Source organism: Streptomyces albospinus (assembly GCF_014648695.1).
GTDB lineage: Bacteria > Actinomycetota > Actinomycetes > Streptomycetales > Streptomycetaceae > Streptomyces > Streptomyces albospinus.
In genome coordinates this window covers 33,924-91,351 of record NZ_BMRP01000015.1, presented here as the reverse complement: position 1 = coordinate 91,351, position 57,428 = coordinate 33,924, and the positions used below count along the sequence as shown (strand labels likewise).

Annotated in this window: 48 protein-coding genes and 2 pseudogenes (1 of these 50 only partly in view); 30 read left to right on the top strand and 20 right to left on the bottom strand. The window is 71.3% G+C overall.

Annotated elements, in window-relative coordinates:
- A protein-coding gene (locus IEZ17_RS21295; RefSeq protein WP_189302499.1) for an NRAMP family divalent metal transporter crosses the window boundary here: on the top strand, positions 1–130 show its end. The gene continues 1,472 nt to the left of window position 1, outside the view; the window shows 130 of its 1,602 coding nt (coding positions 1,473–1,602); the start codon falls outside the window, past its left edge; the stop codon is at positions 128–130.
- Positions 131–217: 87 nt separating this feature from the next.
- On the opposite strand, the gene IEZ17_RS21290 is transcribed toward IEZ17_RS21295, so the two are convergent.
- Positions 218–970 (bottom strand): DUF4118 domain-containing protein, encoded by a 753-nt coding sequence (locus IEZ17_RS21290; RefSeq protein ID WP_189302497.1) that lies wholly within the window; start codon positions 968–970, stop codon positions 218–220.
- A gap of 152 nt (positions 971–1,122) precedes the next feature.
- Here IEZ17_RS21290 and IEZ17_RS21285 point away from each other — a divergent pair, with 152 nt between their 5' ends.
- The 5 genes from IEZ17_RS21285 (at position 1,123) to IEZ17_RS21265 (ending at position 5,197) form a co-directional block, all read left to right on the top strand.
- Positions 1,123–1,614 (top strand): hypothetical protein, encoded by a 492-nt coding sequence (locus IEZ17_RS21285; RefSeq protein WP_229852470.1) that lies wholly within the window; start codon positions 1,123–1,125, stop codon positions 1,612–1,614.
- A gap of 356 nt (positions 1,615–1,970) precedes the next feature.
- Positions 1,971–2,180: a hypothetical protein gene (locus tag IEZ17_RS21280; protein WP_189302495.1), complete on the top strand. Its 210-nt coding sequence runs from the start codon at positions 1,971–1,973 to the stop codon at positions 2,178–2,180.
- Between the two features lie 298 nt (positions 2,181–2,478).
- Complete coding sequence (locus IEZ17_RS21275; RefSeq protein WP_308427682.1) at positions 2,479–3,072, top strand: restriction endonuclease; 594 nt, start codon at positions 2,479–2,481, stop codon at positions 3,070–3,072.
- Between the two features lie 216 nt (positions 3,073–3,288).
- Complete coding sequence (locus IEZ17_RS21270; protein WP_189302491.1) at positions 3,289–3,963, top strand: TetR/AcrR family transcriptional regulator; 675 nt, start codon at positions 3,289–3,291, stop codon at positions 3,961–3,963.
- Positions 3,964–3,991: 28 nt separating this feature from the next.
- On the top strand, positions 3,992–5,197 hold the full coding sequence (locus IEZ17_RS21265; protein WP_189302489.1) for an acyltransferase family protein: 1,206 nt from the start codon (positions 3,992–3,994) through the stop codon (positions 5,195–5,197).
- Between the two features lie 143 nt (positions 5,198–5,340).
- Here the strand turns inward: IEZ17_RS21265 and IEZ17_RS21260 are convergent, their stop codons facing one another.
- Entirely contained in the window at positions 5,341–5,694 is a 354-nt protein-coding gene (locus IEZ17_RS21260; protein WP_229852469.1) for a DUF2231 domain-containing protein, read from the bottom strand.
- A gap of 123 nt (positions 5,695–5,817) precedes the next feature.
- Here IEZ17_RS21260 and IEZ17_RS21255 point away from each other — a divergent pair, with 123 nt between their 5' ends.
- From IEZ17_RS21255 to IEZ17_RS21240, 4 genes are all read left to right on the top strand, one after another.
- A complete protein-coding gene (locus tag IEZ17_RS21255) occupies positions 5,818–6,573 on the top strand; it encodes a helix-turn-helix transcriptional regulator (RefSeq protein ID WP_189302487.1) in 756 nt (251 codons plus the stop codon).
- Positions 6,574–6,803: 230 nt separating this feature from the next.
- Positions 6,804–7,349, top strand: a complete 546-nt coding sequence (locus tag IEZ17_RS21250) for a DoxX family protein (RefSeq protein ID WP_189302485.1) — start codon at positions 6,804–6,806, stop codon at positions 7,347–7,349.
- An 88-nt stretch (positions 7,350–7,437) separates the two neighbouring features.
- Positions 7,438–8,295, top strand: a complete 858-nt coding sequence (locus IEZ17_RS44190) for an SPW repeat domain-containing protein (RefSeq protein ID WP_189302483.1) — start codon at positions 7,438–7,440, stop codon at positions 8,293–8,295.
- A 75-nt stretch (positions 8,296–8,370) separates the two neighbouring features.
- A complete protein-coding gene (locus IEZ17_RS21240; RefSeq protein WP_159505361.1) occupies positions 8,371–8,607 on the top strand; it encodes a DUF2180 family protein in 237 nt (78 codons plus the stop codon).
- A 36-nt stretch (positions 8,608–8,643) separates the two neighbouring features.
- Here the strand turns inward: IEZ17_RS21240 and IEZ17_RS21235 are convergent, their stop codons facing one another.
- From IEZ17_RS21235 to IEZ17_RS21225, 3 genes are all read right to left on the bottom strand, one after another.
- Positions 8,644–9,282 carry a carbonic anhydrase gene (locus tag IEZ17_RS21235; RefSeq protein WP_189302481.1) on the bottom strand — a complete coding sequence of 213 codons (639 nt, stop codon included), beginning with the start codon at positions 9,280–9,282 and terminating at the stop codon, positions 8,644–8,646.
- 108 nt (positions 9,283–9,390) lie between these two features.
- Positions 9,391–9,885, bottom strand: a complete 495-nt coding sequence (locus tag IEZ17_RS21230; RefSeq protein ID WP_189302479.1) for a hypothetical protein — start codon at positions 9,883–9,885, stop codon at positions 9,391–9,393.
- Positions 9,886–10,580: 695 nt separating this feature from the next.
- Positions 10,581–11,771, bottom strand: coding sequence for a macrolide family glycosyltransferase (locus IEZ17_RS21225; RefSeq protein ID WP_229852468.1), 1,191 nt, complete (start codon positions 11,769–11,771; stop codon positions 10,581–10,583).
- A 361-nt stretch (positions 11,772–12,132) separates the two neighbouring features.
- Here IEZ17_RS21225 and IEZ17_RS21220 point away from each other — a divergent pair, with 361 nt between their 5' ends.
- The gene (locus tag IEZ17_RS21220; RefSeq protein WP_189302477.1) at positions 12,133–13,029 is read left to right on the top strand and encodes a YwqG family protein; all 897 of its coding nucleotides are present in this window, start codon (positions 12,133–12,135) and stop codon (positions 13,027–13,029) included.
- A gap of 310 nt (positions 13,030–13,339) precedes the next feature.
- Here the strand turns inward: IEZ17_RS21220 and IEZ17_RS21215 are convergent, their stop codons facing one another.
- Positions 13,340–15,166: a hypothetical protein gene (locus IEZ17_RS21215; RefSeq protein WP_189302475.1), complete on the bottom strand. Its 1,827-nt coding sequence runs from the start codon at positions 15,164–15,166 to the stop codon at positions 13,340–13,342.
- A 169-nt stretch (positions 15,167–15,335) separates the two neighbouring features.
- Here IEZ17_RS21215 and IEZ17_RS21210 point away from each other — a divergent pair, with 169 nt between their 5' ends.
- Both IEZ17_RS21210 and IEZ17_RS21205 read left to right on the top strand, forming a co-directional pair.
- Positions 15,336–16,538: an AAA family ATPase gene (locus IEZ17_RS21210; RefSeq protein ID WP_189302473.1), complete on the top strand. Its 1,203-nt coding sequence runs from the start codon at positions 15,336–15,338 to the stop codon at positions 16,536–16,538.
- 289 nt (positions 16,539–16,827) lie between these two features.
- Positions 16,828–17,598: a Pr6Pr family membrane protein gene (locus IEZ17_RS21205; RefSeq protein ID WP_189302471.1), complete on the top strand. Its 771-nt coding sequence runs from the start codon at positions 16,828–16,830 to the stop codon at positions 17,596–17,598.
- A gap of 336 nt (positions 17,599–17,934) precedes the next feature.
- Here the strand turns inward: IEZ17_RS21205 and IEZ17_RS21200 are convergent, their stop codons facing one another.
- Together IEZ17_RS21200 and IEZ17_RS21195 are read right to left on the bottom strand one after the other, a co-directional pair.
- Positions 17,935–18,246, bottom strand: coding sequence for a putative quinol monooxygenase (locus tag IEZ17_RS21200; RefSeq protein ID WP_189302469.1), 312 nt, complete (start codon positions 18,244–18,246; stop codon positions 17,935–17,937).
- A 248-nt stretch (positions 18,247–18,494) separates the two neighbouring features.
- Positions 18,495–18,944, bottom strand: coding sequence for a tautomerase family protein (locus IEZ17_RS21195; protein WP_189302467.1), 450 nt, complete (start codon positions 18,942–18,944; stop codon positions 18,495–18,497).
- A gap of 587 nt (positions 18,945–19,531) precedes the next feature.
- Here IEZ17_RS21195 and IEZ17_RS21190 point away from each other — a divergent pair.
- The 3 genes from IEZ17_RS21190 to IEZ17_RS21180 all read left to right on the top strand — a co-directional run bounded on the left by IEZ17_RS21190 (position 19,532) and on the right by IEZ17_RS21180 (position 22,224).
- Positions 19,532–20,989 carry an AbeC-like domain-containing protein gene (locus IEZ17_RS21190; protein WP_229852467.1) on the top strand — a complete coding sequence of 486 codons (1,458 nt, stop codon included), beginning with the start codon at positions 19,532–19,534 and terminating at the stop codon, positions 20,987–20,989.
- Positions 20,990–21,014: 25 nt separating this feature from the next.
- Complete coding sequence (locus IEZ17_RS21185; protein WP_189302465.1) at positions 21,015–21,386, top strand: hypothetical protein; 372 nt, start codon at positions 21,015–21,017, stop codon at positions 21,384–21,386.
- Between the two features lie 151 nt (positions 21,387–21,537).
- A complete protein-coding gene (locus tag IEZ17_RS21180) occupies positions 21,538–22,224 on the top strand; it encodes a TFIIB-type zinc ribbon-containing protein (RefSeq protein ID WP_229852466.1) in 687 nt (228 codons plus the stop codon).
- 79 nt (positions 22,225–22,303) lie between these two features.
- On the opposite strand, the gene IEZ17_RS21175 is transcribed toward IEZ17_RS21180, so the two are convergent.
- From IEZ17_RS21175 to IEZ17_RS21160, 4 genes are all read right to left on the bottom strand, one after another.
- On the bottom strand, positions 22,304–23,620 hold the full coding sequence (locus IEZ17_RS21175; RefSeq protein WP_189302464.1) for an erythromycin esterase family protein: 1,317 nt from the start codon (positions 23,618–23,620) through the stop codon (positions 22,304–22,306).
- 271 nt (positions 23,621–23,891) lie between these two features.
- Positions 23,892–24,989, bottom strand: coding sequence for an NAD(P)-dependent alcohol dehydrogenase (locus IEZ17_RS21170; RefSeq protein WP_189302462.1), 1,098 nt, complete (start codon positions 24,987–24,989; stop codon positions 23,892–23,894).
- Positions 24,990–25,079: 90 nt separating this feature from the next.
- Positions 25,080–25,547 carry a DUF4334 domain-containing protein gene (locus tag IEZ17_RS21165; RefSeq protein WP_189302460.1) on the bottom strand — a complete coding sequence of 156 codons (468 nt, stop codon included), beginning with the start codon at positions 25,545–25,547 and terminating at the stop codon, positions 25,080–25,082.
- A gap of 222 nt (positions 25,548–25,769) precedes the next feature.
- Positions 25,770–26,969: a cytochrome P450 family protein gene (locus IEZ17_RS21160; protein WP_189302458.1), complete on the bottom strand. Its 1,200-nt coding sequence runs from the start codon at positions 26,967–26,969 to the stop codon at positions 25,770–25,772.
- A 163-nt stretch (positions 26,970–27,132) separates the two neighbouring features.
- Between IEZ17_RS21160 and IEZ17_RS21155 the strand changes: the two genes are divergently transcribed.
- The gene (locus IEZ17_RS21155) at positions 27,133–28,416 is read left to right on the top strand and encodes an aspartate aminotransferase type Ic (RefSeq protein ID WP_189302456.1); all 1,284 of its coding nucleotides are present in this window, start codon (positions 27,133–27,135) and stop codon (positions 28,414–28,416) included.
- 58 nt (positions 28,417–28,474) lie between these two features.
- Here the strand turns inward: IEZ17_RS21155 and IEZ17_RS21150 are convergent, their stop codons facing one another.
- Positions 28,475–29,572, bottom strand: a complete 1,098-nt coding sequence (locus tag IEZ17_RS21150) for a tartrate dehydrogenase (protein WP_189302454.1) — start codon at positions 29,570–29,572, stop codon at positions 28,475–28,477.
- A gap of 89 nt (positions 29,573–29,661) precedes the next feature.
- On the bottom strand, positions 29,662–30,552 hold the full coding sequence (locus tag IEZ17_RS21145) for a LysR family transcriptional regulator (protein ID WP_189302452.1): 891 nt from the start codon (positions 30,550–30,552) through the stop codon (positions 29,662–29,664).
- Between the two features lie 106 nt (positions 30,553–30,658).
- Between IEZ17_RS21145 and IEZ17_RS21140 the strand changes: the two genes are divergently transcribed.
- Positions 30,659–31,555, top strand: coding sequence for an alpha/beta fold hydrolase (locus IEZ17_RS21140; protein ID WP_189302450.1), 897 nt, complete (start codon positions 30,659–30,661; stop codon positions 31,553–31,555).
- A 127-nt stretch (positions 31,556–31,682) separates the two neighbouring features.
- A complete protein-coding gene (locus IEZ17_RS21135; protein ID WP_189302448.1) occupies positions 31,683–32,630 on the top strand; it encodes an SDR family NAD(P)-dependent oxidoreductase in 948 nt (315 codons plus the stop codon).
- Positions 32,631–32,663: 33 nt separating this feature from the next.
- Here the strand turns inward: IEZ17_RS21135 and IEZ17_RS21130 are convergent.
- A pseudogene (locus IEZ17_RS21130) lies at positions 32,664–33,016 on the bottom strand (12-oxophytodienoate reductase); the annotation flags it as partial.
- A 209-nt stretch (positions 33,017–33,225) separates the two neighbouring features.
- On the opposite strand from IEZ17_RS21130, the gene IEZ17_RS21125 reads away from it, so the two are divergent.
- Entirely contained in the window at positions 33,226–33,558 is a 333-nt protein-coding gene (locus IEZ17_RS21125) for a hypothetical protein (RefSeq protein ID WP_189302446.1), read from the top strand.
- Positions 33,559–33,720: 162 nt separating this feature from the next.
- On the opposite strand, the gene IEZ17_RS21120 is transcribed toward IEZ17_RS21125, so the two are convergent.
- Positions 33,721–34,638 carry an alpha/beta fold hydrolase gene (locus IEZ17_RS21120; RefSeq protein WP_229852465.1) on the bottom strand — a complete coding sequence of 306 codons (918 nt, stop codon included), beginning with the start codon at positions 34,636–34,638 and terminating at the stop codon, positions 33,721–33,723.
- 145 nt (positions 34,639–34,783) lie between these two features.
- On the opposite strand from IEZ17_RS21120, the gene IEZ17_RS21115 reads away from it, so the two are divergent.
- Together IEZ17_RS21115 and IEZ17_RS21110 are read left to right on the top strand one after the other, a co-directional pair.
- Positions 34,784–35,428, top strand: a complete 645-nt coding sequence (locus tag IEZ17_RS21115) for a TetR/AcrR family transcriptional regulator (protein WP_189302444.1) — start codon at positions 34,784–34,786, stop codon at positions 35,426–35,428.
- Positions 35,400–35,783 (top strand): SDR family oxidoreductase, encoded by a 384-nt coding sequence (locus IEZ17_RS21110; RefSeq protein WP_444544825.1) that lies wholly within the window; start codon positions 35,400–35,402, stop codon positions 35,781–35,783. The genes IEZ17_RS21115 and IEZ17_RS21110 overlap by 29 nt, the downstream gene beginning before the upstream one ends.
- A 58-nt stretch (positions 35,784–35,841) precedes the next feature.
- Here IEZ17_RS21110 and IEZ17_RS21105 read toward each other — a convergent pair whose 3' ends face one another.
- Positions 35,842–36,780, bottom strand: a complete 939-nt coding sequence (locus tag IEZ17_RS21105) for a helix-turn-helix transcriptional regulator (protein WP_189302442.1) — start codon at positions 36,778–36,780, stop codon at positions 35,842–35,844.
- A 298-nt stretch (positions 36,781–37,078) separates the two neighbouring features.
- Here IEZ17_RS21105 and IEZ17_RS21100 point away from each other — a divergent pair, with 298 nt between their 5' ends.
- A complete protein-coding gene (locus tag IEZ17_RS21100; RefSeq protein WP_189302440.1) occupies positions 37,079–38,113 on the top strand; it encodes a zinc-binding dehydrogenase in 1,035 nt (344 codons plus the stop codon).
- An 80-nt stretch (positions 38,114–38,193) separates the two neighbouring features.
- Here the strand turns inward: IEZ17_RS21100 and IEZ17_RS21095 are convergent, their stop codons facing one another.
- Positions 38,194–39,360 (bottom strand): MFS transporter, encoded by a 1,167-nt coding sequence (locus IEZ17_RS21095; RefSeq protein WP_189302438.1) that lies wholly within the window; start codon positions 39,358–39,360, stop codon positions 38,194–38,196.
- 367 nt (positions 39,361–39,727) lie between these two features.
- Positions 39,728–40,432, bottom strand: coding sequence for an iron-containing redox enzyme family protein (locus IEZ17_RS21090; protein ID WP_189302436.1), 705 nt, complete (start codon positions 40,430–40,432; stop codon positions 39,728–39,730).
- A 205-nt stretch (positions 40,433–40,637) separates the two neighbouring features.
- Here IEZ17_RS21090 and IEZ17_RS21085 point away from each other — a divergent pair.
- The 5 genes and pseudogenes from IEZ17_RS21085 (at position 40,638) to IEZ17_RS21065 (ending at position 54,317) form a co-directional block, all read left to right on the top strand.
- Positions 40,638–41,121: pseudogene (locus IEZ17_RS21085) on the top strand (VOC family protein).
- Positions 41,122–42,235: 1,114 nt separating this feature from the next.
- Complete coding sequence (locus IEZ17_RS21080) at positions 42,236–45,397, top strand: non-ribosomal peptide synthetase (RefSeq protein ID WP_189302435.1); 3,162 nt, start codon at positions 42,236–42,238, stop codon at positions 45,395–45,397.
- Between the two features lie 10 nt (positions 45,398–45,407).
- Entirely contained in the window at positions 45,408–52,769 is a 7,362-nt protein-coding gene (locus IEZ17_RS21075) for a non-ribosomal peptide synthetase (protein ID WP_189302433.1), read from the top strand.
- A gap of 1 nt (position 52,770) precedes the next feature.
- Positions 52,771–53,964 (top strand): hypothetical protein, encoded by a 1,194-nt coding sequence (locus IEZ17_RS21070; RefSeq protein WP_189302431.1) that lies wholly within the window; start codon positions 52,771–52,773, stop codon positions 53,962–53,964.
- Positions 53,965–53,978: 14 nt separating this feature from the next.
- A complete protein-coding gene (locus IEZ17_RS21065) occupies positions 53,979–54,317 on the top strand; it encodes a nuclear transport factor 2 family protein (RefSeq protein WP_189302429.1) in 339 nt (112 codons plus the stop codon).
- A gap of 143 nt (positions 54,318–54,460) precedes the next feature.
- On the opposite strand, the gene IEZ17_RS21060 is transcribed toward IEZ17_RS21065, so the two are convergent.
- Positions 54,461–55,255 carry an NAD(P)H-dependent oxidoreductase gene (locus IEZ17_RS21060; RefSeq protein WP_189302428.1) on the bottom strand — a complete coding sequence of 265 codons (795 nt, stop codon included), beginning with the start codon at positions 55,253–55,255 and terminating at the stop codon, positions 54,461–54,463.
- A gap of 97 nt (positions 55,256–55,352) precedes the next feature.
- Here IEZ17_RS21060 and IEZ17_RS21055 point away from each other — a divergent pair, with 97 nt between their 5' ends.
- The gene (locus tag IEZ17_RS21055) at positions 55,353–56,324 is read left to right on the top strand and encodes an MmyB family transcriptional regulator (protein ID WP_189302426.1); all 972 of its coding nucleotides are present in this window, start codon (positions 55,353–55,355) and stop codon (positions 56,322–56,324) included.
- Between the two features lie 218 nt (positions 56,325–56,542).
- Positions 56,543–57,406, top strand: coding sequence for a dienelactone hydrolase family protein (locus IEZ17_RS21050; protein WP_189302424.1), 864 nt, complete (start codon positions 56,543–56,545; stop codon positions 57,404–57,406).
- The last annotated feature ends 22 nt before the right edge of the window (positions 57,407–57,428 follow it).

Sequence of the window (57,428 nt, the reverse complement as noted above, 5' to 3'; positions counted from 1 at the left end):
GCTCGCCCTCCTCGAACCGGTCGTCTGGTCGCCCGCACTGAAGCTCGGCATGGGCCTGCTCCGCGGCTATCTGCTGATCGCCGCGCTGCTCCTGCTGGTCAAGGCCGTACAGCTCGGGGGAGTCGGGTGAGCCGCCCGACGAGGCGGCACGACCGGTTGCGGGGGCGCGCCGCAAGCCAGGGACGCGGCCCGAGGCCGCACCCGAGTGCCCCGCACGTCACCGCTCGGGGGTGCCGCGGCCGGCCGTGTCCAGCGCGGCGCCGGCCTGGTCGGCGAGGGTGACCGCGACGAGCCGGGCCTGGAGTGACGGCCGGGCATCGGGGGAGGGCCGGAGCATGAACCTGCCCTGATAGCGGCCGTTGCCGATCGCCCGCAGCTCGATCTCCTCCGGCGGCCAGCCGTGCTCGTCGACGTTCCAGCGCCTGCGGCCGGCGGTCACGCTGCCGTCCTGTTCCAGCCGCGGCGGGTGTCCCAGCAGCGTCCCGTACTCGAAGCGGCACGCCCGCAGCTCCAGCAGCTCGATCAGCTCCTGCTTGACGTGGTCGACCACCGCCTCTGCCGACGGTGCCGCCTGCGCCACTTCGGTGGTCTCGTGGATCCGGCGCAGCTGCGCGGCGTCGGTGACCACGACCACCTGGAGCCGCCGGGCCCGGGCGGCCAGCTGCGAGACCGCCAGCCCCACCAGCATCAGCAGGATCGCGGTCGAGACGTCCTCGGCGCGGCTGATGCTGAAGCTCTCGTACGGCGGGGTGAGGAAGAAGTCGAACCATGCAGCCGCGGACAGTGCGGACACCGCACCCGCCACCCGGCTCCCGTTGGCCGCGATCGCCACCACGGCCACGACGAAGATCAACGCCATGCTGGTGCTCGACAAGCTGCCGCGGAACGGCACCAGCACCCCCGCGATCAGCAGGGGAACGACCACGGCAGCACCCACCGCGATGCGGTCACGAAGGGGAAAATCGGTCACTCGGGCACCTCCCACCTCTGCTTACCACGGTATGCGCCCGAAATATTCCAAATGTTACGCAGGGGGGATGCGCTTCGGTTCCGGTGTCCTCCGGTGACGAGAATCTGCCTCCTCGCCGCCGCCGGTCCACCATGGAGGGGAGGGAGGTCCCCATGTCTCCGATGCGGACTGTACGGGGCCGCGGCGTACCGGGCAGAGGTACCGCACCGCGCCGCTGGAGCCCCGAGATCGCCGCGACGCTGATGGTCATCGCCGTGGGCGCCGCGGAGGTGGCGGTGCTGCGCCTCGCCCCGCCCGACCTGCGTCCGGTCATCAGCGCCGGGCTCCTCGGCGGCGCGCTGGCGGCCCTGGTCCTCTTCGCCGCCGTATGGCGCAGCCGGCACACACCGGCCAGGGAGGTCCACCACCCCGTGCTCCCGGAGGCGGGGCCCGACGGATGGTTCGGCGCGGACGCCCTCGAAGGCTTCCCCATGGAAGAGATCCGCCCCCTGCTGCCGGCCCCCGACGCCCCCGACCTGAACCGGCTCTACACGGCATGGATCCTGGTCAACCACGGCCATGACGCACCCTGGATCTCCCATCACCTGGATCTCCCCCCTGCCGCCGTCCGCCTCCTCGTCGACGCCGCGTACCAACGGCAGTGACGCCTGCCCCGGCTACGGGCGTGCGGTGCGGACCAGCTCACCTGGATCAGCGGCTCCGGCGGCGTGGCGTTGAACGCACCACCACGGCAACGGCGTTGACCGCGACGCCGGTGGCAGATGTTCACCACTGTGCATGGTGATCCCGGAGAGGCACCCGCGGCGAACGCCTGAATCCGCATGGCCGCCGCCCTGCCTGGTGTCGTGCGCATGTCTCTACGGAATCCGGCCAGAGAGCGATTTGCGCCAACCATTTGCAAGTGCGTCACCACGCGCTCCGGTTCGGACTACACAGGAGGGCTGACAGGGGCGTCCCGGTCGTGGCGGGACAGCGGCGGTCCATCAGGAGGTTCGGGCGATTGCTGACGATCAACATCGTGGTGCTGCTCATAGTGATCGTCATCTTGCGGTTGCGACGCCGCACGGAAGCCAGAAGCCGGTTCGACGAGAAGGTGACCGTGGTCACCGTGCTGGTGCTGGGCGTCCTCCTCGCACCGACGCCGGTGGGGCAGGGGATCATGCAGTTCCTGACCCAACTCGTGCACGGCGTAGCGCAGTCCGGCCACTGAACGCCGCACGGCGTCCAAGGGGAATCCAGGGGAGGGAGCAGTACGTGAGGGGCATGCCCGCCCACCCGCCGCGGCGGCCGGCCGTCGGCATCTCCGGGCCGGTGGCCGGGGGTGGCCGATGACGCAGCGCCGGCGTACCGCCCGCGGGCCCGCACGGCGTCCGGTGACGCAGCGCCGGCGCCCTGCCCGAAGGCCCGCGCGACGGCCGGTCTCGCAACTGCGGCGTCCCGCTCGTCGGCCGTCGCGACGGCCGCGGAGGAAACCGCCCACCACAAGTGGCGTATGGCTCGGCGGTGTTGTGGTCACCGTCGGTGCCGTTGCCGCCCTGGTCCAGTGGCTGCTCGTCCACTGGTGGCTCCTCGTGATCCTCGGCGTCGCGGCCGGCGTGGGCGGAGGGCTCTGGCTCCGTCAGCGGCAGCAACGAGCCGCCTGGGAGCGGGTGAAGGCCGCGGCCCTGCGCTTCAGCCTCCAGCAGATCGACGCCTTGCACTGGGACGCATTCGAGTTCGCGGTGCGCGACCTGCTCCGCCGGGACGGCTGCACCGCCGAGAAGACCGGCGGCCGCGGGGACGACGGGTGCGATGTGCTGGGCACCGACCCGCAGGGCCGGCGGTGGGTCGTGCAGTGCAAGCACCGCAAGGACGGCCTGAACGGCAAGCCCGTCGGCGTCCCGGACCTCCAGGTCCTCAACGGAACGGCCCGGCAGATCCACGGAGCGGACGTCGTCGTCCTGGTCACGAACGGACGCGTCACGAAAACCGCATGGCCCTGGGCCAGGGACCAGAAGATCCATGTGGTCGATCGCCATGCGCTGGGGGAGTGGGCGTCCGGTTCACGTCCGCTGTGGGAGACGCTCAGCCCTCTCCCGCCGCCACGACGCACCGACTCCTGAGAACCGCGACCAGCGGTGCGCCGGAGCCCGGCGGCCCAGAGCTCGGTATCCGCGATCTGCGAGATGGCAAACCGCCAGGCGGCCGGGGCCGTTTCGGCGCCCAGGAAGCCGGGTGTCCCACGGCACCGCCGCCGAGACCAGCGCCGCAGGGACCAGGTCCCTCCCTCGTCGGATATCCGCTCGACATCGTCTGGCCGATCGGCTAAATTTCTGGCCATGCGGTCAGAAATTGATCCAAGTGGCCAGTCCGGCAAGGGGGAGAGCGCGAAGGCGACGCCGGACTCGGAGCGCTCTCTCATCGAGAAGGTGCGCCGGGCCCAGATCATCGAAGCTGCCATTGACGTCATCGCGGCACGGGGGTTCGCGAAGGCGTCAATGGCTCAGATCGCCGAGCGGGCCGGGGTCAGCAAGGGCGTGATCTCGTATCACTTCGCCGGCAAGGGCGAGTTGATCGAGCGGACCGTCGAGCAGGTCTACGAAGGGCTCGGCGCGTTCGTGGCGTCCCGGTTGGCGGGGCAGACCGGAACGGCCGCCTGGCTGCGCGTCTATGTCGGTTCGGTGGCCGAGTACATGTCCGGCCACCGGACCCAACTCGCCGCACTCGGCGAGATCTTCACCCACTTCCGCACCGATGACGGCGACCTTCGGTACGGCATCGCCTCCAGCGAGCGGATCTACACCCACGTGGAAGAGGTCTTCCGCGAGGGCCAACAGCGGGGCGAACTGCGGGCGTTCGACACCCGCGTCATGGCCGTCAGCCTTCAGGCCGGTATCGACGACATGTTCGCGTACTGGGTCACACATCCCGACCACGACCTGACGGCGCACGCCCGTGAACTCACCGATCTCTTCTGGCACGCCACCCGAGCGGACAGCCGGGGCAAATCCTGAAGAACACTCATCGAACGGGGGAAATTCGATGACACACGACATCGGGCGCACGACGGCGCCCGCCGACAGCGCGGGGCCTGTGCGCTTACGCCTGCACTACGTCGACAACCTACGCATCGCCCTGACGGCTCTGGTGGTGCTGCACCACACGGCCGTCACCTACGGCAACATCCCCGTCTGGTACTACACCGAGCCCGCCAAGGACGGTTCCGGGCGGCTCCTGGACGTCTTCGTCATCTTCAATCAGGCGTTCTTCATGGGCTTCTTCTTCATGATCGCCGGATACTTCACACCGGCGTCCTACGACCGGAAGGGCCCGCGCCCCTTCCTCCGGGACCGTCTGAAGCGACTCGGCATTCCACTCCTCGCCTTCCTGCTGCTGATCCGCCCCCTCACGGACCTCGGCGGGTACCTCCATCTGCGGTCCGTCTTCGCCGCGCGCGGTGAAGCCCTTCCGTACTGGTTCTACTACCTTGCGAGTTGGGACCCGGGCCCGCTGTGGTTCGCCGAAGTGCTCCTTGCCTTCGCCCTGATCCACGTCCTCGTACGCCGCCGTCATTCCCGCCGTTCCCCGGTCACGCCCGGCGAGCCCATCGACCAGCCGACGCCTGCGCCGACGTCCACGTCGACCGCGCTGCGGCCCCGTACGGTCGTCCTCTTCACCGCCGCCCTCGCCCTCGCCACCTACGCATGGCGCATCGTCGTGCCGAATGGCAGCTATGTCCCGTTCCTCGGACTGCCGACCCCCGGCTATCTGATGCAGTACGCGAGTTTCTTCGCCGTCGGTGTCCTCGCCTACCGCCGCGGCTGGCCGCAGTCCCTCTCCCGCCGCATGGGATACGGGGGATTCGCCGCCGCGACAGCCGCGACCCTCGTCTATGTCCCCGTCACCGCCATGGTGAACGAGGGCACGACGAACGGGTACGGGACGTGGCAGTCACTGGTCGCCGCCGCGTGGGAGTCGACGTTCGCGGTGGGCATCGTCGTGGGCCTGACCGTGCTCTTCCGCGAACGCCTCCACCGCCAGGGCCGTACCGCCGCGTTCCTCTCCCGTCACGCCTTCGCGGTCTATGTCCTCCACGCGCCGGTGCTCGTCGGGCTCGGGCACGCCTTCCACTGGCTGCACGCCCCGGCAATCGTCAAGTTCGCCGTCGTCGCCGCCCTCGCACTGCCGGCGTGCTGGGCAGTGGCCTACCTGGTTCGCCGCCTGCCGCGCGCCGATCGGGTGTTGTAGGGCCGACACCCGGACCGTGCTCGTCACCAGCCGAGCGCCACGGGTTCGGCCGGCAGCGCCGAGGTCGTCAACGTGTTCAGCCGGGTGGCGAGTGCGAGCATCCCGGCCCCCACCGGGCCGCTGACCCTGTGCTGCGCAGGGCGTCACGCGAAGTTGCCGGCGTAGGCGCCGGTCACGACCAGATTCAGGGCCATGTGCAGCAGGCCGGTCCGGAAGGCCGGGGTGGCGGCGGGGATGGCGCACAGGTCCAGGAACCCGACGGCCGCGGCTGCCAGGGCGCCGACGACGCCGAGCGCGATCGGCCACATCGCCGCCGGGCCCAGGAAGCCGGGATGGGAGGTGATGCGGGATGCGATGTCGGAGACCGGGCTCGCCGCCCATGCCCCGATCGGCACCGTGATCAGGATCGGGTGGAAGGGGTGCCCGTACGGGCCGGTCAGCAGCGCGCTGACCGGCCGCTTCGCCTGTCGCTGTCCGTCGGCGAGCATCGCAGCCATGGCGGCCTCCCTGAGCTGTTTCACCAAATATTGTTGGTGAAATTTCGCGAGCAGGTCAAGGGAACCTGTCGCGCCCACCTGGGAAGGAGTTACGCCCACGCATCTGTGCGATACCGTTCCTGTGTGGGACTTGACGACGCTTCACTGACCGCGCTGGCCGTCCTGGGCGACGAGCTGCGGCGGCGCATGTTCGACGTCATCCGGCGCGAACACCGCCCGCTCACCCGTGAGGAAGTGGCCGCCAGGGTGGGCATCTCCCGCAAGTTGGCGGCGTTCCACCTCGACAAACTCGTGGCGGCCGGACTGCTGCGGGCCCACTACGCCTCACCGTCCGGCATCCGCAAGGTCGGCCGGCACCCGAAGCTCTACGAACCCGCCGCCGAAGCGATCGAGGTCAGCGTCCCCGAACGCCGCTTCCAACTGCTGGCGGACCTGCTCGCCGAGGCCGTGCGCAGCGAGGCCCCCGGTGAGTCGGCGCACGACGCGGCGGTGCGCGTGGCCGGCGAACGGGGCAGGAACATAGGTGCCGCCGAACGCCTCCGGACACGTCCCGGCCGGCTGGGTGCCGAGCGCGGCCTCAGCCTCGCCATCGAGACGCTCGACGGGTTCGGGTTCGAGCCCGAACGCAGCACCCCCACTCTGGTTCTGCTGCGCAACTGCCCGTTCCACCCGCTGGCCGCCAAGGCTCCCGAGGTGGTCTGCGACATCAACCAGGCCTTCCTGGCCGGTTATCTCCAGGGCCTGGGCAGCGACGCCACCGACGCCGTCCTCGCCCCGCACTCCGGCCGGTGCTGCGTCGAGCTGCGCGCCCGCACATCGGCCACCGGAGGCGACGGCGTCGAAGCGGCCTGTGACCGCCGGCCCGAAAGACAGCGGTAGCCCGAAAAACGCCAGCGGAATTTTCCGCTACCCCCTGGACCTCTCCCGCCAGAAGGAGAAGTATCGAAGGTATGGGGGACCGGGCCGGAGGCCACACCACTTCACAGGACCGCGGGCCCGTCTGATCCCCGCCGCGTACGCATCATCCGTTGCGTACCCCATATCTCACCGGCGCCCGTCCGATCGCGACGTTCGCCAACGGGCGTCGCCGAAGTGCAGGTGAACCCGCTATGGAACGAGCAACCACCCCCACGGCACGCCATGCCACCGCAGCGACAGGCCCCTCACCGCCGGCCGTGCGCCCCGCGGACGTGGGCGTGCTGCTGATGCGACTGCCCGTCGGCCTGCTGATGGCCGCCCACGGCGCCCAGAAACTGTTCGGCCTGTTCGGCGGCCACGGGATCCAGGCCACCGGCAGGGATTTCGAGGCACTGGGGTACCACCCTGGCGCCATCTTCGCCGGCGTCGCCGGCGCCTCCGAGTTCCTCGGCGGCCTGGGGGTGGCCGTGGGGCTCCTGACGCCCTTGGCTGCCGCCGCGCTCGTCGGCGTAATGATCAATGCGATGGTGGTCACCTCGCCGCACGGCCTGTGGTCGACCGAAGACGGCATCGAATACCCCATGGTCATCACCCTGGTCGTGCTCGGCGTGACCCTCATCGGGCCCGGCGCCCTCTCCCTCGACCGGTTCTTCCCGTGGCGCAACGGTGGCTGGCGTGCGGGGGCCTTGGCCCTCGTCCTCGGCGGCGTCGGCTCAGCCATCGCCCTGAGCCTGTGACCGCAGCCTCGCGCACCTGAATCATTGCAGAGTGCAATGATATTCTGGAGGTGAGGTCGATCGAGGCATGCGAGGGGAAGCGATGCGAATGTCGGACCTCTCTCGCCACACCACGGACATCACCAGCCATCCCGACGTCGCCGAGATGCGGGAGCGCTACGCTCGGCCGGTCTCCGGACGCCAAGCCGCCGCCCTCGACGGGATCGTGCTCCTCACCGGGATGTACGCGGCGATCTCGCCGTGGGTGGTGCACTTCCACGCGACGCGTCCCGAACTGACGGTGAACAACCTCGTCATCGGCCTGGTGCTGACCGCGATCGGCCTCGGGCTGACCCGGGCACCGGAGCGCATGTACCAGCTGACCTGGACCTGCGCGGTGATCGGCGGCTGGCTGGTCATCTCCCCCTGGGTCGTGACCGCCGGACACCGTGCGAGCGCCGGACCGATCGGGAACAACGTCTTGATCGGCGCCGTGACCTCGGCCCTCGGACTGGCGGCCACGCGCCTGGCGATGGGTGCGGGGCGCAGGCAGAAGCCGGACGCCTGGTCTCCGGCCGGAAGGCGACGCGCGCTCCGGGAGGAGGCGACCATGACGCTGCCCATGCGTGACCGAAGGGTCCTCGCCGAGATCGAGCAGGGCTTCCTGGCGGAGGACCCTGACCTCGCCCTGCTGCTCGGCACCTTCGGAGATGCCCTCCGGAGGCGTCGGCGGCCGGCCCTCGCGTTGCGTCGCCGGGCCGTCGCGGTGCTGGCCTGTACGGCGGTGGCGGTGAGCGTGGTGCTGCTCACCGTCGGCTGCCTGGCGCAGAGCACGGCGGCGCTGTGCGCGGCCGGAGCCATGGCGATCGCATGCGGAGCGCCGTGGGTCATGGCGCGGCGCCGCACCGGGCGCGGCGGATGGCGCGTCGGCTCGGCCAGCCGGCGGCAGGACGTGCCCCCTGCGTGAGCAACCATCGCCGCACGCAACAGTTCCACTGCAAGAGAAGGGTCCGTGCAGGTGCGCGGGAGGTGGGTGAGTCCCATGAAGTGCTTCGACTGCGCGTGGGCCGAGGAGATCGTCGATGCCGTGGGGGTGTGCCACCACTGCGGTGTCGGCGTCTGCATGCGGCATTGCCATGTCGCCCTGGAACCCGGCCATCACCTGGCCGGCGTCGGCCAGTCGACGCTGTCCCGGCCGGCCCGCGAACTCACCTGTCTGACCTGCCACTTCGCCATGACTCCCGCGTACTCGGCCGAGGCGAAGGGAAGCGCGCGATAACGCGGCCGACCGGCGTGGCCAGGGGAGCACGGGGGATCAGGCCGGGCCGGCGGGGGTGTCGAGGCCGCGGGACACGACGAGTTGTGCGCTGCCGTCGGCCAGCCGGTAGCACAGGCCCACCACGGCGGCCCGGCCTGCTGCCACCCGCCGCGCGAGCAGCCGGGAGCGGTCCAGAAGCAAGTCGACCGTGTGCCGCATGTGTTCGGCGACGATCTCGTCGCCCTGCACATGCCCGGCCGACCGTGCCGCCAGCACACCGGGGGTGACGCGTTCGACGACGTCCCGGATGTAGCCGGCCGGCGTCGTACCGTCCTCCAGTGCGGCACAGGCGGCACCGACCGCACCGCACGAGTCGTGGCCGAGGACCACGACCAGCGGACAGTCGAGCAACTCGACCCCGTATTCGATGCTGCCCAGTACCTCGGCGCCCACGACATGGCCGGCGGTGCGGACCACGAACAGGTCGCCCAGACCGCGATCGAAGATGATCTCGGCGGCCAGCCGCGAGTCCGAGCAGCCGAACAGGACGACGAAGGGGCGCTGGGCCAGCGCGACCTCGGCGCGACGGGTGGCGTCCTGGTTGGGGTGCTCGGCCGTACCGGCGACAAAGCGCTGGTTGCCTTCGAGGAGCCGCGCGAAGGCTTCGCGGGGGGTGGGGGAGGTCGTCTCGGCCATGGCCGCACCTTACGGCCGCGAGCAGCGCCCTGTGCGCACGACGGGCGGAACGCGAAGGAGGCGGAGCGCGGCCCCCGTCCGCGTCACCGGCCCATTCGGCCTCCCTCGTCAGTCGTCGCCGGTGTCTGCTGCGGCAGCGGTACGCTCCCGCAGCCTGGAGAGTGCGCGGAAGGCGTGGCGGTCGCCGGCGTTCGCGGCCGGTCGGGTCCGGCCGACTCGTCCGAGCCGCAGGTCGCGGTGGAGGAACCACGCCGAAACCGCGACGACCGCCCCGCAGAGCGTGGGCACGAGCAACCACGGGAGGCCCGCCCACACGGCGGACAGACCCACAACGGCACAGGCGGCCCCCATGACGACGACCAGCCACTTGCCGTACGGGCGCCGGGTGAAGAATCCGGGATCGCGCGGCCTGGCCGGATGCACCGCACCGAACATCAGCGCCAACGCCGCCAGCAGCCCCGCGAACGTGCCGACGGCGGCTGCCATCTGGGGTTCGTCGCGAGGCGCGTCGGCGGAACTCTGCCGGAAGTCCCCCTGGGCGACCACCACGACGACGCCGCGCCACACGGTACCGGTGACCCGGTCCCCCCCGCTGAAGCCCACTCAGCACCGGCCCCTGGTCGCCGAACGGCACGGCCATCCTCGGGAAGGGTGCCGGGCCGAGCAGGGTCGCTCGTAGGTCCTTGGCGGTATTCCGGGTGCCCTCGACGGTGAAGTCGACCTTCCGCAGGCAGTCCTCCGACCTCGGCATCACCTTGCGGGCGGGGCACGCCTCGGCCGCCTTGTACTCCTGGTACAGGGCGCGATCCGTGGGCAGCCAGGTGGTGAAGACGAAATGGCAGGCCAGCGCGGAGGTTGGGGACAGAACGATCAGCGCCGCACCCACCAGTCGGTTCCGTCCGGCCCTCGACGGGGGTGACGGCGGTCCGTCCGTGCCCCGGACGGGGCTGCTTCTCATCGTGGTCAACGTTCGTCTCCCCGCCGTTCCCCACCGAAAGGACACCAGCCTCTTCCAGCTTCGAGCAAGCAGACAAGGAGATCGACCGGCAGCCGGAGGCCACTGGTCCTTGCCGTATCCGGGCGGCCTGATCCTCGGACACGCCTGGGCGCCCGGCGCTGCGCTGCTCGTCACACGCTCGACCGGCCGACCGAAACGCTCGGTCACCGTGGTTGTGGCCGGGGAGCCGGAGACCATTGCCGGCCATTGCTGGTCTCCGGTTTCCCGACCAATGATCGCTGTGGGATGGGGCGTCCGTGCTCCGGCGAGAGCGCCTCCTTGGTCGGCCGGCCCCGCATTATCAGCCCACTCGCTCCTCTGCCAGTTGCTCCTCGATCAGATCCACGGCCCGGCGGGTGCCTCCCTCGGTGCGCACCTCGGCCCACAGCCATGCCGAGCGCGCGGCGACCTGTGGATCGCCGATGAGTTCCATCAGGGCCGTACGCAGTGCCGCCGCCGTGACGTCCGCGGCGTCGATCCGGCGGGCGACACCCAGTTCGACGAGCCGGTCGGCGTTGAGGCACTGCTCGGTCCCGTGCGGTACCGCGATCATCGGCACACCGGCGTACAGGCCCTCACCGCAGCTGCCCATACTGGTGTGCGTCACCCAGATGTCCACCTGCTCAAGGACCGTCAACGGCGGTACCCACGGCCGCACTTCGAAGTTGGGAGGAATTCGTTCCCCCAGCTGGGCCGGATCGCTGCTGTCGACCTGTAGCACCACATGCCAGCCCGGAAGATCCGCGAAGGCCGCCATACACTGCCGGTAGATCTGCCGCTGCCTGGGGTACGCCGAGCCGCCCAGCGACACCATCAGCACCTTCTCCGCACCTGCCGGCCGCATCCAGCCGCCGTGCTCCTCGCCGGCGCCGAAGCACGGGCCGACGAACGTCACCGCCGTGGTGTCGACCCGGTCCGCATATGGCTGCATGGCGCGCGGGATCAAGGCCAGCGCCCGCCGCGGCCGACCTGTGAACTCCTCGACGCTCGTGGTCACCGCACCGCACCGGGACAGCCAGGCGGCGAACCGCGCTCGGTGGGTGGGACCTCCGGGCAGCCCGGAAAACGCCGCACCGATCTCTTCCTGGGCACCCTCCCAGGCCACATACATCGGTGACAGCTGGACGAGGCCGCGGCCCTGCGCCTCGGCCAGCGCGCGGCCCGCGTACGCGCCGATGTCGTAGAGGTAGAGGTCGGCGGGGGCGTCGTCGTACGCGGCGTGCAACTGTGGCAGTACCGCCATCGCCTCATCGAGGAAGAGGGAGGCGGCGGCGATGGGATCCTGCGGCCAGTCGCTGTCGGCGACCGGCAGTGTGGAGGTCAAGCGGACCAGCTCGGCGCCGGTGTGGGCAGTCAGTTCGGCGACGTGGTCGGCGTTGGCGTACGTCACGCGATGACCGCGGGCCACCAGCTCACGGATGATCTCCAGGCTGGGCAGCACATGGCCGACCATAGGGGTGCCGATCATGGCGATATGGGCAGGACGGGGCATATCGGACTTCCTTGAGTAGAGGTCTACGGCAGGGAAACGCTGGGGGGCGCAACTTGGCAACGCGGCGGTGCGCAACAGAGCAACGCAGCGCGCGGTGCCCGGGACACTCCGGCGCGGTGCGGTGGGGCGCGAAGGCACCCCACGCCGGCCGCTGTTCCGCATCCAGGGCTCGAAGACGCCCACTGGCGACTCGGCACCCGACACGTCGTGTCTCATCAGGCGTGCCGTGCGGTGCTGGTCCACCTTCGGTGACAGAAAACAGCTGGTTCCGGGACGGGGCGCCACGTCAACTCACTGTGGGCGTCGGGCTTGTCCGGGCTTGGCCCGTATCAATGTCAGAGGTGCCTGCAAGAATGCACGCGTGACCGGCACCACGCAGATTCCCGACGCGCGCGAGGACGACCTGGCCCGTCTTCTGGCCGCCATGCCTGGGCTGGCCTCGCTCGCCCGCACGGTCGTCGGGCTCCGCCCACGCCGCGGCGAGCCCGGCATCCGGGACAGTCACGTCGGCGGGCCGATGCTCTGGCCGGTGGACGAGCCCTGGCCGCACTGCGCGGACGCGGACCACGGGAGCGGACGATCGACGCCGATGGTGTCCGTGGCCCAGTTGTACGCCACCGACGTCCCCGAGATCGCCTTCCCTGAGGACACCGACCTGGTGCAGATCGTGTGGTGCCCCGACACGCACGGCCTGCCGGAACCGCAGTTCACGGGCAAGCACTGCCAGGTCTTCTGGCGGCGTTCCGGCGACATCGTGCACGGGCCGGGGGTGCAGCCTGATCCCTGGGAGCACTGGGACGCGGAGTGGGACGAGGTCCCCCGGCCGTGCACCGTGCATCCGGAGCCGGTCGTCGAGTACCCCTGGCGGGAGGAACTGCCCGCCGGGCTCCGGATGCAGCTGGAGAACTCGGAGGAGCTCGACGACCGCTACCGGCAGGAGAGCCTCACGGGCGGCTGGAAGGTCGGCGGCAGCAAGTCCTGGGCCTCCAGCGACATGCCCGAGAGCCTGGACTGCCCCGAGTGCAGGGCGCCTCTCGTCCTCCTGCTCCAGGTGGACTCCTACGAGGACCTGCCGCTCGTGTCGGAGAACCCGCATACGTACCTGTGCACCGTGACGGGACGGCATCTGGTGTGGGGGACGGAGGAGTGCACGCTCGCCCGGGAGGCAACCGGTTTCCGCGTGGACGACGTCGCGGACGCCGGGATCTACGTCTGCTCCGCCGACCCGCGGCACCGGGCTCTGTACTTCACCCAATGAGGGCCATGCCCCGGACCCGCCGGGGCTCGACGGCCTCCAGCACGGGCCGATGACGGCGTTCTCCTCCCAGCCGTCGGCTTCTTCGAAACAGCCTTCCATGGCGCCGGAGTCGGGTATCCGGCCGCCCTGTTGCCCGACGATGTCGCGCAGCCGCAGGTGGGCTACGTCGTGTTCGCTCGGCGCCTGGTCTCACGCTCATGGTGCCCGGTTGCGGCAACGCCACGCCTCGGACGGCCTTGGCCCGTGGCCGGCCGAGGTCGTCCACGTGATGACGCGGTTCAGGGCGTATCGATGGGACGAGGGAGGCCGGTCAGGCGCTGTCAGGCCAGGGGAACCCGAGTTCCTCGGCGCGCTCACGGCTGCCGCCGCACACCCGTGCGGAGGACTTCGGGTCCTCTTCGGCCAGCCGGCGGAGGGCGGCGGCGGCCTGTGCCTCGGGCGGGGTGCCGTCGTCCGGGACGACCCAGCAGAACTGGAGGGGACTGTCGGCGCGTTCCGGTCTGCCGGACGCCAGCCCCGGCACGTACCGGAAGGTCACCACCGTGGTGTCCGGGTCGTCGAAGCCGCTGCCGATCCAGCCTCGGCGTGCATCCCACCGGGTCAGTAGCTCCGGCTGCTCGATCAGTCCCGCCTTGATCAGACGGGCCACCGTGCGGGCCGGCCAGGACCAGGAGCGGTCGGCCTCCGCCCGGGCGATCTCCGCGTCGTAGGCGGAGGCATCGAACCGGTAGGCGGGCAGCTCGGGTGCGGGTTCGCGGGAGCCCGGCATGGTCTGCGGCCGGCGCCAGTTCTCCCACACCACCTGGTCCGCGTCGCGCCGGATGGTGACGTAGAGCGCGCCACAGCACCCCTCGGTGCAGTAGGCCTCCGCGAGTTGCACCTCGCGAGGCTCCAGCTCGGCCCGCAGCCGACCGTCGTCCAGCAGGTACTCGGGGCTGTGGGCGGGACCACGGCCGAACACCGCCGGGACCACCGGAAGGCCATCGACGAGCACACGTGTCTCGACGGGTTCCCGGTCCGCAGGGTCGCCGGCCACCACCTCGATGCGCAGCCTGCCGGGCGTGGCCGGGCGCATGAACGGCTGTCGTCGGGTGCGGCGGATCCAGTCGGCTTGCAGCCGCTGGTCCGCCTCGCCTGCCCCGACGCCCGCCACCGCCCATCGGGGCTCGGCGAGCAGCCGTCCGAGCGAGTCCAGCAGCGTCGCGCGCCGTCCGGGCGGCCAGTCCAGCAGCACGCCGGTGCCGCTGCTCAGGTCCAGGGCCAGCGACAGCAGCATGGCGGCGTTATCGAGGGTGGGTGGCAGCAGGCCGGACCGCGTGACGACGCTGTCGTACACGCTGAGCGCGTCGCGGTAGGCGAGGAGGTCGGCCGGGTCGTCGCGCGAGCACCCCATCCGGACGAGCAGCCTGCCCGCGCGGGCCAGCAGGTCCATGTCGGAGGGGTGTTGGTCGAGCAGGCCGGGCAGCTGGGAAGCCTCCGCGATCCGGCGGGCGCCCGCGCTGCTGACGAAGCGGGGTGAGGTGGGAAACGCGATCAGCGCCGGGCGTACGGCCTGCCGGTTGCCTGTCCATAGGGCATGGACAAGTGGCTGTAGTTCGTCACAGCGAGCGTAGCGCGCGAGCCACACCACGGCGGCGGATGGGCGATCGAGGATGTCGAGTGCGTCGACCGCTGGGCCGGTGAACTGCCGGAACAGGCCGAGCACGGAGAGATACGGGACGTCCTCGGGTTCTCCGAGGCGGACCAGCAGGGCGAGACCTGCGGTGACGGCGGGTGCGTCCGTCCCCGTCCGGATCAGCTGCCGTCCCAGGGTGCGGGCCACATCCAACTGCCCGGCCGGCAGCGGCAGTCCTGCGACGGTGGACTGGATCAGATACCTGTGGCCGTCATGAATGCCGAGTCGTTCGAAGCGGCGATGCAGGGTGGCGGGGTCGTCCGGGAGCGGGCTGAGTGCTTCCCGGATGGCATTCTTCGCCTCTTCCGGAGAGAGCAGATCCTCTCCCGTTGCGGGTTTCCGGGGTACGGAGTAGCCGCGCCGGGGCGGGACTCCATCGGCGGACTCGCGCAGCAGATGCAGGGCGTGGTCGTACAGAGCGGGCGGGGGAGTGAGCGCGTTGCGCTCTTCCTGGGCGCTCACCGGGTGAAGTGGGACTCGATTCCGTAGGTCATGTGCGCAGCCTGCCAGCCGGTTCGCACCGTGTCGAAGGAATTAGTGCCGTCCGCGTACGTCGCGGCGTGCACACGGGCAGCTCGTGACACGTTCCGGTCTGCGACCGCTGTCAGACCCGTGTGCGAGGGTGGAATGCATGATTCGCACACTGGCCGTCGAGAACTACCGCTCCCTGCGCCACCTCGTCGTCCCGCTGGGCCGGCTGAACGTCGTCACGGGCGCCAACGGCACGGGCAAGTCCAGCCTGTACCGTGCGCTGCGACTCCTTGCGGAGGCCGCCGGGGGCGGGGCGATCTCCGCGCTCGCGCAGGAGGGCGGTCTGCCCTCGGCGCTGTGGGCAGGCCCCGAGAAGACGGGCCGGGCGGTGCGCGAGGGCCGCCATCCCGTACAGCCAACCGTGCGCACGGCTCCGATCAGCCTCCAACTCGGCTTCGGCGGCGACGAGTTCGGATACGCCGTGGACTTCGGCCACCCCGCCCCCGCGCCCGGCGGAAGACGCGGGGAGTCCTCCATGTTCAACCTCGACCCCGAGATCAAGCGCGAGTGCATCTGGAGCGGCCCCGTGCTGCGCCCCGCCGCGGTCCTCTCCGAGCGCGCGGGCGCCGCCGTGCGGGTGCGCGGCGCGGACTCCGCCTGGTCGCGGACGCACGCCGCGCTGCGCCCGTACGACAGCATGCTCGGCGAGCTGGCCGACCCGCAGCGCGCCCCGGACGTGTTGGCGGTGCGCGAGTTCATCCGCTCCTGGCGGTTCTACGACCATGTGCGCACCGACGCGCACGCACCCGCCCGCGCCGCCCGCATCGGCACCCGCACGCCGGTGCTCAGCGGCGACGGTTCGGACCTGCCGGCCGCGCTCCAGACGATCCGCGAGACCGGGGACACCGCGGCCCTGGACGCGGCGGTGGACGCGGCGTTCCCGGGCAGTCGCGTCGAGATCGCCGACCACGGCGGTCGGTTCGAACTGGCCCTGCGCCAGCACGGGCTGCTGCGCCCCTTGACCGCGGCCGAGCTGTCCGACGGCACGCTGCGCTATCTGCTGTGGGCAGCCGCGCTGCTCACCCCGCGCCCACCCGCGCTGCTCGTCCTGAACGAGCCGGAGACCAGTCTGCACCCGGACCTGATCCGGCCGCTCGCCGAGCTGGTCCTCACCGCGACGAAGGACACCCAGATCATCGTGGTCACCCACGCCCGCCCGCTCGCCGACGCCCTCACCGAGGGGGCGACCCGGCATCGTCTCGACGTCAACTCCACAGAGCTCACGAAGGACTTCGGGCAAACGGAGGTCGCCGGCCGCCACAGCCTGCTCGACGAACCCCTCTGGTACTGGCCCAAGCGCTGAGCTCGGCCCCACCGGGGATCCTGGGAGACCGGGGAGACCACCGATGGTCCTGCGGGCCTGCGCAACCGTCGTGGCGGCGGATCCGGTCCTCGCGGGTCATGGCCGGCCGGCCGCCTTCCGGGAGGGGCCTCTCGCTCACATCCGCTTCACCGGGTTCGGGTGGTCCGCTGAGCTGGAGGTGACCGGATGACGGAGTGCCCACCCCTGGCCATGCTCCTCGCCCTCGCGCCCTGCGCCTGACCCGGCAGTCCGGGGAGGTCGCCTGGGACCCGGGCCGTACGGTGGACCAATGCCTGATTCGACACCCCCCACCTCCACGGCTTCTGCTGCCTGCACCGAGTCCATGGCCCCGTCCGGCGTGCTCGACGCGGACGCCGCCCCCGCGCCCTCCTCCCGGGGCCGCCGCCCCGTGGCGGCGGCCTTCCGCGCGCTCGCGGCCCTCACGGCGGTCACCGGCATCGTCCTGGACACGATCGCCTCGCACGACCCGGGCCGGCTCTTCAGCTACTTCACGATCCAGTCCAACATCCTGCTGGCCGTCATCTTCGCCTGGTCCGCCCACCGCGCCTGGACCGGGCGGACGGCCCTCTCCCCGCGGATCACCGGCGCAGCGCTGCTCTACATCTGCATCACAGGGCTCGTCTTCCACTTCGTACTGTCGAACGACTCCAGTGGCTTCTCCATGACCAGCCACCGAACCCCTCTCGAAACGGCCGCCAGCCAACTCCTCCACACCGCGACCCCCCTCGCCGCCGTTCTCGACTGGGTCGTCTTCACCACTCCCGGCGCCTTCCTGCTCCGCTACGCCTGGCAGTGGCTCGCCTACCCCCTCTCGTACCTTCCCTTCGCCCTCATCCGCGGCGCCCTCCTCGCCCCGGGCACCAACGGCCGCTACCCCTACCCCTTCCTCGACGTCGACCTCCACGGCTATGCCGGCATCGGCACCAACACCGTCGTCTTCGGCCTGGCCTTCTACGTTCTGGCCCTCGCCCTCGTCCTCCTCGACCGCATACGCCCCCACCTTCGCGGCCCTCGGAGCCGGATTTCTGGAGCGCCTTGAGGTCCGGAGCGCCGGCTGGAGAAGACCGCCGCCCGAGAGGGCTCTCGCGGGGGATGCGGCACGTCAGTCTTCGTCCGACGCGTACAGAGCCTCGGTGATCAGGCGGGTGGCGAAGTCGGGTCGTCGGTGAGGCGGTTGATGTGCTCCGCGAGCAGGGAGGCGGTGGGTCCCGTGAGCCAGCCGGTGGTGGAACGGCGGCAGTTGGGGCCCTCGATCCTTACCGGCCGAGCCCTGGGTGAGCCCGCCCTGTAGCCCCGCCGCCGCGTTCTCCTGACTCAAGGCCGGGTGCTCCCGGACACGGGCGTCCGCCGAGGCCGGTCGAACAACGTGGCAGGCTCACCCAGCTACCGCTTCGTGCTTGCCACCCACGCGCATGCTGGGATGCACTTCGCGCTCGATGCGCGGCATGATCTCCGGGATGTAGATCTCCTGGATGGCGTCACCGGCATCGTGAGCCTCCCAGTGGGCGCGGCTGGCCCAGTGCTCGACCAGGACGAAGCGGCCGGGGTCCTGGTGTGACTGGTACGCCTCCCAGCTGACGCACCCGTCTTCTGCCAGACACAAGGGGCGCATCCGAGACAGAGCGTCGGCAACTGGGGCGACGTCGGTGTTCTCGGAGACCCGGATGATGACGATGAGGTCGAACAACTTGCTCCTCAGGGTGGGTTGAGCCTCCGCCGGTGGCGCGGAGGGCCGGACGACCAGTCAGCGTAAACGATCTTTCATCGCTCGCTCCGACCCGCGGTTTCACGAAATCGCGGTCAGAGCCGCTGCCAAAGGTTCTCCACAGGGCACGTGCTGCCGGCGCCGAGGTATCCGCGCGGCGCCGCAGAGCGGGTTTCCGACCCCGACAGCATCTTGAGGCCACCGTCGACAACGCCGCGAGCCGTCCGTGGTCACTCCCGGGCCGCGGTGCCGGCGGCCGGTGCCGGCGTGCCGTCGGCCGCGGCGGCGGACGTGGTGGAAGTGGCGTACTGCGCCTCCCCGTTGCCGAGCGACCAGTCGATCGACGTGTTCTCGGTGAGGGTGATGAACACGTTGCGGGGCGCGGTGCCCGCGTAGGCGTGGGCCAGGTCGGCGATCCGCCGGTACAGCGCCTGCTTCTGTGCGGGCGTCCGGCCGGAGCGCAGGGTGATCGCGACGTACACGATGTCGTCGTCGCGGTCGATGCCGAAGTAACCGCCGTAGTGCAGTGTGCTGTTGGTGCCGTCGTGGCCGACCAGGATCTGGAAGTGGTCGTCGGGCGGGATGCCGATCGTCTCGATCAGCGCGTCGTGCACGGCGCGGCCGAGTGCGGTGAGCCGTTCGCTGTCGGCGCGCAGTGCGTCGATGCGGACAAGTGGCATGGCGGTGGCTTCCTTTCGGGTGGTACGGAGTTCCGCGGATCGGGGGCTCGTGCCGACGCAGCCGCGCTCCCACAGCGGCTCGTGGGTGCTCTGAACGAGCTGCTCCCTCGCGTCCGCCTGAAGAGATCGTACATACTAGTAGGTACAGGCGAGGGGGTGAGGATGAGGGGGGAGGACGCTGTCCCCCTTGGCTCCCTGCCGCCACTCTCGTGATGTGCCGACGATCTGTAACAGTCCAGCCTCAAGGCGCACACTGATGGTGCCTCGGAGTCCGCTTGTGGTGCACTTGAGAATCGTGGGTTCGTCTCCTGCACGGGGGAGTGATGACGCCTTCTGCCTCTTCTGCTTCGTGTCCTCAGTGCGGCTGGGGATCGCCTCCGGGCGCAACGGTCTGCGCCAAGTGCGGCGGGGCCCTGGCGGCCGGCGGGAGCTCCGCGGCGCGGTCGCCGTCAGCCGGCGCATCACCGCCTCCGCCGAACCTGTCCAAGGGGTCCACCTTCGCGCCCGCCACCGGTAGCCGTTCCGCTGCCGGGTCGGCCGCGGGATCGACCTTCGCGCCTGCCGGGGGCGGTGGTTACGCCGCCGCCGTGCCGTCCACCGGGTCCACGTTCGCGCCCGCCACGGGCAGCCGTGCCGCCAACGCACCGCGCTGGGGCGGCGGTCGGGATCTGACCCGGTATCTGTGCGCTGCCGCGTATCTCCATCGCGACTACGCCAGGTCGCTCATCAGGGAGATCGCCGCCGAGCCCCATCTGGGTGTGGCGACGGCCCCGGCATGCGACGTGCCCGTGGTGCTCCAGCACGCCTACCGGGCCAACGCCCGCCGCCACAGCCGGGATCTGCTGCTCGCCGCCCTGTTCGTGCTGGCCTTCGTGTTCACCTTCTGGGCCGGACGTCCCGACGCCACCCTGCTGATGCTGCTCTTCGCCTGGGTGACGGTGTTCTCCTTCGAGCTCTCGACGAAATACGGGCGCCATTTGCAGAGCCTCCGCCCGGATCGGTTCGACCCCGCGGCGGCGCCCCCGCCGCTCAATCCCGAGATCGCGGCGCGCCTGCGTCAGATCGACCTGTACGCCGGCGGGAACGTCACGGCGTACAGCGGCTATTCACCGTTCATCGGGTACGGGAACGAACTCGAATCGTGGTCCCTGGCGTTCGACGTCACCACCGCGAGCGGGGCGGGAGTGACGGCGCGGGACTTCGACGTGACGGACCTCTATGCCCATATCGCCCAGCGCGTCGGGGCGTTGTCCCTGCCCTGTCTGGAAATCGAGGAGCGGCTCTTCGTCGACGGTGCGACCCTCCTGGGCGACAAGCGTTTCCTGCCGACCTCGCTCGGGCGGCCCGTCGCCTCGATTTCGCCGGACCGGATGGACGAGCTGAAGCGGGCGCCCGAGGAAGGAGCCCGCCCCTACCTGGTGGTGCATTCCACCGGCTGGGGCGGCGAGTTGGTCACCTCGCTCTTTCTGCGCTTCTTCCGTTCGGACTCCAATCTCTATGTGGAAGCCGTTCAGACGGTGCTGTGCCCGCTGCTCGACCGCTACCGGGTCATCGACACCCTCATGCCCAGCCCGCCGGTACGTGACGTCCTCGAACTGCTCGCGCAGACGATGGTCAGTACCCCGTTCGTGCTGCTGGCCTCGCCCGTGCGCGCGGTAGCGGGATTTTCCCCCGATTACTGGCTGTCCTGGCGGCTGCGGCGGCAGTACAAACTCATCACCAGTCTCCAGAGGTTCGACTACGGGGCGCGGCAGAGTGTGCGGCAGCGGGCAGCGGACAGCAAGCACCACCGCTATTTCCAGAAGGCCGACTGCGGCATGGTGCTGAAGACGGTCGAAAAGCGGGTCCTGGACGCCCTCGTGGAATTCGCCCAGGCGCGCGGCATCGACGTGAGCGAACTGGTGCAGCGTCAGGAAATCATCATCAACAACGGCATCATCGCGACCCAGGGCGCAAAGGTGGAATCCAGCTCGGTCGCGACCGGCGAGAAGTCCCGGATCTCGATGAGCATTCTGAGCAAGATCCCCCTGGTGAGGCTGGACTGACAACGGAAGAGGATGAGGCAGGGCAATGCGGAGAAACGACGGGATCATGGCGACCGGCGGCTCGAACGTCGTCGGCAACGCCGTCGCCAGCGGCAAGAACGCACAGGCCGAGGTGCACAACAGCGGGCTGTCCCAGGGGGATGGCGGGCGGCAGCCGTCGCCTCAGGAGATCGGCGAGCTGCTGTCCCGGCTGATCGACGAGCTCGGCCGGTCCGGTCACCCCGACCGCGGCGAGCTGATCGAGGCCGCGGAGGACGCGCGCGAGGAGGTCACGGCGGAGGCGCCGCGCAAGGGCAAGCTGAAGCTGTTCGCCAAGGGACTCGTGGAGGCGGTACCGGGATTCACTGCGCTGGCCTCCCTGGCGGTGACGATCGAAGAGGCGATCCGCGGGCTGTAGGCGGCACGAGGCGCGGGCCGGGATCCGAGGGCACGAAGGCTCGGGGAGGCCGAAGCCACCGGGACACCGAAGCCGTCGGGACGCCAGGGGCAGCGGAACACCAGGGACGCGGGGATGTGAGGGACGCCGGAACACCAGGACGCCGGGGGAGATGACCATGCCATCCTGCATGCGCTGCGGCGCGGACCTCAACGGCACCGCCGCGACCTTCTGCCCGCACTGCGGGATGCCGCGCCAGGACGCCGCGCAGTACGGCACCGGTCGGCCTCGTCCGGCATCCGACGACGACTACGTCCGCGTCGGGCCCACCCTCCTCCCGCGCTGGTTGCTGTGGCTGCTGGCGGCCGTGCTCGCGGGGGGCGGGGTGGCGACCTACATGCTGCTCCACGCGGCCCCGGAAGCATCGCCCCGGACGGTCGACGTCACCCCGTGGACCACCCCGCCCCCGGACCCCGGCACCGACCCCGCGACGCCCGGCTACAGCGATACCCCCACCGTTCCGTACACCTCACCGGACGCCCCCTCACCGGACGCGTCACCGACTCCCGACGACGCCGGCGCGGTGGTGGAGCAGTTCTACCGGGACATCAACAACAAGGAGTTCGGGGCGGCCTGGGAACTCGGTGGCAAGAACATCGGCGGCGCCTCGTACACGGACTGGGTGGCCGGGTACGACACGACGGCGAACATCGACGTCAGCGCGGTGAACGCCGAGGGCGTCGGAGAGGTCACCGCCGTGATCGACGCGACCCAGACGGACGGGTCGACGAAGGTGTTCCGCGGCACCTACACGGTGTCCGGCGGCGAGATCGTCAGTGCGGACATCACCGAGCGGTGACCGCCCGCCGCCGGCCGCTCGCGCACCCCGCATGCGGACGGGGCTTCCGGAACGACAGCCTCCGCCCGCGCTCCGGGCGTCAGAAGCGCACCGAGCCGTCCCGGGTGACCGTCGGGACGGCGAGTACGGCATCGAACGCCGTGGGAATCGGCGTCGTCACGCTGACACTCTGTGTCCGGATGCGGTTCAGGTGCGGCCTGCCCTGACCATCCCGCGGTGAGGCGCGCAGATCGGTCAGGGTGATCTGGTCGGCGAGCCCCGCCTCGGCGAGGGCGGCCTCGACACTGCCGGACTCGGCAGGTTCCAGAGGGGCGTCGCCGAGGGTGAAGCCGACCCTGCTCGCTTCGTCGGGATACATCTCGGGCACATGGTCCGCGGTGTGGGTCACGGCCAGCGTGCGGTAGTCCTGGCCGAACACCCGCTCCAGATGGTGGCCCATGGGCAGCACGGTGAGGGAACCGCCGAACTCCAGCGGCGACTTCTGGATGTGGTTGTTGTGCGCCGCGAGGACGATCCTCGCCCCCGGTTCCGCGCGCTCCAGGTGCCAGCGCACCGACTCGGCCATGTACACCTCGCGCACCGACAGGTCCGCGTCCATGCCCTGGCCGCAGAGCATCGCGTTCATCGCCCGGTACATGTAGTCGGTGTGGCATGCCGCTTCCACCCGGCGGCGGGCGATGTCGTAGCGGCGCCGGCTGCTGCGTGCCACGTGGAGCGGTTCGACGGCGCGCATGCGCAGCAGCAGCCGGGCCAGCGCGGTGGTCAGCGCGTTCTGGTCGGCGGGGTCGAGGCGGGCCCATGCCGGTCCCGCCGCGGCGCCCGATCCGAGGCCCTTGAGGAACCGGTCGCTGATCTCCAGGGCCGTTTCGAGGACCGGCAGGGCGTCCGGGTCGACCTCGCGCAGATACTCGGCAACGGGGTCCAGGGCGGGCCGCAGCGCACCGCCGGCTTCGGGCAGGTCGATTCCCGCGAAGCGCAGCGGATGGCCGCTGGTGAGGTTGTGGTGCCGCAGCCAGCCCATGAGGTCGGCGGCACCCCAGTCGGCGGCGGCCCGGCTGACCTGGGCGAGATCGGTGTCCGCCCCCTCGCCGTGCAGCCACCGGTCGAGCGCGAAGGCTTCGCTGAAGCCGAATTCGAAGGCGAAGACGGTGAACCCGAGCCGCTCGGCGAGGAAGCGCAGCACCCGCTGGCGGGCGCGGGAGAACTCCTTGACGAAGTGCGCGCTCTCGCCGACGGCGACGATACGGGCATCGCCGACGATCTCCCGGAGCGGCTCCAGGTCGTCGACGGGGCGGAGCGGATCGAGGGTGGTCAGGGTGGCGGCGTGCGCGCGGAACCAGTCGGCGAGTGCATCGTGGGGTTCCGGGGACGTCGAGGAAGCAGGCTGGTCGGACATGGAAGAGCTCATTCTCGTTTCTCCGCACGGAGGTTCAGGACGGCTGATCGTCCGCGGTGCGCGGACGCAGCAACGGGGCGGACGCGCAGGCGCAGCCGACACCGGGCTACCGAGCCGGCGGTGTGCTGCGTCTGCCGAAGAACCTCGTCAGAGGAAAAGGCTGCCTACTGCCATGGGCGAAACCTAGCACCGGGCTGCGCGCACACGCCGTCGAGTTTCCTGGCCGGCATGGCTGCCGCGCGCAACCGGGTGCCCGGCATGTGACGCGGTCTCAGGCGAAGCGGAGCACGGGTTTGATGACCTCGCCGGCGGAGGCGGCCTGTGCGGCGCTCTCGATCTCGGCGAAGGGGAACTCGGTGATGATGTCGTGGAGGGGGAGCTTGCCCTCGCGGTGGAGCGCGACGAGGTGCGGGATGAACTCGGCAGGCCGGGCGTCGCCTTCGATCACTCCGTGGATCTGGAGGCCCTTGGTCATCACGGTCATGATGTCGAACGTGGCCCGGCCCCCGATGCCGACCAGGGCCAGGGCGCCGCGCCGGCGCAGCGCGGTGATGGCCTGGGAGATCACCTCGGCCTGTCCGGTGGTGTCGACGGCGTAGTGGGGCCCGCCGTCGGAATGGTCCCGGACGGCCTCGGCAACATCGCCGGCGGCGGGGTCGACGGCCGCGCTGGCGCCGAATTCCAGGGCCTTGGCGCGGCGGGCCGGAAGCGGGTCGACGGCGATGACGGCACAGCCCTCGGCGACCGCGGCCATGACGGAGCTGAGGCCGACGCTGCCGGTGCCGAAGACCGCCACGGTCGATCCCTTGGGCGGACGCAGCACGTTGAGGACCGTACCGACACCGGTCTGGACGCCGCAGCCGAGCGGCGCGGCGATCGCGGGCGGCAGGTCGGCGGGGACCCTGACGACATTGCTCCGGTGCGCGATGGCGTGGCTGGCGAAGGCGGACTGGCCGAAGAAGTTGCCGTAGACGGTGTCGCCGTTGGCACGGGCGAGCGGAGAGGTGCCGTCCGGCCGCGCGCCACTGGCATTGAGGGCGAGGATGCCGGTCTCGCAGTAGGCCGGGTGGCGGGTGCTGCACTGCCCGCAGGTGCTGCAACTGCGGTAGCTCAGAGCGACGCTGTCGCCGGGGCGGACGGTGGTGACCTCGTCGCCCACGGCCTCGACGACGCCCGCGCCTTCGTGGCCGAAGACCATCGGGCTGCGCTCCGCGGGCCAGTTCTGCCGGGCGCTGAGGTCGGTGTGGCAGATGCCCGCCGCCGTCATTCTGACCAGGATCTCGTCCGGGCGCGGTTCGGCGATGACGAGGTCGTCGTGGACGGTGAACGGCCCGCCGGGGGACTCGACGAGAGCGGCCTGGATACGCATGGGTTCCTTGGGTGTGGGTCGCCGGGGTGGGGGAGCAGGAGCCGCGGTGCGGCCTGCGGATCGGCCTGCGGATCGGTGTGCGGAACTCGGTCAGTCGCGGTCGAGGAGGAAGTAGAAGTGCCGGCCGTCGTCGAGGACGTCCTTGCCGTTCATCACGCCCAGGAGCGTGGCGTCGTCGATGCGCTTGAAGTGGTCGATGACGGGCCGGCCGTCGTAGACCATCGAGGCGGTCGACTCCCCGCGGAATTCGACCATCCACAGGCTGGCCTCGCCGTTGCCCGCCGCGACGTCGGAGAACAGCTCCCCGTCCGGACCGCGGCAGATCAGCGGCTGGACGTCGGAAGGGGAACGGAAGTTCTTGCCATGCCAGTTGGCGGCCTCCAGCAGGCCCTCGACGCGGTGCCCGGTGACGAATGCGCTGCCCTTCCACGGGCCGAGGATGTCCTCGGGGCGCACCGGCTCCAGGGCCGCCCACAGGTCGTCCAGTTCATCGGTGGTCACCTTCCCGCCGGCTGCGCGGATGGCGGCGATACGGGCACGGGCCTGCTCGGCGTCCATGCGGCTCCCTTCCCTCTTCCTTCGGTGCGTGTGCGCTGGTTTTCGGTGGCTGACGTGAGCGTTGGCCGGGCGGTCCGGTGGTGCGTCACTGCCTGATTGCCCCAGTCGGTGACTCCGCGAGTCCATCACTCCGCGAGTCCATCACTCCGCGAGTCCATCACTCCACGAGTCCATCGCTCCGGGAGTCCGTCACTCCGTGGCTCCGGAGCTACCGGTGGTGGTTCATCGGGTGGCCACGGGCAGGCGCCGCAACGCGTGGGAGCGGAAGGACGCGCGCCATTCCAACTGGTCCTCGGGCACCGCCAGCCGCAACCGGGGAAACCGGTGCAGCAGGGTGGTGAGTGCGGTGCTGATCTCCAGCCGGACCAGCGGCGCGCCGAGGCAGTAGTGGATGCCGTGGCCGAGGGCCAGCTGTGCCGTGCCCTCCCGGTGGATGTCGAAGCGGTCCGGGTCGGGGTAGCGAGCGGGATCGCGGTGCGCGGACGCGAGGCACAGCAGCACGGTGTCGCCCGGCGGGATGCGGGTGCCGGCGATGTCGACGGGCTCGGTGGGGAAGCGGCGGATGGCCATCTGGTTGGGATGGGCGTAGCGCAGCAGCTCCTCGACGGCCTGCGGCATCAGCTCCGGTCGGGCCCGCAGCTCGTCCCGCTGTTCGGGGTGGCGGAGCAGGGTGAGCATGCCGCCGCTGATGACGTGCTGGGCGGACTCGCTGCCCGTCATGAGGATCAGGAAGGCGAGGGATACCAACTCGTTCTCGCTGAGGCGGTCTTCGTCGTCCCGGGCGGCGATCAGCGAGGACAGCATGTCGTCCGAGGGGTGGGCGCGGCGGGTGGCGATGAGGTCGACGAGGTAGCGGTGGATGTGGGCGATGGCGTCGGCGGTGTGGCCGGGGTAATCGGGTGCGAACATCGCGCCGACCCAGCCGGAGAACGTGCTGCGGTCGGCTTCGGGGACGGCCAGCAGGTCGCCGATGACGACCAGGGGGAGGGGGTTGGCGAACGCCTTGACGAGGTCGGCGTGTGCCAGCTCGGCGAGTTCGTCCGCGAGGCGGTGGGCGGCCGTGACGACGCGTGCCCGCAGGCGTTCGGTGTGCCGCGGCGTGAAGCCCTTGGAGACCAGTCGGCGCAGCCGTAAGTGATCGGCGGGGTCGATGTTGAGGAGGTTGGCATCCAGGGCGGGCGGCAGGGAGAAGCCCTGGTAGCCGTTGCGGGAGTGCGCCTTGTTCACCGACAGGCGTGCGTCGGTGAGTCCTGCGCGGACGTCTTCCTCGCGGGTGACGAGCCAGACCGGGGACCCGTCGGGCAGGGCGATGTGGTGGACCGGGCCTTCGCTGCGGAGGCGTGCGTAGGTGGGGTACGGGTCGTGGAAGGAGCTCTCGTCGAAGGGCCGGCTGAGGGCTGGGGTGGTGGTGTGCGGTGTCATCGGGTGCACCATCATGGCAGCCGGCGGCGCCCCGCAACACCCGGGTTTTCCCCGACCCGCGACCGGCACCCCCGCACCGCCATCCGGACCCGTCGGCCTCCCCGTGCAGCCCCGCGCCTTATTACCTGCGCGCCGATCGCGTACCTGAAGAAGGATGGCGGACATGGATCTGACGACGCTTGCGCACACCGAGCTCTCCACCCGACTCGCCGTCCTTCACGACGAGCACGGCCGTCTCAAGGACCGTGGCCTGTCCCTGAACCTGACCCGCGGCAAGCCCGCCGCCGAGCAACTGGAGCTGTCGCGGCCCCTGCTGAGCCTGCCGGGCCCGGACGGGCACACCGCACAGGACGGCACCGACGGCCGCAACTACGGCGGACTCCAGGGGCTGCCCGAACTCCGGGCGGCGTTCTCCGGCCCGTTGCAGGTGCCGGTGGACCAGCTGGTCGCCTTCGGCAACTCCAGCCTTGAGCTGATGTACGAATGCGTGGTGGATGCCGTCCTGTTCGGCCTGCCCGGTGCCCCGGCACCCTGGCCGCGGGAGGGGCGTACGGCCATGCTCTGCCCGGTGCCCGGCTACGACCGGCACTTCGCGCTGTGCGAGAAGCTCGGCATCGACATGATCCCGGTGCCGATGACCGCGGACGGCCCCGACATGGACGAGGTGGAACGGCTCGTCGCCGAGGAACGGGTCAAGGGCATCTGGTGCGTACCGAAGTACAGCAACCCGACCGGTGTCTGCTACGCACCCGAGACCGTACGGCGGCTGGCCGCCATGGAGACGGCCGCCCCGGACTTCCGGGTCTTCTGGGACAACGCCTACGCGGTGCACCACGTCGGCGAGGGCGCGCCGCTCGCCGACGTCCTGAGTCTGAGCGCGGAACACGGCCACCCGGACCGGGTGTTCGTCTTCGGCTCGACCTCGAAGATCACCATGGCCGGCAGTGGTGTGGCCTTCTTCGGATCCTCGCCCGCCAACGTCTCCTGGCTGCTCGGCCACTTCTCGAAGCGGACGATCGGCCCGGACAAGATCAACCAGCTGCGGCACGCCCGCTTCCTGCCCGACGCCGCGGCCGTACGGGCCCACATGGAGCGCCATGCCGAGCTGCTGCGGCCCAAGTTCGAACTGATCGACGCGGTCCTGGAGAAGCGGCTCGGGGACGCCGGGGTCGCGTCCTGGACCCGCCCGCAGGGAGGCTACTTCGTGAGCCTGGACGTCCTGGACGGTTGCGCGGCCCGCGTGGTGGAGCTGGCCGGTGACGCGGGGATCGCGCTCACGCCCGCCGGTGCCACCTTCCCGCACGGGAAGGACCCGCGGGACCGCAACATCCGCCTCGCCCCGAGCTACCCCGGCCTGGCGGAGGTCGGCGACGCGGTGGAGGGGCTCGCCCTGTGCGTGGAACTGGCCGCGGTGGAGCGGCTGTTGGAGGCCGGCCGGGCGGCGTGAGCGGTACGGCCGGGCCCTCGCCTGCCGTACTGGCAGGAGAGCGGCCCGGCCGGCGCTCTCACAGCAGCGAGATCACGGTGTCGGTGAAGGCGTCGGTGGTCGCGCTGCCTCCCAGGTCCGGGGTGCGGACGGGGGTGGTGGCCAGGGCCGCGGCGATGGCGTCGGTGATGCGGGTGGCGGCTGCGGCGTGGCCGAGGTGGTCGAGCATCATCGCGGCGGACCAGATCGCGCCGAGCGGGTTGGCTATGCCGCGGCCGGCGATGTCGGGGGCGGAGCCGTGGACCGGCTCGAACATGGAGGGGAAGACGCGTTCGGGGTTGAGGTTGGCGGCCGGGGCGATCCCGATGCTGCCGGCGACCGCGGCGGCCAGGTCGCTGAGGATGTCGCCGAAGAGGTTGGAGGCAACCACCACGTCGAAGCGGGCCGGGTCCAGTACGAACTTGGCGGCGAGGGCGTCGATGTGCTCCTGGTGCCACGCCACCTGCGGGTGTCCGGCGGCGTGTTCGGCGACGATCTCGTCCCAGAACGGCATGGTGTGGATGATGCCGTTGGATTTGGTCGCGGAGGTGAGCGTGCCGCCGCGCCGGCCGGCGAGGGTGAAGGCGTAGTCCACGATCCGGCTGACCCCGGTGCGGGTGAAGACGGCTTCCTGGACGGCCAGTTCGCCGGGGAGGCCGCGGTTGAGGCGTCCGCCGATCTCGCCGTATTCGCCCTCGACGTTCTCGCGGACGACGACGAAGTCGACGGCGCCCGGCTCGGCGCCCCGGACCGGGCTGGGCACCCCTTCGAAGACCCGCACCGGGCGCAGGTTGACGTACTGCTGGAAGCCGCGGCGGATCGGGATCAGCAGCCCCCACAGCGACACATGGTCGGGGACCTCGGGGGAGCCGACGGCGCCGAGCAGGATCGCGTCGTATCCGCGCAGCGTCTCCAGGCCGTCCTCGGGCATCATCGCGCCGTCGCGGAGGTAGCGGGCGCAGGACCAGTCGAAGGTGTCGTAGGTGAGGGAGAGGCGGTGCCGGACGGCGACGGCGTCCAGCACCCGGCGGGCGGCGGGGATCACCTCGGTGCCGATGCCGTCGCCGGGGATCAGCGCGATGCGGTGGTCGGGTGTGCCGTGGCCGGCCGTGCGGTGATCGCGGGATTCCTTGGTCATGGGGTGATTGCAGCAATCCGCGGCCGGCGGCGTCCAAGTCTCTCTGACCATCGGTCTTATAGGGACTGCCTATCCGAGGGGCCGGTGCCCTACGGGGCGGCGCCGTCCGCGGGTGCGGCGTTCTCCAGGAAGGCGCGTGCGGCGGGGGTCAGCGCGGTGCGGCGGCTGATGAGGCAGACGTCCAGGCCGGTGGCGGGTTCCAGGGCCAGCACCGAGAGCCCCGTCCGCTCGGCGAGGGGGCGCCAGGCGTCGGTCACCACGGCCAGGCCGACCCCGGCCAGGACCAGCGGCAGGATCGCCACCCGGTGCTCGACCTCCACCACCGTCGTCAGATCGACGCCCCGGGCGCGCAGCTCGTCCACGTACCCGCGCATACCGGTGCCCGGCTGCCCCACGATCAGCCGCGCTCCGGCCAGCTGCTCCCGGTGGACGGCGGCACCCGGCGGGAAGGGCCCGTCGGGCGGGCAGAGCAGCACGAACCGCTGCCGCGCCAGGGGATGGATCTCCACGTCCCGCAGCGGCAGGTCCCGGGGCCCGGCCAGCAGCCCGAGCTCGGACACTCCGGTACGCACCATCTGTGCGGCGTCCTGGGCGGTGAACGCGGCTCGCACCGCGACGGAGACCTGGGGGTGCGCCGTGGCGAAGCGCCGGATCATCCCGGTCAGCGGCTCGATCGCCTGGGAGGGCATCGCGGCGATGTCGATCCGCCCGCCGCGCAGGCCGTGCACCGCCTCGACGCTCGCGCGCGCCAGTTTCAGACCGCGCACCGCGGTCCGGGCGGGCTCGATCAGCGCGGTGCCGGCCTCGGTGAGCACGGCCCGGCGGCCGATGCGGTGGAACAGCTCGCTGCCCAGGTCCCGTTCCAGCGTGCGGATGGCCTGCGACAGCGAAGGCTGAGACAGGTACAGCGCGGCGGCGGCCCGGTTGAACCCGCCGTGGTCCACCACCGCCAGGAAGTATTCGAGCTGCCGGACGTCCATGATGCGTCCCACCGTACGTGGCGGTCCACCGGTGATAGGCCGCGCCTATCTGCGTTGTCGGCAATCGGTCTTGGACGGGCCTGCCCGGCGGTGCTGGGATCGGGCCATGACCGCTCTGCTGCCCGACTCCTTCACCCGCCGCACGGTCGACGCCGACGGCGTACGGATCGCGGTGCGGACCGCCGGCGAAGGGCCACCGCTCCTCCTCCTGCACGGCTATCCGCAGACCCATCTGATCTGGCACCACCTCGCCCCGCGGCTCGCGGCCACCCACACCGTGGTCCTCACCGATCTGCGCGGCTACGGCGACAGCGACAAACCGCCCTCCGACGCCCGCCATCTGCCCTACGCCAAGCGCGAGATGGCGCGCGACCAGCTCCTGGTGATGCGCGCGCTGGGCTTCGAGCGCTTCGCCGTCGCCGGACACGACCGCGGTGGCCGCGTCGCCCACCGCCTCACCCTCGACCACCCCGACGCCGTCCGTGCCCTGGCGGTCCTGGACATCGTCCCGACGCGCCACGCCTACGAGCACGCCGACGCCGACTTCGCGCACGGCTACTACCACTGGTTCTTCCTCACCGCCGGCCACGGCATCCCCGAGCGGCTCATCGGCAACGACCCGGAATTCTGGATCCGGTCCCGCATGGGCGCCCGTCACCACGGCGGCACCCCGTACTCCGAGGCCGCCCTGCGGGAATACGTGCGCTGCTTCTCCGACCCCGCGGCCATCCACGCCTCCTGCGAGGACTACCGGGCTGCCGCGTCCATCGACCTGGTCCACGACGACGCGGACTTCACCGCAGGCCGGAAGGTGGCGGCACCCCTGCTGGCACTGTGGGGAGAGCACAGCTTCGTCGGCCGCCACTACGACGTCCTCGGGGTCTGGCGTGGCTACGCGCACGACGTACGCGGTGAGGCCCTGCCCTGCGACCACTACGTCCCGGAGGAAGCACCGGACCGCACCGCCGCACTGCTGGGAGAGTTCTTCCGCGGCACCGGTTGACGCTTCGGGAGTCGGGGACCGAGCCGGTTGGCATTCCCCTGACAAGAAGCGCGAAAGCGCCGTCGACCGCGCCGTTGCGATCCCTTACGGTACGCAGTACCCGCTGGACTGACGTACCGGAGACACCATGGCAACGCACACTCTGCTGATGACCGGGGCGAGTCGGGGACTGGGCAGAACGGCGGCGGAGCATCTGCTGCGGGAGAACCCGGACCTCCATCTACTGGTGACGGCCCGGGGGACCAGCGGCAACCGGCTCGCCGCCGAACTCGCCGAGGCAACGGGAAATCCCCACGTGTCCGCGGTCTGCTGCGATCTGGCGGCGCGGGAATGCATCCGGGCCGCCGCCGACGAGGTCGGTGGCCGCCTGGCCGCCGGGGACCTGCCGCCGCTGCGCGGTTTCGTGGGGAACGCCGGACTCCAGTTGACCACCCGGACCCGCACCGACGCCGACGGCGTCGAGCTGACCTTCGCGGTCAACGTCCTCGCCAACTGGCTCCTCATCCGCCTGCTGTGGGAGCAGTTCACCGCGCCGAGTCGCATCGTCATGGTCGGCAGCGACACGCACTTCGGAGACCTCCGCCACAACATGGGCATGGTCCCCGCACCCCGCTGGGAAAGCGTCCAGGCCCTGGCCGCGCCCCACGAGGGGAAGCGAGCGCACACCGCCGCCGAGGGCCGCACGGCCTACTCCACCAGCAAGCTCGCCGTCCTCTACCTCGTACACGCGCTGGCCCGCCGACTGCCCGAAGGCATCGACGTCTACACGTTCAACCCCGGCTATGTCCCCGGCACCGGCCTGGTCCGCGACGCCGGCCCCGCGGTCCAGTTGCTCTCCCGCACCGTCCTGCAAGCGCTGGCCGCCACCCCGCTCGCCCTGAGCCCCGACGAAGCCGGCCGGCTCCTCGCGGCGGCTGCGGCCGGACCCCGTCCGGGGCCCACCGGCGCCTACATCGACCGCCATGCCGTGGACCGGTCCTCGGCCGAGTCCTACGACGAGGCCCGCGAGGAAGAACTCTGGCGCACGGCAGCCGAGTTGTGCGGCGTGTCCGTGGGGCCCGACACCCTCCGGTAGGCCCGGGAGCGGGCCGGTGATCCAGGGGGCCGCTCAGCTCAGCGTCTTCAGCGCCGCCGCGTCGTAGGGCTGGAGCTCCTCGATGCGGTTGCCCAGGACCTTCGCCGCCCACTGCGGGTCCTGGAGCAGGGCGCGGCCGACGGCGACAAGATCGACCCGTCGCGCTCCAGGCGGTCGAGGAGGTTGTCGATGCTGCCGACCCCCGCACCCTCGCCCGCGAACGCGCGGAGGAAGTCGCCGTCGAGGCCGACGGAGCCGACGGTGAGGGTGGGCTTGCCGGTGAGCTTCTTGGTCCAGCCCGCCAGGTTCAGGTCCGAGCCCTCGAACTCCGGCAGCCAGTAGCGGCGGGTGGAAGCATGGAACGCATCGACACCGGCCGCGGTGAGCGTGCATTCCGTCCGGCGGGCCGCGTGGTGACCCGGAACACGCGCCCCGATGTCGGCGTTCACCCGCCCCCGGCGCCGGCCCGAAGCGCAACCTTGCGAAGCCTCGCGGAATCCCCTCCTCAAGAGGGTTGCGGTATTGCGCATGTGGGCAAGTGTTGTGCGCTGGGTGACTGTCCATACAAAGGAGGCTGTAGGTGGCGCGGGGCGGGATGACAGCGACAGGAAGCACGAACCTGCGCATCGGGGCGGCAGTGGCGCGGATCGAGGGGCTGTGCGCGGCGTTGCGCGGCGCGCGCAACGAGCGCCACCGGGAGCGCATCCTGGCCGACCTTGCTCAGGCCGGCCGGCGTCTGACCGCACTCGCAGTCGCGCAGCAGCAGGGCACGCAGGGAAGCGTCCGGCCGCGTTCGCGCTGGGAGCGGCGTCGCGTTCTGGCGGCTCGCGGCGCCGACCTGGTGGCGGCGCTCGCCACCGGCGACGGTTGGGGGCGCACCCGCCGCGGGGGCAGGGACGGAGACGGCGCGGAGCCGCCGCGCTCCTGAGCGTCCGGCGTTCGGTCCTCCTCTGCCCGCTGCCGTGAGCAGAGTCGCCGACTCGGGATCAGCGGGCTTTTCGCTCCCCGACGCGTAAGTCGCCGGAGAGCGCGGGGCGGTGCCGCGTCGTATGGGGTGGTGCCGACGACGCGGCACGGTCCGCGCCCGCCGTCAGTCGACGGAGTCCAGGAAGTCCAGCATCCGGTCGTTGGCCGTCTCGGCGTGGTCGATCTGCGGCCCGTGGCCGGTGCCGGAGAGGATCTCGGCGCGGGCGCCGGGCACCAGGGAAGGCACGCGCACCAGTTGCCGCTTCGGGTGGACCAGGAGGCTCCGCCTGCCCATCAGCAGGTAGAGCGGGGTGCGGATGGTGCGCATCTCGTCGTCGGTCAGCGGGAGCGGAGCCGGCCGGCGGATGCGGAACGAGCGGACGCCGAGCCGGATCATCGCGCGCAGTTCCGGCACGATGAGGACCGGCTGGTCCAGCCAGGCCGCCAGGTGCCGGCGCAGGGGCTTCGGCGCGGAGGTCGCCAGCAGGCTGGCGAAGATCCAGACGAAGAAGCGGAGCCCCACCTTCTCCAGGCCGCCGGGGTCGAGCAAGGTCACCGAGGCCAGTCTGCCGGGGCGTTGGTGCGCCTGGTTCAGGGTGAGCCATCCGCCGTAGGAGGACCCGATGAGGTGGACCCGGTCGAGCCCGAGGGCGGCGAGGGCCTCGTCCATCCACTGTGCGGCGTGTTCGGGTCGGTGCATGGCTTCGCGGTGGATGCTGCGCCCGGGGTCGCCCGGGGTGTCGAGCGCATAGACCGTGCGCTGCGCGCTGAGGGCGGCGACGTTCGGGTACCACATCGACGAGTTGGAGCCGGAGCCGTGGATGAGCACCACCGGAGTCCGGGACGCGTTCCCGGGCTCCGTGGGGCCGTACTCGTAGACGTGTGTGGTCCCGAAGCGGGTCTCCACATCACGCTCCGCTCGCGGGGCGGGGCCCAGAGCGTAGACCGCGTCGCAGGCGCCGAAGTACCGGTCGCGCAGGGTCTCGTTCACATAGCGGCCGACGTCGGCCGGGCCGCGCTCGCGGGTCATGGTCTCGGGCACGGTGACACCTCCGGAGAGATCCGATTTTCGTGATACGAACGTACCATGATGGTGGTACGGGCGTACCATGAAGGTGCGCCGGTGCCGGCGGACCACCGGGCCGACGAGCCAACAGGCCGAAGAACCAAGGGCGGAGACGTGGCGAATGCCGAAGCGTGTGGATCATGAGGAACGGCGCACCGAGATCGCCGAGGCGCTCGTCCGGGTCGCCGGACGGCGCGGACTGCACGGTGTCGGGATGCGCGACGTGGCCGCCGAAGCGGGCGTCTCCCTCCGCCTGGTGCAGTACTACTTCGAAACCAAGGAGAAGCTGCTCCTCTACGGGCTGGAGCATCTGGCCGCCGGATTCGGCGCGCGCACCGCCGCCCGGGTCCGGGCCGCCGGGGACGCCGCGGGCCCGCGCGCCGTGATCGAGGCGCTGCTGCTGGAGTCGCTGCCCACCGACAAGGAGAGCCGGACCTTTCACCTCGTCTACACCTCGTACGCGGTGCTGTCCGTGACGGACGAGGCGCTCGCCGCCCAGCCCTTCATCGAGAACCCCGACGCCGCCGAGGACGCCCTGGCCGGCCTCCTCCGGCAGGCGCAGGACGCCCGCCTCGTCGCGCCCGACGTCGACACGCGGACGGAGGCGATCGGTCTGCTCGCCCTCTCGGCGGGGCTGGGTACCGGCATCCTGGTCGGCCAACGCAGCCCGGAGTCCGCGGTCGCGGTCCTGCGGCACCACCTGGACCGGATTTTCCGCGACGGCGAAATGCGGTCCGCTGCCGGCACGGAGGGGCGGGCCGGCTGAGGCGCGCGGCTCGCCCGATCATTTACCTGCCGGTCGGTATTCTGCTGCCTGCACCGGCCTGTACTCGGTCTACGCCGGCAGCAAGGCGCCCGTCGAGCACTTCACCCGCGCGCTGTCCAAGGAGCTTTTCGGTCGCAACATCAACGTCAACAGCATCGCCCCGGGCCCCATGGACACCTCGTTCTTCTACCCGGCCGAGACCGACGACTCCATCGCCTACCACAAGTCCTCGTCCATGAACGGTGAACTGACCAAGATCGAGGACATCGCACCCTGTGTGCTGTTCCTGCTCACCGACGGCTGGTGGCTCAACGGCCGGACGGTCTTCGTCAACGGCGGTCACACCACCCGCTGAGGGAGGGGCGGAGTGTGTTCCCCCTGTCCTCCTCGCCCCGCCGGCCTCGCCCCTCCAACTACTCGCCCTTGGGCTCCGACGGAGTGTCAAGGCCGCGGGCGTCAACGGCATGGGTACGAGCCCGACTTGGGGCGGTACTGGGGATGATCACGTCGAGCAGGACCATCGCGTCGTGGTCGGAGGTGCCGGGCTCGACGTGGTACGCGTTGAGGCGCTGTCCGGGGGTGCCTTCCAGCTGCATGGACTGGAAGCCGAGGGTGAGGGTGCCGACCTGGGGGTGGCGGAAGGTCTTCTGGCCGTAGGCGCGGGCCTTGACCTCGTAGCGTTCCCACAGCCGGGCGAACTCCGGGCTCTTGAGCAGGAGTTCGCCGACGAGGTGGGCGAGGTCGGGGGCGTCCGGGTCGGTACCGGCCAGGGCGCGGAGGCGGGATACGCAGCCGCGGATCTGGTTGTCCCAGTCGTCGAACAGCTCGCGGGCGGCAGGGTGGAGGAAGAGGTAGCGCGCGATGTTGCGCTGCTTGGCCGGCCAGCTCTCGATCCCGGCGAACAGCTGTAGCCCGCCGGGATTGTGGGCCAGGAGGTCATTGGTGCGGCTGACCACGTAGGCGGGGTTGGGGCGCAGGCTCTCCAGCAGGAGCTTGACGCCGGGCCGCACCGTACGGCTGGGTGCGGCCGGGAGTTCGGGGGCGTAGCGGGCGGCCCGCGCGGCGAGGTCGCGCAGGTGATCGTGCTCGTCCTGCTCCAGGTGGAGGGCGCGGGCGAGGGCGTCGACGACCGCCGGGCTGGGACGGGTCTCCTTGCCGCGCTCCAGGCGGGTGTAGTAGTCGATGCTCACCCCGGCGAGGGTGGCCAGCTCCTCGCGGCGCAGCCCGGGCGTGCGGCGCAGCCCCGGACCGATCGTGAGGCCGACCTCGCCAGGGGTCACCTGGGTGCGGCGGGCACGCAGAAAGCGCCCCAGCTCGGTGCCGCCGCTGCCGCTGCGCTGCTCATGTGCCATGCCGTCCAGTCTGGCAGCCCCTGGATGCCGCACGGGTCGGCGTGGGGGGCCCTGTCACACCCCGGAACGCGGCTCCCCGGCACGGCGCGGTCTGCCGCGCACGACGGGCGGCGGCGAGGGTGGATGTCCGTAGGCCCCTTCCCCCGGTGCGCGCGGCGCTGCGACCGGCCACCACCGAGGAGCACCCCGGTGCCTCCAGGAGCCCGCCCACCCAGGGCCGGGACGGCCTTCCCGGAACACCACTTCCTGAACACCGCATCCGGAGCACCTGGTGCGGAACGCACGATCGGAGAGATCCATGCGAGCGACCATCCTCTACGGCGCCGGCGATGTGCGGGTCGAGGACGTCCCCGACCCCAAGGTGCAGGAGCCCACCGACGCCGTCGTACGCGTCCTGCGCTCCTGCATCTGCGGCAGCGACCTGTGGCCCTACGGATCGATGCCCGCCGCACCGCAGGGCAGGCCGATGGGCCACGAATTCCTCGGCGTCGTCGAGGACACCGGCCGGGACGTCGCCGGGCTCCGGCGCGGCGACGTCGTGGTCGCACCGTTCCTCTGGGCCGACAACACCTGCGACTTCTGCACCCAGGGCCTGCACTCCTCCTGCCGGCACGGTGGCGGCTACGGCCGCGACGGTGTGGACGGCGGCCAGGGCGAGGCGGTGCGGGTGCCGCAGGCAGCGGGCACGCTGGTCAGACTGCCGGTCGCCGAGGACTCCGCGCTGCTGCCCTCGCTGCTCACCCTGTCCGACGTCCTCAGCACCGGACACCACTGCGCGGTGCGGGCCGGCGTAGGGCCGCGTACGACCGTGACCGTCATCGGCGACGGCGCCGTCGGCCTGTCCGCGGTGCTGGCCGCCAGGCGTCTGGGCGCCGAGCGGATCCTGCTCATGGGGCGGCACACGGACCGCACGGACCTCGGCCGGGACTTCGGCGCCACCGACGTGATCGCCGAGCGCGGGGCGGAGGGCGTCGAACGGGTCCGGGAGCTGACCCGCGGCGACGGTACGCATACGGTGCTGGAGTGCGTCGGCACGCTCCAGGCATGGGAGACGGGCTTCGGCGCGGTCCGCGACGGCGGTGTGGTGAGCAGGGTCGGCGTCCCTCAGTACGCACAGGGTCCGATCGGCTTCGAGATGCTGATGCGCAACATCACCCTCACCGGGGGCGTCGCCCCGGCCCGCGCGTACATCGAGGAGCTGCTGCCCGACATCCTCGACGGCACCATCGAGCCCGGCCGGGTCTTCGACCGCACCGTCGGCCTGGACGAAGTGCCGGACGGCTACCGCGCGATGGCCGCGCGCGAAGCGCTGAAGGTGCTCGTCCGCCCGTGAGGCCGAAGGTGCTCGTCGACCTGTGAGCCGGTCTGCCGCTGCGCCTGCTCTGCCGCGCCTGCGCGAGCGGTTCCGTGGCGTCACCGCGGTCGCGGGCGGCCCGGGGGCGCGGCCTTGACCGCGCAGGCCAGGGTGATCGCTGCCGGAATCCACCAGGCGATCAGATAGCTGCCGCTGCTGTCGCGCAGGAGCCCGAGCAGGGGCGGAGCGGCGATGACGGCGATCTGGTTGGCGGCCATCGCCCCGCCCGTCGCCCGGCCGATGCCGTGGGTCGGGGCCGCATCGGCGATATGCGCGACCCAGGGGCCGTACCAGCCGATCGCGAAGAATCCGAGCACGACGGTGGCCGCGGCAAGGAGGCCGAACGGGGTGCGGGCGGGCAGTACGGGCAGGAGGACCAGGAGCAGGGCCGAGCAGACCATGCCGATGCGCACGATCGACAGCCGTGAACGCCGGGTGCGGTCGCTGACGTACGCCAGCGCGACCCGGCCCGTCACTCCGCCGATCTGCAACAGCGTCAGCAGTACGGCGCCCTCGGCGAGCGGGCGGTGGAAGTGGTCACGGGCGAAGAGCATCAGGTGGGCCGTGACGGCGAACTGGGTGCCGACCAGCGGCATCCCGGACCACAGGATCGGGCGCATCCACGGCTGCCGCAGGGTTCGGACCGGGCCGGTCAGCAACCGGGCACGGTCCGGTGGGGGTTGTGGCGCCTGACGGCCGTCCGGCGGCGGGCGGTAGGCGAGGGCGAACACCACGCCTCCGGCGAGCGCGACGGTGGCGGTCACCGCGAATGCCGCCTGCCAACCGAGCGTGTGCGCGACCGCGGGCAGGACGGCCGCGGCTGCGGCACCCCCGATGGGCAGACCGGCCTGGCGCACGCCCATCGCCACCCCGCGCCGGCCGGAGGGGAACCAGGACGAGACGGACTTGCTGCCGCCCGGCTGCACGGTGCTGTATCCGATGCCGGCGACGAACAGGCAGGCCAGTACGACCGCGTAGCCCGGCGCCATCGAGGTGGCAGCCAGGCTCGCGGTCATCACGAGCGAACCCGCGGCCACCACCCAGCGCTCCCCGTGGCGGTCCACCAGATGTCCCATCGCGAACAGCGAGAAGACGGGGGCCAGTCCGACGGCCGTGACCATCAGGCCGACGCCGGCGCCGGACAGCGCGAACGCGTCGTGCATCGCACCCGACAGCGCCCCGAGCCCCTGGGTGGCGAAGGACGCGGTCAGCTGGGCCGAGGTCACCACGGCGAGGATCCACCAACGCCTCGGCGATGACGTCCCGTTGCGCACCGGGGCCGAGGTCATGACCAGCCGGCGGCCGATGCCGTGCGACGCGGCTGAGGGCGAGGTACGCCGGTCGTTTCGACGAGGTCCATCCACTCTCCGAGGGGCTGTGAACTCCGCAGGTCGGCACGCCTGCCAGGTCCGCGGACTCCGCAGGTCCGCGCACCGGCAGGCGCGATCGGGAACGGCCGGGAATCGCGGCCGGGGAGGATGCTCCTGGTGCACTGAAGAACGGCTGGATCGTGCACCAGGACCATCAACACCATCGGGGCGTTCCGGAAGACCGGGGCCACTGGAGCCACTGGAACCACCAGAACCACCGGGATCAGTCGGCGGCCTGGCTCCTGGCCTCGATCACCGCGGCGTAGACGTCGTCCCAGAAGGTGACGTGCTCCCAGATCTCGTGCCGGGCGGCGTCGACCAGCACGGTTTCGTCCGCCTGATAGCTCTTGATGAGGGCGTCCCACAACGACCTGAAGTGCTCGACTTCGAGTTCCTCGTGCAGCCCGAAGAATTCCAGCCCCTCGCTGACGCCGTAGTGCTTCGGCAGGGCCTCGATGGTCAGCCGATTCCGCTCCGGCGCGACGATCTCACGACCGGCGAGAGCCGCCAGTGCCTCCTCCCCGGACCGCTGCGGATCGAAATACCGGTGCAGGAAGGAGTCCGAGTACGCCGAGGTCACCGGCAGCGGAGTGAGCAACTGCGGCTCCGGGATGCCGAGTTCGCGCAGGAAGGTGACCGCCATCCCGTGGTGGTCTCCGTTGATCTCTTCTTCGATGTGCTCGATGAGCTCCGACAACACGAAAGATATGTCGAAGGTCGTGCCGAATGCGGGGCTCTTGACGATGCATAAGCCGAACCAGCGATGGAACTGATTGCGCCACAGGTAGTACTGCGAGAAGACATCGCGGACGACGTCGATGTCTGCCTCACCACTGCGGAAGGCCGAGAAGAATGAGCTCCGACGGAGGGTGTCGTGGACGTGAGAGACGAGATTGGCCGAAACGGTTGCGCTGTCTGGCGAAACCATAACGCTCCTTGTCAGCATGGACAGTTGAGCTGTGCGGCAAGCAAGGCCAAAGCTAGACGGTCGAGCGTAATCACGTAAAGGTTATGTCGTACTTGCGGGGCTGGCTCTCCGTGATCTTCCCTGCTCTGCCGGACATCGACGGCTCGCATTTTTAACGCGCCTACTGCCTCCGCCCTTTCTGTCGACGCGCACGGCACAGTGGGACATGAACGCAGACAGTGCAGATAGCAGAGACAACGCAGAGAACACGGGCAACGCAGAGATCACCGGCATTCTGTCCCGGGCACATGTGGCGACCGGACTTCCGGCCCAGGAACTGGACCGGGCGCGTCGTTTCCACTCCGAGAAGCTCGGGCTGGATCCCGTCGACGAACGGCCCGGTGGGCTGCCGTATCGATGTGGCGGCGTGGATTTCGCGGTGTTCCCATCGACGGGCGCCTCGCCCGGCACCTTCACCCGGATGGCCTGGGAGGTCGACGGCATCGAGCGGGTCGCGAGCGAACTCCGGCGGCGCGGCGTCGTGTTCGAGGACGTCGAGCTGCCCCGGCTGCTGGGTGGCGGGGGAACGCGGGACGGGATCGCCGAGGTCGGCGGCAACTACCCGAGCTGGGGTGCACGGGGGTGTACGCGGCGCCGGCTTCCGGGACGGCGAGGAGAACGTGCTGGGCATCGGCCGACCGGCCCGCTGAGCGGCGGGACCGGGCCGGTGCGCGAAGGAGTCTTTGCCCACCGGAATCGGCTCGGCCTGACCCCGTCCCAGTGACAGGCGATCGGCGATCGTCCCCGGCCGGGACTGTCGACGTCCTGGTGATGCGACTTCGTGGGTCCCCGGCTCGCCGCAACTGGCCATGATGCAAGGAGAGTTGGATGAGGAGGGCGAACTTCTCCGCTCATGTCGAGTCCCGACGTCCGTCTGTATTCCTTGCGCGAGCCGCCCAGGCGCCGCCCTCTGCAACGGGTTACCGGAACCCCGCCTTTCCGGTCATTCAAGGGGAGGGGCGGTCACGTGTTACGCCGTGAGTAGTCGGCGGTTGGCGTCGCACATTAGCGGGGCAATTCCCTTGCGGTAGCGGGGGAGTGGGCGCCGGATGGTTCTCGGCCGGTTGCTGCTTGCGGTGCTGGTGGGCGGGTCGGAGCAGTGGGTGCGATGGCTGGAAAGCGCCCATGGGTCGCCGGAGGGGACGGGTCGAGAATTCGTCGGAGTCGCTGTCGGACGTTCGGCGGCGGAGGTGATAACTCGGCGATCCTGGTGGGAATTTCAGTGAAACCGGGGTTGTCCGACGTGCCGTGCGGCGCGCTCCTTACCGGGTTTCCGTGGGGCCCCGACCCGCAATTCGTGTGTCCATGGTCACATTGCGCCACGTCGTGCGGCGGCTGCTAGGTTGGGCGGTGTTGCAGGGCGACCGAGGGGGGCGCACGAAACGTTGTCATACTGTTCATCTTTCGGAAACAGTTGCCGAAACAATTTCCCGCTGTGCGCGGTGATTTGCTGTAGCGGATCGCCCAAGGAATAGCCGGAAAAAGGGGGACCGCCGTATCCGGGCGTCGTATCCGGAACGGCCGCCGAGACCGCGGCACCGGTGCGTGCCGGCCGGCGCGTCCCTCTATCACGTCACCACCCGCATCGACGCGCGCTCCTCGTGACTCCGTCCGCCACCGCGGACCTCTCACGGTGCGCGCTCCGATGCCGTCACCATCGTTCCGCTCATCGACTCACCACCGCTCCACCGCAACGGAGGCCGGGCAACCCCCGGTCACGTTGGTACGCGCCCACCCGGCGCGTGACGGGAAAGGTCCCTTCGTATGATCACGGCGTCTGCGCCGCGCACTGTTCAACACCCTTTACTGGAAGACCTGTTCAGGGATCAGGCCGAAAGCCGCCCCGAAGCCCTCGCCGTGGTCGACGGGGACATCCGGCTCACCTATCGCGAACTCCACCAACGTGCGGGCCGACTGGCGGCAGGTCTCCTCGCGTCGGGAGTGGGCCGGGAAACGCTGGTGGCGATGGCCTTCCCGCGATCCGCCGACGCGATCGTGTGCACCCTGGCCATCGTGCTCGCCGGTGGCGCCTACCTGCCCGTCAATCCGGACTTCTCCGGTGAGCGGCTGGCCCACATGCTGGGTGACAGCGGTGCCGCCCTGCTGGTCTGCGCACCCGGCCTGGAGGACTCGATCGCCCCCGCGCTGCCGGCCGGGACGCGTGTGCTGACACCCCAAGCGCTCATCGCCGAGGGGACGCGTGCCGGGGTCGCCCCGCCGGTCGCGGCCGTACCGCGGGCGGGGGAGGGATCGCCGCTGGCCTACGTCATGTTCACCTCGGGCTCGACCGGGCGCCCCAAGGGCGTGATGGTGGAACAGGCCGGGATCGTCCGGCTGGTCAGGGACAACGGCTTCTTCCGGTTCTCGCCGGACGAACGTCTCCTGCTCACCGGTGCCCTGGAGTTCGATGCGGCGACCTTCGAGATCTGGGGCTGTCTGCTCAACGGCGCGACGCTGTATGTGACCGGCAAGGAGACACTGCTCGTCGCGTCCGCGCTGAAGGCGGTCCTGCACGACAACGCCGTCACCGCGATGTGGCTGACCGCCCCGCTGTTCAGCCAGACCGTCGACGCCGACCCCGCCGTCTTCGCGCGGCTGAAGGCCGTGGTGGTCGGCGGTGATGTGCTCTCCGCCCGGCACGTCCGCGTCCTGCGGACCGCGTACCCGGCACTGCGGATCATCAACGGGTACGGGCCGACGGAGAACACCACCTTCACCACCACCCACGAAGTCCGCGCCGACGAGCCGGGCCCGGTACCGATCGGCCGCCCGCTCAACGGCACCACCGTGCTGGTCCTGGACGAGCGGCGCGCGCCGGTGCCCGTCGGCGCACCCGGCGAGCTGTACACCGGCGGCAGCGGTCTGGCCCGCGGCTACCTGGGCAACCCGGAGCTGACCGCGGAGCGCTTCGTCACGATCGGCACAGAGCGCTACTACCGCACCGGGGACCGGGTCAGCGCGGACGCGGAAGGGCTGCTGCACTTCCACGGGCGGATCGACGACCAGGTCAAGATCCGCGGCCACCGCGTCGAGGTCAAGGAGGTCGAGGCGGTCCTGACGGCCTGCCCCGGCGTCCTCGACGGGTGTGTGGTCGTCGCCGCGGACGAGGTGGGCAAGTACCTCCTCGCCTATGCCGTCCTCGACGGCGGCACCAAAGCGGCGGACGTCGACGCGGCGCTCGCCGACCGGCTGCCCGACTACCTGCGGCCCGAACGCCTCGTCGTCCTGGACCGGCTGCCCCTGAACGCCAACGGCAAGGTCGACAAGGCGGCGCTGCCCGCGCCCGAGCCGGCCGGCGCCGCCTCTGCCGGCAGCCGGGCCGGGCTGCCCGCCGGACAGCGGCGGCTCGCCGAGATCTGGGACACCGTCCTGCGCCTGAAGGGCCGTGAACTCAGGCCGGACGACGACTTCTTCGCGCTGGGCGGCAACTCCCTGTCCGTCGGCGCGCTGATCGGACGGCTGGCGGTACGCGACGGGGTTCAGCTCTCCTTCCGGGAGGTCTTCGAGAGCCGCACGCTGGCGCGCATGGCGGACGCCGTAGGACGTTCCGCGGCGAACGCCCCGGCCGCCGGCCTGCCGCCGGTCACCCCGGCACCCGTGGTGGGGCCCACCGCGCTGCACCCGCAGCAGCACGGCCTCCACACCCATGCCCAGGTGGCCGCGGAGTCGGTCGCGTACAACATCCCGCTGCGGCTGGACATTCACGGCCCGGTGACCTCCCGGACGGTCAGGGCCGCCCTCGCGGAGCTGGTGCGCCGCCATGACGCGCTGCGCACCCGCTTCGTCACCACGCCCGACGGCGTACGCCGGGAACCGGACCCCGACGCGGCGGTGGAGCTGGTGGAACCGGCCGCGGCGGACGGCCTCGCCCGGGCGGACGACCGGTCCGTGCTGGAGTGGTTCGTGCGTCCCTTCGACCTGGAGTCCGCGCCACTGGTCCGGGCGCTCCTGATACCCGGCGACGACACCTCCCACCGGCTGTACCTCGACGTCCACCACATCGTCTTCGACGGGGTGTCGCTGCGGATCGTCGCCGAGGAGCTGACGGAGCTGCTCTCCGGCGGGGCGCTGCCGGAGCCCAAGTGGGGCTACGCCGACGCCTCGCAGTGGTTCGCCGACCGGCTCGCGGACCGCTCGTTCGCCGCGGACGAGCGCTACTGGCGGGACGTCCTCGCCGACCCGCCCCGGCTGGAGCTGCCCACGGACCACCCGCGACTGGCCGTGCGCGCGGAGACGGGTGCGCTGGTGCGCCTCGCCCTGACGCCGGAGCGCGAGACCGCGGTCGGCCGGATCGCGGACCGCACCGGCAGTACGCCGTTCGCCGTGCTCCTCTGCGCGTACACCGCCACGCTGATGCAGCTGTCGGGACAGCGGGACGTCGTCGTCGGAAGTCCCATGAGCGGCCGGGTCCACCCCGACTTCGAGTCGGTCGTCGGCATGTTCGTGAACACCGCCGCCCTGCGGCTCGCGGTCGGCGAACCGGCCACCCTCGCCGACCTGTTGGCCGCCGCACACCAGCGCCACCAGGAGGCCCTGGAGCACCAGGCGTACCCCTTCGACCGGGTCGTCGGGCAGCTGGGGCTGCCCCGGGACGCCGCCCGGCTCCCGCTGCTGGACGCCTTCTTCGCCTTCCAGAACATCGATTTCCACACCTTCGCCCGCGACGGCCTGCGGGTGGATGTCGACCTCCTGCACCCCGGCTCGTGCCGGTTCGACCTGAACCTCCAGGCGTACCGGCGGCCGGACGGCACGGTGCTCGAACTCGAATACAGCACCGCGCTGTTCACCGCATCTTCGGCGGAATACCTGCTCCACCGTGTGGGCGAGCTGCTCGACGACCTCGACGGCGCCCCGCACACGCTCTTGTTCGGCCCTTCGGCGTCCCAGGACGCGGTCACCCCCGCTTACGCCGACTTCTCGTTCTAGAAGGACCCTCATGACCAGCGCACTCCAAGCCCAGCAGGCACTCCGCAACCACCCGGCTCAGCAGGAGTACTGGGACAACCGTCGACTGGCCTGGACCGAACCCGTCCAGGTCATCCGCGACCATCTGCGCCCCGACGCCGGCGACCACCGGGTGACCGGCACCGGCCTCGACGGGGCCACCGCCGCCGCGCTCGCCCGGATCACCTCGGGCGACCCGGTGCTGCTGCGCACCGTGGCCGCCGCCGTGCTGGCACTGCTCGCCGCCCGTACCACCGACCGCGACGACGTGGTGGTCCACCTGCCCGTCCCCCCGCAGGTCTTCGACGCACCGAACCGGGCGGTCCCGGTGGATGTGCACATACCCGCGGACACCGAGGCCCGGCAGCTGCTCGGTGCCGTCCGCGCGGCCTACCTCGATGCGGCGGCCCACCTCGACGTGCCGGTGCGGTACGTCCTGGACCGTGCCGACAGCCGGCCGACCGACTTCATGGTCGCCGTGGACGGCGACCTGGGGCCCGAGGACGCCGACCGGGCCGGCGCCCCGCTGCTGTTCTCCCTCACCACGGGGTCCGCCGCCCGCCTCGACCTGCGGTACGACCCGACGCTGTTCACCGAGGCGACCGCGCACCGGCTGCTGGACGCCTACCGTGCCCTGCTGCACACCGTCACCACCGTGCCGGCCACGACGGCGGACGCGCTCCGCGCCCCGTCCGCGTCCGAACTCGCCCTGATCTCCGGTGAGTTCAACGACACCGACGCGGAGTTCCCGGACGGCCGGCTGCTGCATACCTTCCTGGAGGAGCGGGCCCGCGCACACGGCGACCGGATCGCCGTCGCCGACGGCACGGGGACGACGTACGCGCAGCTCAACGCCGACGCCAACCGGCTCGCCCGGACCCTGCGCGAGCGCGGGGTGACCGCCGGCAGCATCGTGGGCGTCTGCGTCCCCCGCTCCGCGGCGATGCTCACCGCCATCTACGCCGTGCTCAAGGCGGGCGGCGCCTACCTGCCGATCGACCCCACGCTCCCCGACAACCGCATCGCCTACCTCCTCGACCACAGCGGCACCGAGCTGGTCCTCGCCACCGCCGAGACCGCGCAGGTCCTCGGCTCCCACACCACGCTCGACATCGAGGACCCGGCGAACCGCTCGGCCGACGACGGCGACCTCGATCCCGTCACCGGCCCGGACGACGCCTGCTACGTCATCTACACCTCGGGCTCCACCGGCCGCCCCAAGGGAGTGGTGGTCGAGCACCGCGCCATCGTCAACCGCCTGTGGTGGATGCAGCGCGGCTACCCGCTCGGCGCGGACGACGTCATCCTGCACAAGACGCCCTTCACCTTCGACGTCTCGGTGTGGGAGATCTTCTGGTGGTCCCTGGCGGGTGCAGCGGTCGCCACGCTGCCCAACGGCGCGGAGAAGGACCCGCAGCGGATCGCCGACCGGGTGGCGGAGAGCGGCGCGACCACCCTGCACTTCGTCCCCAGCATGCTGCACGCCTTCCTGACGTACACCCGGGCCTCCGGCACGACCGAGCGCCTCGGCTCGCTGCGGCGAGTGTTCGCCAGCGGTGAGGCACTGGCCGCGAGCCACACCGAACTCTTCGACGCCTCCCTGCCGCACGCCCTGCTCGTCAACCTCTACGGGCCGACCGAAGCCGCCGTCGACGTCAGCTACTTCGACTGCGACGCCGTGGACGCCACCCGCTCGGTGCCCATCGGCCGGCCCATCGACAACATCAAGCTGCTCGTCCGCACCCGCCGCGGCGCCCTCGCCCCCATCGGGGTGCCCGGTGAGCTGTGCATCGCGGGCGTCGGCCTGGCCCGCGGCTATCTGCACGCGCCCGAACTCACCGCCGAGCGGTTCGTGGCGGGCCCCACGGGCTTCGGCCGGATCTACCGTACCGGCGACCTGGCCCGCTGGCTGCCGGGCGGGGTGCTGGAATACCTCGGCCGCCTCGACACCCAGGTCAAGATTCGCGGATACCGCATCGAACTGGGCGAGATCGAGCACCTCGCGAGCGCCGTCGCCGGCGTCGTCGAGTGCGCGGTGGCCGCCGTGGAGCAAGACCGCGGCGAGAAGGCGCTCTGCGCCTACGTCGTGGCCGGACCGGGCTTCGACGAGGCGGCGCTGGTGGCCGCGCTGGCCGCCGAACTGCCCTCCTACATGGTCCCCCAGTTCGTCGTCACCGTGCCGGCCATCCCCACCAACCACAACGGCAAGCGCGATGTCTCCGCGCTGCCCCGGCCGGCGAAGCAGAGCGACGGGCAGGAGTACGTGGCGCCCGCCACCGACGTCGAGCGGCTGATCGCCGCCGTGTGGGCGGACGCCCTCGGTGTGGCCCGGGTCGGTGCCCAGGACAGCTTCTTCGCGCTCGGCGGCGACTCGATCCTCGGCATCCGCGTCGTGGCCGCGCTGCGCCAGGCAGGCTACGAGGCCACCGTCGGCGAGGTCTTCGCCCACCAGCGCCTGACCGACCTGGCCAGCGTGGTGCGCCGGGTGGAGAACCCGGCGCCGGCCGGGCCCGCGGCGGACGACGCCCGGTCCTGGCCGGCCTCCGCCCTCCAGCAGGGCATGATCTACCACAGCAGCGTCGACACCGACGTGCCCGTCTACCACGACATCTTCCGCTACCACGTGGACGTCCCGAGCGTCGACCACAACTCCCTCGTGGCGGCCTGGCGGCAGCTGAGCGAGCGTCACCCCGTGCTGCGCGCCCGCTTCGACCTGGAGTCCGCAGACCGGCCGCAGATGGTCGTGGAGGAGGCCCCGCCGCTGCCGGTGGAGGTCGCCGACCTGAGCGCCGAGACCGACGCGGCGGCCGTCGTCGCGAACTGGGCGGAGGGCGAGAAGCGCACCCCCATCGACCCGTCCGGCGCCCCCGCCTACCGCCTGCGGATCTTCGTCACCGCCCCCGACCGGATCGTGCTCGGCCTGAGCTTCCACCACGCCATCCTCGACGGCTGGAGCGTGGCCTCCCTCGTCGAGGAGTGGGTCCGTGCCTACGGCGCACTGCTCCAGGGCCGCGGCACCGCCCCCGCCCCCGCGGTGCCGCTCCAGAAGCGCTACGCGGAACTGGAGCGCGGTGCCGAGGCCGACCCCGAGCAGCGGGCGTTCTGGGCGGCCCAACTCGACGGCGCCCAGATGACCGAGGTGCCCCGGCTCGGCGCCGGCACCCGCGGTCACGCGGTTTCCGCCGAGGTCGTCGTCAGCGCCCGCGAACTGCCGCCGGAGCTGTTGGAGACGCTGCGCCGGCGGGCCCAGGAGTGGTCCGTACCGCTCAAGAGCGTCTTCCTCGCCGCGCATCTGCGGGTGCAGTCCCTGATCGCCAACCAGCGCGATGTCGCCACCGGGCTGGTCGCCAACGGCCGGCCCGAGGTGGACGGCGCCGAGCAGGCGCTCGGCATGTTCCTCAACACCCTGCCGTTCCGGCTGGAGTTGGACACCGAGCAGAGCTGGCGGGAACTCGCCGAACGCTGCTTCGCGCTGGAGCAGCGGCTCCAGCCGTACCGCTGGTTCCCGCTGCCCGCCATCCAGAAGCTGCACGGCGGCCCGGCCTTCGACGTGCTGTTCAACTTCACCAACTTCCACGTCCACCAGCAGGGCGCCCAGGAGGGCGAACCCGCCGTCGCCGCGGTGGAGTACTTCGAGCAGACCAACGCTCCGCTCGTCGTCTACGTGGGCTCCAACGCCTACACGGGCGGCTGGGAGTACCGCATCGGCTACGACCCCCGCCAGTTCACCGCCGCCCAGGTCGACCGCTACCTCGGCTACTACCTCGGCTGCTTCCGCGCCCTCGCCGACGCCGGCGAGCAGCCGTGGACGGACACCGTCCCGCTGACGGACGAGGAGCGCGCCGAACTGCTGCCCGCGGTCGCCCGCCCCACCATGCCCGAACTCGACGGCAGCCGCACCCTCGTGGACCGCTTCGAGGCCATGGCCCACAAGCACGGCGACGCCACCGCCCTGTCCTGCGCCGGGCGGCGGCTGACCTACCGCCAACTGGACCGCCGGGCCAACGCGTTGGCCCATCACCTCGCCGCCCAGGGCGTCCGCCCGGGCGACCTCGTCGGCCTCGCGCTGGAGCGCGACGTGGAGATGGTCGTCAGCATCCTGGCCACCCTCAAGGCCGGTGCGGTGTATGTGCCGATCGACCCCGGCTACCCCGAGGACCGCATCCGCACCACCGTCGAGGACGCCGACGTCCGACTGGTCATCGCCACCCCCGAGGTGTGCGCCCTCTTCCCGGAGCGCACCACCCTGACCGGCACCGCGGAGGAACTCGCCGCGCTCACCGGCGACGGCACCGACCACGGCCCCGCCCACGGGCTCACCGCCGACTCCCCGGCGTACGTCATCTACACGTCCGGCTCCACCGGCAGGCCGAAGGGGGTGCTGGTCACCCACGGCAACGTGCTGCGCCTCTTCGGCGAGACCGACCACTGGTACGGCTTCTCCGAGCAGGACACCTGGACCCTCTTCCACTCCTTCGCCTTCGACTTCTCCGTCTGGGAACTGTGGGGCGCCCTGCTGTACGGCGGTCACCTCGTCGTGGTCCCGTACTGGGTCAGCCGGTCCGTCGAGGACTTCGCCGACCTGGTCGTCGCCGAGCGCGTCACCGTGCTCAGCCAGACGCCGTCCGCCTTCGGCCAGATCAAGCAGGCCCTGATGGACCGCGTGGGGCCGGACGACGTCTGCCTGCGCCAGGTGGTCTTCGGCGGCGAGGCGCTCGACTTCGCGTCGCTGGCCGACTGGTTCGACCACTTCGGGGACAGCCGCCCGGAGTTGGTCAACATGTACGGCATCACCGAGACCACCGTGCACGTCACCTACCGCCCGGTGCGCGCCGCCGACACCCGCGCCCCCGGCAGCATGATCGGCGAGCCCATCCCCGACCTCGGCCTGTACCTGATCGACGACCTCGGGCGGCCGGTGCCCCTCGGCACCCCCGGCGAGATCGCGGTGACCGGCGGCGGCGTCGCCCTCGGCTACCTCAACCGGCCGGAGGAGAACGCCAAGCGGTTCGTCGAACTGGACCTGGGCCACGGCACGACCCGTGCGTACCGTTCCGGCGACCTGGCCCGCCGGCTGCCCGGCGGCGAGGTGGAGTACCTGGGCCGGGGCGACGCCCAGGTCAAGATCCAGGGCTACCGCATCGAGACCGGCGACATCGAGTCGGCCCTGGCCGGGCATCCGCAGATCGACTCGGCGCTCGTCGTCGCCTTCACCCGGCGCACCGGCGACAGGGCACTGGTGGGCTACTACGTGCCGCTGCCCGGCGAATCGGTGGACGGCCCGCTGCTGCGCGCCCACCTCGCCGACCGGTTGCCGGGCTACATGGTCCCGAGCTTCCTGGTGGAAGTGGCGCGCTGGCCGCTGACGATCAACGGCAAGACCGACCGCCGCGCGCTGCCCCACCCGGAGGACCAACAGGGCGGCACCGGCCGGGAGTTCACCGCGCCGCGCAGCGCCACCGAGGCCCGGCTGGCCGCCGTCTGGCAGGACGTCCTGGGCATCGAGCGGGTCGGCATCGACGACGCCTACTACGACCTCGGGGGCGACTCCCTCCAGGGCATCCGGCTCACCGGCGCGCTGCGCCGCGCCGGCTTCGAAGTGCCGCTGCACGAGCTGTTCCGGGTGCAGACCATCCGGGCGCTGGCCGACCAGGGCCTGGTGACCGCCGCCGAGGACCGTACGGCGGCGCCGAGCGAGCCGTTCGACCTGCTGGACGACGCGGACCGGGCGCAGCTGCCCGCGGACGTGGTGGACGCCTACCCCGCCACCCAGCTCCAGCTCGGCATGATCTTCCACACCGACACCGACCCCGCACAGGCCGTCTTCCACGACCTCATCCGCTACCGCGTCGACCTCCCCTTCGACCGGGCGGTGCTCACCGACCTGCTCACCGCCATGGTCGACGCGGACGGCCACGAGATCCTCCGCACCTCCTTCCAACTCGACGGCGCCACCCGGCCGTTGCAGCGGGTGCACGCCCGGGGGCAGGTCGACCTCACCGTGCACGACCTGACACACCTCGACGAGGCGCAGCGGGCCGCACATGTCGACGCGTGGTTCGAGGAGGAGAAGGGCACCGGCTTCGTGTGGGGTGCCCCGACGCAGATGCGGTTCTTCGCGCACCGGGCGACCGAGGACTCCTTCCACCTCTCGGTCAGCTTCCACCACGCGATCATCGACGGCTGGAGCTTCTCCGGCCTGATGGCCCGTCTGCTGGACGGCTACCGCCGGTCCCTGGCCGGCGAGCCCGGCGCTCCCGCCGAGCCGGTCCCGCTCGCCTACCGCGACTACGTACGGCTCGACCTGGCGGCGCAGCGGGACACCGCGTCCCGGGACTACTGGACCGGACTCCTCGCGGGCGCCGAGTACACCAAGCTGCCCCGGCTGCCCGAGTCCGCAAGCCGGTGGGCGGAGGCGGAGCTGATGTTGGAGGAGGAGCGCTACGACCGGCTCGTCGCACTCGCCGCCCGGCTCGGGGTGTCCGTCAAGCACCTGTGCCTGGCCGTGCACTTCCGGGCGCTGTCGCTGATCACCCGCACCCCGGACGTGACCACCGGCGTCTTCGGCCACGGGCGGCCGGAGCACCTGGCGGCCGACCGCATGGTGGGCCTGTTCCTGAACATCGTGCCGCTGCGGGCCGCCGCCGGCGGCTCCTGGGACGAACTGGCCGCCGCGGTCAACCGGGTGGGCCACGAGCACCTGCCGCACCGCCGCTACTCCTACGCCTCCATCCAGCAGGCCATGGGCGGGCAGCGATTGGTGGAGACCGCGTTCAACTTCGTCAACTTCACCGCGTACTCCGACCAGTTGGGGGCGGACGGCGGGCAGGTGATCGGCGACCTGAAGTGGTTCGAGCACGCCGACTTCGCCCTGCTGGTGACCTTCAACGCCGATCTGTTCTCCCGCCGGATGCGGGTGAACTTCAACGCGGCGGCGCAGGTGCTCGGCCGGGACGCGGTCCGCACGGTCGCCGACGTGTACCGGGCGGTCCTCGCCGACCTGCTGGGGGAGCCCTGGGCCGGCCCGGACCTGGCGGACCTCCTGGACCGGCTGCCCCCGCCGGCGGACCGGGAACGGGACGGCTACGAGCACCGCACCGTGCAGCCCCCGTCGGCCGTCGAGGGCATCAAGGGCATCGAGGGCATCGACCCGGCGGCCCTGCGCGCGCTGGTGGCGGAGATCCTCACGGCGGGCCGTACCGGCGCCTCGGACACCACGAGCCCGGAGGCGGCCCGCCCCGTCCTGGACTCGCTGGGCGCCCTGCGACTCGCCCATGCGCTGCACCACCGCTTCGGCGTCACCGTTCCGCTGCCGGCGCTGCTCGGCGACGGCCACACGACCCTGGGGCTGTGACATGAAGGCAACCTTCTCGACGATCCTGCTCAGTTCCCTGGGCTCGACGGTCCTGTGGCTGCTGCTGGTGCCGAACTTCTCGGCGCAGACCCACTCCGACGGACTGGTGGGCCTGCTGGGCATGGAGCGGCAGGTGCTCGGCGTCGTCGGTGCGCTGATGGTCGGCGTCTGGGCGGACCGGGGCCGCATCGGCCGCAAGTTCGCCCTGCTCCAGGGCATGCAGCTGGCGCTGGCGGTGGTGTTCCTGCTGCTGACCTGGCTCGGTACGGCCGGACCGGACTTCGTCCTGGTGTGGACGGCGTTGCGGTTCACCCTCGTCGGCGCGAGCTCGGTCCTCGCCTACCGGCTGCTGGCCGACGCGTCCGGCTCCAGCGCCCAGGGCGCGGTGCTCCAGATGGTGACCTCGCCGCAGGGCGCCATGGTGTTCGCCGCCGTCATCTGCGCGGCCGTACCGGCGTGGACCGCGCACACCCTCGTCGCCGCCCTGCTCTTCGACATCGCTTCCTCGGCACTGGTGATCTGGCTGCTGCTGTCCCGACCGGAGCACGGCGAGGGCGAGTTCGGCTTCGAGTGGCACCACGTCGTCAGCCGCGGCGCCGCCGCCGTACGCAGCTACTGGCTGCCCGAGCTGTGGCCCTGGAACCTCATCCAGATCGTGTTCCTGGTCAGCCTGTCCGGCATGATGGTCTACGCCAGCGTGATCGCCGAGGCACAGACCCTGGTCCCGACCGGGATCGCCTTCTCGGGGGCGTGGTTCTTCTACGGGCTGGCGTTCTGGCTGACCGCCCCGCTGCTGCGGAACCCCGAGCGGTCCCGCCGCTGGGCGCTCCTCTTCGCCGGGGTGCTGATCGCCTCCGGCGTGGCCGGCGCGCTGGCCGGGCACTCGTCCTTCCCCGTGCACATGGCCCTCTACGTGGTGCTGACCTTCGTCAACGCCTACTGGATCCACTTCACCAACGCCCGCATCCTCGAACCGGCGCCGGCCGCCCGAATCGGCCAGATCCGAGCCAGTATGATCTTCTATCTCGGTCTGGTATTCGGCATCGGTGAGCAGCTCGTCGGCCTCCTGCTGGAAAGGCAGTCGGGGCTGCTGCTGCTCGGCCTGGCCCATGTCGTGGGCGGCATCGCGCTGGCCGGCTCACTGTTCGCCATCCGCACCCGCACCCGCCGCCGCACGCTCGTGCCGGCCGGGTGAGAAAGGGAGTTCCCATGTCTCCGGAAGAGATCGTCGACGGTCAGCTCGCCGCCTACAACGCGGGCGACCTCGAAAAGTTCCTGACCTACTACGTCGACGACGTACCGGTATACGCCTTCCCGTCGGGCGACGTCCTCACCGACCGCTCGGGCCCGGCCTTCCGGGAGCGCTACCGCGCCCTCTTCGCCGCCAGCCCGGACCTGCACGCCGAACTCGTCTCGCGCGTCGTCCACGGCCGCATCGTCATCGACCAGGAGAACGTCACCGGCTTCATGGGCGGCGAGGTCCGCACCGCCGTGGCCCTCTACGAGGTCGGCGAGGAGCGCATCGAACGGGTGTGGTTCGCGGTCTGACCCGCCCCACCGACAGCCGGCTGCCGGCCGTACCCGGGCGACGACGCGGCCCCGTGGCACCCCGGCCCGACCGGCGGCCACGAGGCCGCATCCGTGACACGGACCGGGGCACCGCCGTGCGGCGGTGCCCCGGCCCCGATCGCTCAGCCGCGCGGGCGGACGTGGATCTCCAGTCCGCTCGTGCCCGGCGCCTCCATGCCCGGCCGCAGCCGCATATCGCGGGCGTAGTCGCCGCCGGCCAGCGACCGGAACGGGACCGGCTCGTCCGTGAAGAGCGCGGCGAGCCGCTGCCCGTACTCCCGCTTCGCCGCCGCGAACCGCTCCTCCGGTACGTCGATCGCGTCGTACACCGTGAACGGGTCCAGCGGTGCCATGCCGGTGAACCACAACAGGCCGTGCTGGAGCGGGAAGAGGACATCGGCCAGCGCGCCGTGGATGCCCCGGTCGGCGAACGCCGACTCGCGGGCACCGATCGTCACCGACAGCAGCGCCCGCCGCCCGGCCAGCGCGCCCTCGCTGTAGGGCGGGGGAACCGACGGGCCATGGGCGAACTCGAAGGTGAACACCCGGTCGATCCAGCCCTTGAGGAGCGCGGGCACCGAGAACCACCACATCGGGAACTGGAGGATCACCGCGTCCGACCAGCGCACCTTCTCCTGTTCCGCCGCGATGTCCGGCGAGAGCCGCCCCGCCAGGGTGGCCTGCCCGGAGACGGCCAGCACGTCCAGCCGCCGGTCCGCGGCGTGGTCCGGGAAGTCGTCGGCGTCCACCCCCGCCTTCCACTTCATCGCGTAGAGGTCGGACACCCGCACCTCGTGCCCTGCCGCGCGCAGTTCCTCGACCGCGAAATCCGTCAGCGCGGCATTGAGCGAATGCGGCTCCGGGTGGGCGGTGACAATCAGGATCTTCTTCCGCTGCTGCGGTGTTGCCTCGGTCATGCCGCTACGTTCCCCCGGGCGCGACGCGGCAGCCAGTACCCTCTTCGACCCGCGGAACCGGAATCCTGGTATTGCGAGGGCCACCCATACTGGATCGATGGACAACGTGGAGCTGGACGTGGACCGCAGCGAGCACCCCGACGGCACCGGCACCCGCCCGGCGGGCACCGGCCGGCCCGACGGCACCGGCCCACGCGACCGGGGCGACGGGGTCGGCGCCACCCACCGGGCGCTCGGCGGCTTCCTGCGTGCCCGCCGGGGGCGTGTCGCACCGGAGCACGTCGGCCTCACCGGCGGCCGTCGGCGGCGGGTGCGCGGGCTGCGCCGCGAGGAGCTGGCGCAGCTCGCCGGGATCAGCGTGGACTACTACGTACGCCTCGAACAGGGCCGGGCCACCCAGCCGTCCCCCGAGGTGCTGGACGCACTGGCCGGGGCGCTCGGCCTCGGCGCGGCGGAGCGCGGGCATCTGGCCACCCTGGCCGGCACCCGGGGCGGCCCCGCGCCCACGGCCCGGGTCAGCCCCCTGCTCCAGCGGATGCTGGACGGCCTGGCCGCCTTCCCCGCGTTCGCGACGGACCACCGCCTCGACGTGGTGGCCTGGAACCGCCCGGGCGCCGAACTGATCGGCGGCCTGGCCGCCCCGGTCCGCCGCGAGCGGAACAACGCCCGGTTCCTCTTCCTGGACCCCGCTTCCCGGGACGTGCACCCCGAATGGGAGGACCGGGCGGCCGAGGCCGTGGGCCAACTGCGCGTTGCCGCGGGGCGATACCCGGACGACGCGGAACTGGCCGCGCTCATCACCGAACTCTCCACGCACAGTGCGGAGTTCCGGCGGATCTGGGCATCCGGCGAGGTCGTCATGTGCGCGGCCGGCCGCAAGCGGCTGCGGCACCCGGTGGCCGGGCTGCTCACCCTCGACTACGAGACGCTGCACGTACCGGCCGCACCCGGCGAGACCGGCCTCGTGGTGCATGTCTTCAGCGCCGAGGAAGGAAGCCAGGAGGCCGCCGCCCTTACCCGCCTGACCGGGCCGGCACCGGCGGTACCCGAGCCGCCGCAGCCGGTCTGAACCTCCGCAGTCGGCAACGTCAACCACACCCCCCGTCAGCACAGTTGCCGAGTGCGCGGGGCGGCGGGCGCTTCGGGGGCGCGAACTGATCGTCGGCGCAGGGCAACCGGCGGGTAACCTCGTGCTGCCGTGTGTGCCCGACGGGGCAAGGCACCCAGGACCGGTACGCGGCAGCCGATCAGCCCTCTAGCGGCAACTGACCAGGACGGCGGTAATTCATGGCAGATCACGACCTGACCGGCTTCGACCGCGAGACCTTCACGCACGACGGCACCACCCGCCGGACTCTCCGGCGCGGCACGGGGCCCGCGGTGATCGTGCTGGCGGAGGTTCCGGGCATCACGCCCAAGGTGCTGGCGTTCGCGGAACGGGTGGCCGCGATCGGCTGCACCGCCGTACTCCCGGTGCTCTTCGGCGTACCCGGCCGCGATGCCGACCCCGCCAACGGATGGCTGAAGAGCGGGCGTTATATGGCCGCTTCGATGCGGAAGGTGTGCGTGAGCCGGGAGTTCACCGTGCTGGCCACCGGGAAGACCTCACCCGTGGTGACCTGGCTGCGGGCCCTGGCCGCGGACGAGCACGAGCGGTGCGGCGGTCCCGGCGTCGGAGCCGTCGGCATGTGCCTCACCGGCGGCTTCGCCCTGGCCATGGCGACCGATGAGCGGCTTCTCGCCCCCGTCCTGTCCCAGCCGTCCCTGCCGCTGCCCGTCACCAGGAGCCGGGCCGGCCGCATCGACATCTCCGCCGAGGACCTCGCCGCCGTACGGGGCCGCTGCGAGCGCGACGGCCTTCAGGTGATGGGGCTGCGGTTCCGCGGTGACCGGCTCGTACCGGGCGACCGGTTCGCGTTTCTGCGCCGCGAACTGGGTGACGCGTTCCTCGCCGTCGAACTGGACGACGCCACCGCGAACCCCGCCTCCGCGCTGCACCCGCACTCGGTACTGACCGAGCACCTGATCGACGAACCCGGCCAGCCCACCCGCGCGGCGCTGGACGACGTGCTCGGCCTCTTCCGTACCCGCCTGCTCGGGCAGCCCATCGACACGGCAGCGGACGCACCGGCCGCCACGGACGGGGCGTAACTCAGGGGCTCGGTCCCGCCGC

Coding starts and splice junctions, on each gene's coding strand:
- IEZ17_RS21155 (WP_189302456.1), top strand. CDS start 27,133: ATGGATCTGACGACGCTTGCGCACACCGAGCTCTCCACCCGACTCGCC.
- IEZ17_RS21135 (WP_189302448.1), top strand. CDS start 31,683: ATGGCAACGCACACTCTGCTGATGACCGGGGCGAGTCGGGGACTGGGC.
- IEZ17_RS21240 (WP_159505361.1), top strand. CDS start 8,371: ATGAAGTGCTTCGACTGCGCGTGGGCCGAGGAGATCGTCGATGCCGTG.
- IEZ17_RS21055 (WP_189302426.1), top strand. CDS start 55,353: ATGGACAACGTGGAGCTGGACGTGGACCGCAGCGAGCACCCCGACGGC.
- IEZ17_RS21140 (WP_189302450.1), top strand. CDS start 30,659: ATGACCGCTCTGCTGCCCGACTCCTTCACCCGCCGCACGGTCGACGCC.
- IEZ17_RS21195 (WP_189302467.1), bottom strand. CDS start 18,944: ATGCCACTTGTCCGCATCGACGCACTGCGCGCCGACAGCGAACGGCTC.
- IEZ17_RS21285 (WP_229852470.1), top strand. CDS start 1,123: ATGTCTCCGATGCGGACTGTACGGGGCCGCGGCGTACCGGGCAGAGGT.
- IEZ17_RS21070 (WP_189302431.1), top strand. CDS start 52,771: ATGAAGGCAACCTTCTCGACGATCCTGCTCAGTTCCCTGGGCTCGACG.
- IEZ17_RS21185 (WP_189302465.1), top strand. CDS start 21,015: ATGCGGAGAAACGACGGGATCATGGCGACCGGCGGCTCGAACGTCGTC.
- IEZ17_RS21165 (WP_189302460.1), bottom strand. CDS start 25,547: ATGGACGCCGAGCAGGCCCGTGCCCGTATCGCCGCCATCCGCGCAGCC.
- IEZ17_RS21125 (WP_189302446.1), top strand. CDS start 33,226: ATGACAGCGACAGGAAGCACGAACCTGCGCATCGGGGCGGCAGTGGCG.
- IEZ17_RS21270 (WP_189302491.1), top strand. CDS start 3,289: ATGCGGTCAGAAATTGATCCAAGTGGCCAGTCCGGCAAGGGGGAGAGC.
- IEZ17_RS21050 (WP_189302424.1), top strand. CDS start 56,543: ATGGCAGATCACGACCTGACCGGCTTCGACCGCGAGACCTTCACGCAC.
- IEZ17_RS21265 (WP_189302489.1), top strand. CDS start 3,992: ATGACACACGACATCGGGCGCACGACGGCGCCCGCCGACAGCGCGGGG.
- IEZ17_RS21065 (WP_189302429.1), top strand. CDS start 53,979: ATGTCTCCGGAAGAGATCGTCGACGGTCAGCTCGCCGCCTACAACGCG.
- IEZ17_RS21175 (WP_189302464.1), bottom strand. CDS start 23,620: ATGTCCGACCAGCCTGCTTCCTCGACGTCCCCGGAACCCCACGATGCA.
- IEZ17_RS21180 (WP_229852466.1), top strand. CDS start 21,538: ATGACCATGCCATCCTGCATGCGCTGCGGCGCGGACCTCAACGGCACC.
- IEZ17_RS21075 (WP_189302433.1), top strand. CDS start 45,408: ATGACCAGCGCACTCCAAGCCCAGCAGGCACTCCGCAACCACCCGGCT.
- IEZ17_RS21115 (WP_189302444.1), top strand. CDS start 34,784: ATGCCGAAGCGTGTGGATCATGAGGAACGGCGCACCGAGATCGCCGAG.
- IEZ17_RS21060 (WP_189302428.1), bottom strand. CDS start 55,255: ATGACCGAGGCAACACCGCAGCAGCGGAAGAAGATCCTGATTGTCACC.
- IEZ17_RS21260 (WP_229852469.1), bottom strand. CDS start 5,694: ATGGCTGCGATGCTCGCCGACGGACAGCGACAGGCGAAGCGGCCGGTC.
- IEZ17_RS21150 (WP_189302454.1), bottom strand. CDS start 29,572: ATGACCAAGGAATCCCGCGATCACCGCACGGCCGGCCACGGCACACCC.
- IEZ17_RS44190 (WP_189302483.1), top strand. CDS start 7,438: ATGTCGGACCTCTCTCGCCACACCACGGACATCACCAGCCATCCCGAC.
- IEZ17_RS21170 (WP_189302462.1), bottom strand. CDS start 24,989: ATGCGTATCCAGGCCGCTCTCGTCGAGTCCCCCGGCGGGCCGTTCACC.
- IEZ17_RS21205 (WP_189302471.1), top strand. CDS start 16,828: ATGCCTGATTCGACACCCCCCACCTCCACGGCTTCTGCTGCCTGCACC.
- IEZ17_RS21210 (WP_189302473.1), top strand. CDS start 15,336: ATGATTCGCACACTGGCCGTCGAGAACTACCGCTCCCTGCGCCACCTC.
- IEZ17_RS21105 (WP_189302442.1), bottom strand. CDS start 36,780: ATGGCACATGAGCAGCGCAGCGGCAGCGGCGGCACCGAGCTGGGGCGC.
- IEZ17_RS21225 (WP_229852468.1), bottom strand. CDS start 11,771: ATGCCCCGTCCTGCCCATATCGCCATGATCGGCACCCCTATGGTCGGC.
- IEZ17_RS21080 (WP_189302435.1), top strand. CDS start 42,236: ATGATCACGGCGTCTGCGCCGCGCACTGTTCAACACCCTTTACTGGAA.
- IEZ17_RS21090 (WP_189302436.1), bottom strand. CDS start 40,432: ATGGTTTCGCCAGACAGCGCAACCGTTTCGGCCAATCTCGTCTCTCAC.
- IEZ17_RS21235 (WP_189302481.1), bottom strand. CDS start 9,282: ATGGCCGAGACGACCTCCCCCACCCCCCGCGAAGCCTTCGCGCGGCTC.
- IEZ17_RS21100 (WP_189302440.1), top strand. CDS start 37,079: ATGCGAGCGACCATCCTCTACGGCGCCGGCGATGTGCGGGTCGAGGAC.
- IEZ17_RS21250 (WP_189302485.1), top strand. CDS start 6,804: ATGGAACGAGCAACCACCCCCACGGCACGCCATGCCACCGCAGCGACA.
- IEZ17_RS21145 (WP_189302452.1), bottom strand. CDS start 30,552: ATGGACGTCCGGCAGCTCGAATACTTCCTGGCGGTGGTGGACCACGGC.
- IEZ17_RS21160 (WP_189302458.1), bottom strand. CDS start 26,969: ATGACACCGCACACCACCACCCCAGCCCTCAGCCGGCCCTTCGACGAG.